Source organism: Pseudomonas sp. BO3-4 (assembly GCF_034044115.1).
In the GTDB taxonomy this organism is placed as follows: Bacteria; Pseudomonadota; Gammaproteobacteria; order Pseudomonadales; family Pseudomonadaceae; genus Aquipseudomonas; species Aquipseudomonas alloputida.
Genome location: NZ_CP139018.1, coordinates 2,100,208 through 2,157,878, shown reverse-complemented (window position 1 = coordinate 2,157,878; position 57,671 = coordinate 2,100,208). Strand labels below are relative to the sequence as shown.

The 57,671-nt window shown below is 62.5% G+C and carries 52 protein-coding genes (1 of these 52 running past the window's edge); 29 read left to right on the top strand and 23 right to left on the bottom strand.

The features are described from left to right. The 6 genes from tusD to REH59_RS09735 form a co-directional block, all read left to right on the top strand. Nucleotides 1-156, top strand: partial view of a sulfurtransferase complex subunit TusD gene (gene tusD, locus REH59_RS09760; protein ID WP_003251188.1) — the final stretch only. 237 nt of this gene lie to the left of the window's left edge; the window shows 156 of its 393 coding nt (coding positions 238-393); the start codon falls outside the window, past its left edge; the stop codon is at nt 154-156. 1 nt (nt 157) lies between these two features. Continuing rightward, the gene (gene tusC / locus REH59_RS09755) at nt 158-517 is read left to right on the top strand and encodes a sulfurtransferase complex subunit TusC (protein WP_014859307.1); all 360 of its coding nucleotides are present in this window, start codon (nt 158-160) and stop codon (nt 515-517) included. After that, a complete protein-coding gene (gene tusB / locus REH59_RS09750; RefSeq protein ID WP_014859308.1) occupies nt 517-813 on the top strand; it encodes a sulfurtransferase complex subunit TusB in 297 nt (98 codons plus the stop codon). The genes tusC and tusB overlap by 1 nt, the downstream gene beginning before the upstream one ends. After that, on the top strand, nt 810-1,145 hold the full coding sequence (locus REH59_RS09745) for a TusE/DsrC/DsvC family sulfur relay protein (protein WP_010954804.1): 336 nt from the start codon (nt 810-812) through the stop codon (nt 1,143-1,145). The genes tusB and REH59_RS09745 overlap by 4 nt, the downstream gene beginning before the upstream one ends. Beyond that, nucleotides 1,142-2,143 carry a glycosyl transferase family protein gene (locus REH59_RS09740; RefSeq protein ID WP_014859309.1) on the top strand — a complete coding sequence of 334 codons (1,002 nt, stop codon included), beginning with the start codon at nt 1,142-1,144 and terminating at the stop codon, nt 2,141-2,143. Before REH59_RS09745 ends, REH59_RS09740 begins: the two co-directional genes overlap by 4 nt. 94 nt (nt 2,144-2,237) lie before the next feature. Next, nucleotides 2,238-3,197 carry a glutathione S-transferase family protein gene (locus tag REH59_RS09735; RefSeq protein ID WP_014859310.1) on the top strand — a complete coding sequence of 320 codons (960 nt, stop codon included), beginning with the start codon at nt 2,238-2,240 and terminating at the stop codon, nt 3,195-3,197. Between the two features lie 105 nt (nt 3,198-3,302). Here the strand turns inward: REH59_RS09735 and cysG are convergent, their stop codons facing one another. The 6 genes from cysG to REH59_RS09705 form a co-directional block, all read right to left on the bottom strand. Then, the gene (gene cysG / locus REH59_RS09730) at nt 3,303-4,694 is read right to left on the bottom strand and encodes a siroheme synthase CysG (RefSeq protein WP_003251202.1); all 1,392 of its coding nucleotides are present in this window, start codon (nt 4,692-4,694) and stop codon (nt 3,303-3,305) included. After that, entirely contained in the window at nt 4,695-5,975 is a 1,281-nt protein-coding gene (gene serS / locus REH59_RS09725) for a serine--tRNA ligase (RefSeq protein WP_014859311.1), read from the bottom strand. A 30-nt stretch (nt 5,976-6,005) separates the two neighbouring features. Beyond that, entirely contained in the window at nt 6,006-6,380 is a 375-nt protein-coding gene (crcB, locus tag REH59_RS09720; protein WP_003251205.1) for a fluoride efflux transporter CrcB, read from the bottom strand. Beyond that, nucleotides 6,377-7,702 carry a replication-associated recombination protein A gene (locus tag REH59_RS09715; RefSeq protein WP_014859312.1) on the bottom strand — a complete coding sequence of 442 codons (1,326 nt, stop codon included), beginning with the start codon at nt 7,700-7,702 and terminating at the stop codon, nt 6,377-6,379. Before REH59_RS09715 ends, crcB begins: the two co-directional genes overlap by 4 nt. Before the next feature lie 12 nt (nt 7,703-7,714). Continuing rightward, nucleotides 7,715-8,338, bottom strand: a complete 624-nt coding sequence (gene lolA, locus REH59_RS09710) for an outer membrane lipoprotein chaperone LolA (RefSeq protein ID WP_003251209.1) — start codon at nt 8,336-8,338, stop codon at nt 7,715-7,717. Between the two features lie 62 nt (nt 8,339-8,400). Continuing rightward, the gene (locus REH59_RS09705) at nt 8,401-10,902 is read right to left on the bottom strand and encodes a DNA translocase FtsK (RefSeq protein ID WP_014859313.1); all 2,502 of its coding nucleotides are present in this window, start codon (nt 10,900-10,902) and stop codon (nt 8,401-8,403) included. A 408-nt stretch (nt 10,903-11,310) separates the two neighbouring features. Between REH59_RS09705 and aat the strand changes: the two genes are divergently transcribed. From aat to infA, 3 genes are all read left to right on the top strand, one after another. Continuing rightward, the gene (gene aat / locus REH59_RS09700) at nt 11,311-11,991 is read left to right on the top strand and encodes a leucyl/phenylalanyl-tRNA--protein transferase (protein ID WP_003251213.1); all 681 of its coding nucleotides are present in this window, start codon (nt 11,311-11,313) and stop codon (nt 11,989-11,991) included. A gap of 56 nt (nt 11,992-12,047) precedes the next feature. After that, on the top strand, nt 12,048-12,755 hold the full coding sequence (locus REH59_RS09695; protein ID WP_003251215.1) for an arginyltransferase: 708 nt from the start codon (nt 12,048-12,050) through the stop codon (nt 12,753-12,755). 101 nt (nt 12,756-12,856) lie between these two features. Continuing rightward, entirely contained in the window at nt 12,857-13,075 is a 219-nt protein-coding gene (infA, locus tag REH59_RS09690; protein ID WP_002553999.1) for a translation initiation factor IF-1, read from the top strand. A gap of 85 nt (nt 13,076-13,160) precedes the next feature. Here the strand turns inward: infA and clpA are convergent, their stop codons facing one another. Both clpA and clpS read right to left on the bottom strand, forming a co-directional pair. Beyond that, nucleotides 13,161-15,431 (bottom strand): ATP-dependent Clp protease ATP-binding subunit ClpA, encoded by a 2,271-nt coding sequence (clpA, locus tag REH59_RS09685; RefSeq protein ID WP_003251217.1) that lies wholly within the window; start codon nt 15,429-15,431, stop codon nt 13,161-13,163. Between the two features lie 30 nt (nt 15,432-15,461). Next, nucleotides 15,462-15,824, bottom strand: coding sequence for an ATP-dependent Clp protease adapter ClpS (gene clpS, locus REH59_RS09680; protein ID WP_003251220.1), 363 nt, complete (start codon nt 15,822-15,824; stop codon nt 15,462-15,464). Nucleotides 15,825-16,054: 230 nt separating this feature from the next. On the opposite strand from clpS, the gene cspD reads away from it, so the two are divergent. Continuing rightward, a complete protein-coding gene (cspD, locus tag REH59_RS09675; protein WP_003251222.1) occupies nt 16,055-16,321 on the top strand; it encodes a cold shock domain-containing protein CspD in 267 nt (88 codons plus the stop codon). 71 nt (nt 16,322-16,392) lie between these two features. Here cspD and icd read toward each other — a convergent pair whose 3' ends face one another. Further along, nucleotides 16,393-17,649, bottom strand: coding sequence for an NADP-dependent isocitrate dehydrogenase (icd, locus tag REH59_RS09670; protein WP_014859314.1), 1,257 nt, complete (start codon nt 17,647-17,649; stop codon nt 16,393-16,395). Between the two features lie 414 nt (nt 17,650-18,063). Between icd and REH59_RS09665 the strand changes: the two genes are divergently transcribed. The 12 genes from REH59_RS09665 to REH59_RS09610 all read left to right on the top strand — a co-directional run bounded on the left by REH59_RS09665 (nt 18,064) and on the right by REH59_RS09610 (nt 32,680). Continuing rightward, a complete protein-coding gene (locus tag REH59_RS09665) occupies nt 18,064-20,289 on the top strand; it encodes an NADP-dependent isocitrate dehydrogenase (RefSeq protein WP_014859315.1) in 2,226 nt (741 codons plus the stop codon). Nucleotides 20,290-20,495: 206 nt separating this feature from the next. Continuing rightward, nucleotides 20,496-20,936 (top strand): NUDIX hydrolase, encoded by a 441-nt coding sequence (locus tag REH59_RS09660; RefSeq protein ID WP_003251227.1) that lies wholly within the window; start codon nt 20,496-20,498, stop codon nt 20,934-20,936. 59 nt (nt 20,937-20,995) lie between these two features. Further along, on the top strand, nt 20,996-22,120 hold the full coding sequence (mnmA, locus tag REH59_RS09655; RefSeq protein ID WP_003251230.1) for a tRNA 2-thiouridine(34) synthase MnmA: 1,125 nt from the start codon (nt 20,996-20,998) through the stop codon (nt 22,118-22,120). Next, complete coding sequence (hflD, locus tag REH59_RS09650) at nt 22,117-22,743, top strand: high frequency lysogenization protein HflD (protein WP_003251232.1); 627 nt, start codon at nt 22,117-22,119, stop codon at nt 22,741-22,743. The genes mnmA and hflD overlap by 4 nt, the downstream gene beginning before the upstream one ends. A gap of 215 nt (nt 22,744-22,958) precedes the next feature. Next, the gene (purB, locus tag REH59_RS09645; protein ID WP_003251234.1) at nt 22,959-24,329 is read left to right on the top strand and encodes an adenylosuccinate lyase; all 1,371 of its coding nucleotides are present in this window, start codon (nt 22,959-22,961) and stop codon (nt 24,327-24,329) included. Nucleotides 24,330-24,410: 81 nt separating this feature from the next. Next, nucleotides 24,411-25,577, top strand: coding sequence for a cupin domain-containing protein (locus REH59_RS09640; protein WP_012051819.1), 1,167 nt, complete (start codon nt 24,411-24,413; stop codon nt 25,575-25,577). Then, entirely contained in the window at nt 25,570-25,998 is a 429-nt protein-coding gene (locus REH59_RS09635) for a GNAT family N-acetyltransferase (protein ID WP_003251237.1), read from the top strand. The genes REH59_RS09640 and REH59_RS09635 overlap by 8 nt, the downstream gene beginning before the upstream one ends. A 209-nt stretch (nt 25,999-26,207) precedes the next feature. Then, entirely contained in the window at nt 26,208-28,172 is a 1,965-nt protein-coding gene (locus REH59_RS09630; protein ID WP_265536631.1) for a DNA topoisomerase III, read from the top strand. A gap of 145 nt (nt 28,173-28,317) precedes the next feature. After that, entirely contained in the window at nt 28,318-29,607 is a 1,290-nt protein-coding gene (locus tag REH59_RS09625; protein ID WP_014860796.1) for an NAD(P)/FAD-dependent oxidoreductase, read from the top strand. A 173-nt stretch (nt 29,608-29,780) separates the two neighbouring features. Next, nucleotides 29,781-30,611, top strand: a complete 831-nt coding sequence (locus tag REH59_RS09620) for an alpha/beta fold hydrolase (protein WP_014860797.1) — start codon at nt 29,781-29,783, stop codon at nt 30,609-30,611. Nucleotides 30,612-30,840: 229 nt separating this feature from the next. After that, entirely contained in the window at nt 30,841-31,752 is a 912-nt protein-coding gene (locus REH59_RS09615; protein ID WP_128573738.1) for an RHS repeat-associated core domain-containing protein, read from the top strand. A gap of 148 nt (nt 31,753-31,900) precedes the next feature. Beyond that, the gene (locus tag REH59_RS09610; RefSeq protein ID WP_060489072.1) at nt 31,901-32,680 is read left to right on the top strand and encodes a TSUP family transporter; all 780 of its coding nucleotides are present in this window, start codon (nt 31,901-31,903) and stop codon (nt 32,678-32,680) included. Nucleotides 32,681-32,748: 68 nt separating this feature from the next. Here REH59_RS09610 and nudC read toward each other — a convergent pair whose 3' ends face one another. Both nudC and REH59_RS09600 read right to left on the bottom strand, forming a co-directional pair. Next, nucleotides 32,749-33,579 carry an NAD(+) diphosphatase gene (gene nudC, locus REH59_RS09605; protein WP_320450487.1) on the bottom strand — a complete coding sequence of 277 codons (831 nt, stop codon included), beginning with the start codon at nt 33,577-33,579 and terminating at the stop codon, nt 32,749-32,751. A 36-nt stretch (nt 33,580-33,615) separates the two neighbouring features. Continuing rightward, nucleotides 33,616-34,428, bottom strand: a complete 813-nt coding sequence (locus tag REH59_RS09600) for a crotonase/enoyl-CoA hydratase family protein (protein ID WP_014860800.1) — start codon at nt 34,426-34,428, stop codon at nt 33,616-33,618. A gap of 150 nt (nt 34,429-34,578) precedes the next feature. Between REH59_RS09600 and nhaB the strand changes: the two genes are divergently transcribed. From nhaB to REH59_RS09585, 3 genes are all read left to right on the top strand, one after another. Beyond that, nucleotides 34,579-36,081, top strand: a complete 1,503-nt coding sequence (nhaB, locus tag REH59_RS09595) for a sodium/proton antiporter NhaB (protein WP_003251254.1) — start codon at nt 34,579-34,581, stop codon at nt 36,079-36,081. A 146-nt stretch (nt 36,082-36,227) separates the two neighbouring features. Continuing rightward, complete coding sequence (locus REH59_RS09590; RefSeq protein WP_003251256.1) at nt 36,228-36,773, top strand: lipocalin family protein; 546 nt, start codon at nt 36,228-36,230, stop codon at nt 36,771-36,773. A gap of 87 nt (nt 36,774-36,860) precedes the next feature. Then, a complete protein-coding gene (locus tag REH59_RS09585; protein WP_014860801.1) occupies nt 36,861-37,820 on the top strand; it encodes a ribonuclease Z in 960 nt (319 codons plus the stop codon). On the opposite strand, the gene REH59_RS09580 is transcribed toward REH59_RS09585, so the two are convergent. Together REH59_RS09580 and REH59_RS09575 are read right to left on the bottom strand one after the other, a co-directional pair. After that, on the bottom strand, nt 37,817-39,100 hold the full coding sequence (locus REH59_RS09580) for a Zn-dependent hydrolase (RefSeq protein ID WP_014860802.1): 1,284 nt from the start codon (nt 39,098-39,100) through the stop codon (nt 37,817-37,819). The genes REH59_RS09585 and REH59_RS09580 overlap by 4 nt on opposite strands. 49 nt (nt 39,101-39,149) lie before the next feature. Then, the gene (locus REH59_RS09575) at nt 39,150-40,640 is read right to left on the bottom strand and encodes an NCS1 family nucleobase:cation symporter-1 (protein WP_047604814.1); all 1,491 of its coding nucleotides are present in this window, start codon (nt 40,638-40,640) and stop codon (nt 39,150-39,152) included. Between the two features lie 343 nt (nt 40,641-40,983). On the opposite strand from REH59_RS09575, the gene hydA reads away from it, so the two are divergent. From hydA to preA, 3 genes are all read left to right on the top strand, one after another. Beyond that, nucleotides 40,984-42,423: a dihydropyrimidinase gene (gene hydA, locus REH59_RS09570; RefSeq protein WP_004576981.1), complete on the top strand. Its 1,440-nt coding sequence runs from the start codon at nt 40,984-40,986 to the stop codon at nt 42,421-42,423. Between the two features lie 135 nt (nt 42,424-42,558). Then, the gene (locus REH59_RS09565) at nt 42,559-43,926 is read left to right on the top strand and encodes an NAD(P)-dependent oxidoreductase (RefSeq protein WP_014860805.1); all 1,368 of its coding nucleotides are present in this window, start codon (nt 42,559-42,561) and stop codon (nt 43,924-43,926) included. Then, on the top strand, nt 43,927-45,201 hold the full coding sequence (gene preA / locus REH59_RS09560; protein ID WP_014860806.1) for an NAD-dependent dihydropyrimidine dehydrogenase subunit PreA: 1,275 nt from the start codon (nt 43,927-43,929) through the stop codon (nt 45,199-45,201). Between the two features lie 180 nt (nt 45,202-45,381). Here preA and REH59_RS09555 read toward each other — a convergent pair whose 3' ends face one another. From REH59_RS09555 to gnd, 5 genes are all read right to left on the bottom strand, one after another. Then, a complete protein-coding gene (locus REH59_RS09555) occupies nt 45,382-46,002 on the bottom strand; it encodes a TetR/AcrR family transcriptional regulator (RefSeq protein WP_121784248.1) in 621 nt (206 codons plus the stop codon). Beyond that, on the bottom strand, nt 46,002-46,358 hold the full coding sequence (locus REH59_RS09550) for a VOC family protein (RefSeq protein ID WP_003251273.1): 357 nt from the start codon (nt 46,356-46,358) through the stop codon (nt 46,002-46,004). The genes REH59_RS09555 and REH59_RS09550 overlap by 1 nt, the downstream gene beginning before the upstream one ends. Before the next feature lie 66 nt (nt 46,359-46,424). After that, complete coding sequence (locus REH59_RS09545; RefSeq protein WP_014860809.1) at nt 46,425-48,221, bottom strand: glycoside hydrolase family 15 protein; 1,797 nt, start codon at nt 48,219-48,221, stop codon at nt 46,425-46,427. A gap of 114 nt (nt 48,222-48,335) precedes the next feature. After that, on the bottom strand, nt 48,336-49,841 hold the full coding sequence (gene zwf, locus REH59_RS09540) for a glucose-6-phosphate dehydrogenase (protein ID WP_012051802.1): 1,506 nt from the start codon (nt 49,839-49,841) through the stop codon (nt 48,336-48,338). Beyond that, complete coding sequence (gene gnd, locus REH59_RS09535) at nt 49,838-50,821, bottom strand: phosphogluconate dehydrogenase (NAD(+)-dependent, decarboxylating) (RefSeq protein ID WP_003251278.1); 984 nt, start codon at nt 50,819-50,821, stop codon at nt 49,838-49,840. The genes zwf and gnd overlap by 4 nt, the downstream gene beginning before the upstream one ends. 202 nt (nt 50,822-51,023) lie before the next feature. Here gnd and REH59_RS09530 point away from each other — a divergent pair, with 202 nt between their 5' ends. Continuing rightward, nucleotides 51,024-51,191: a DUF6026 family protein gene (locus tag REH59_RS09530; protein WP_014860810.1), complete on the top strand. Its 168-nt coding sequence runs from the start codon at nt 51,024-51,026 to the stop codon at nt 51,189-51,191. Nucleotides 51,192-51,233: 42 nt separating this feature from the next. On the opposite strand, the gene REH59_RS09525 is transcribed toward REH59_RS09530, so the two are convergent. From REH59_RS09525 to REH59_RS09505, 5 genes are read right to left on the bottom strand one after another with little or no spacing between them, the layout of a single operon-like run. Further along, complete coding sequence (locus REH59_RS09525) at nt 51,234-51,491, bottom strand: PAAR domain-containing protein (protein WP_014860811.1); 258 nt, start codon at nt 51,489-51,491, stop codon at nt 51,234-51,236. A 54-nt stretch (nt 51,492-51,545) separates the two neighbouring features. Next, complete coding sequence (locus REH59_RS09520) at nt 51,546-52,508, bottom strand: PoNi-like cognate immunity protein (protein WP_014860812.1); 963 nt, start codon at nt 52,506-52,508, stop codon at nt 51,546-51,548. A 15-nt stretch (nt 52,509-52,523) separates the two neighbouring features. Beyond that, nucleotides 52,524-53,477: a PoNi-like cognate immunity protein gene (locus tag REH59_RS09515; protein ID WP_209019156.1), complete on the bottom strand. Its 954-nt coding sequence runs from the start codon at nt 53,475-53,477 to the stop codon at nt 52,524-52,526. Nucleotides 53,478-53,487: 10 nt separating this feature from the next. Then, a complete protein-coding gene (locus tag REH59_RS09510; RefSeq protein ID WP_320450486.1) occupies nt 53,488-54,891 on the bottom strand; it encodes a hypothetical protein in 1,404 nt (467 codons plus the stop codon). Continuing rightward, entirely contained in the window at nt 54,888-57,203 is a 2,316-nt protein-coding gene (locus tag REH59_RS09505) for a type VI secretion system Vgr family protein (RefSeq protein ID WP_014860815.1), read from the bottom strand. Before REH59_RS09505 ends, REH59_RS09510 begins: the two co-directional genes overlap by 4 nt. Nucleotides 57,204-57,671 lie beyond the last annotated feature (468 nt).

Genomic DNA, 57,671 nt, shown 5'->3' with positions numbered 1-57,671 from the left:
GCCGCCCTGCGCCGTGGCGTGCTCGACGAAGCCGAGGCCAACCGCTACCAGCGCCCGGCCGTGAACCTGCCCAAGCCCTGGGAACTGTCGGGGCTGGGCCAGCTGCACGAGGCCGCGCAAGTGGCCGATCGCCTTGTCTGCTTCGGAGGCGACTGATATGGCCAAGTCCTTGTTGATCATCAGCCGTCAGGCACCGTGGAATGGCCCCTCTGCCCGCGAGGCGCTGGACATCGCCCTGGCCGGCGGCGCGTTCGACCTGCCGTTGGGCATGCTGTTCCTCGACGATGGTGTGTTCCAGCTCGCGCCGGACCAGCAACCCGCCGCCGTGCAACAGAAGAACCTGGCCGCCAACCTGCAGGCGCTGCCGATGTTCGGTGTCGAAGAACTGTTCGCCTGCAACTACAGCCTGGCCCGCCGCGGCCTGGCAGCCCAAACCTTGGCGCTGCCGGTGCAAGTGCTCGATGACGCAGCACTGGCCGCGCTGATAGCCCGTTTCGACCAGGTGATAACGCTCTGATGAAAACCCTGCATGTAATTGCCCATTCCCCGTTTGGCGACGAGCGCCTGGCCAGTTGCCTGCGCCTGCTCGGTGCCGAAGATGCCCTGCTGCTGTGCGGCGATGCCGTGTATGCCCTGCGCAGCGGCAGCGAGCCGCACGGCCATTTGCAAGCCGCCGGCCTGGCCCAGCGCCTGTTCGCCCTGGACGAGGATGTACAGGCCCGCGCGGTCGGCAACGACCTGGCAACGGCCGTGGACTACGCCGGGTTCGTCGAACTGTCGCTGCAATACGATAAGGTCAACAGCTGGCTATGAATACGCTCACCGTTGGCGATCAGGTGATCGCCCTGGACAAGGATGGCTTCCTGGTCGACCTGCAAGACTGGTCCCACGACGCCGCCGAGGCTTTGGCCAAGCGCGAGGGTATACCGTTGACGGCGGACCACTGGGAAATCCTCGAACTGCTCCGTCAGTTCTACCAGGAATACCAGCTGTCTCCGGCCACCCGCCCGCTGATCAAGTACACGGCCCTCAAGCTGGGCCCTGAAAAGGGCAACAGCCCGCACCTTAACCGCCTGTTCAACGGCACCCCCGCCAAACTTGCCGCCAAGCTGGCGGGCCTGCCCAAGCCGACCAACTGCATATGACCGAACCTCGTCCGCTCACTCTGGAACCCCCCGCCGAACACCCGTTCGCCGAATTCGTGCGTATTCTCGGCAAAGGCAAGCGCGGCGCGCGTGGCCTGACCCGCGAGGAGGCCCGTGCAGCCATGACCCTGCTGCTGGAAGGCAAGGTCGAAGACACCCAGCTCGGTGCCTTCCTCATGCTGCTGCGGCACAAGGAAGAAAGCGCCGAAGAGCTGGCCGGCTTCACCGAGGCCCTGCGCGCCCACCTGCAGGCGCCGCGCATCGCCGTTGACCTGGACTGGCCCACGTACGCCGGCAAGAAGCGTCACCTGCCCTGGTACCTGCTGGCCGCCAAGTGCCTGGCCAACAATGGCGTGCGCATCCTGATGCACGGCGGTGGCGCACACACTGCCGGGCGTATGTATACAGAGCAACTGCTCGACCTGCTGCAGATTCCGCTGTGCCGCGACTGGGCCGCCGTCGGCAACGCGCTGGACCAGCACCAGCTGGCATTCTTCCCGCTGCACGACTGGGCGCCGCAGCTGCAACGCATGATCGACCTGCGCAATACCCTGGGCCTGCGCTCGCCCATCCACTCGCTGGCTCGGGTGCTCAACCCGCTGGGCGCTCGCTGTGGATTGCAGAGCATCTTTCACCCCGGTTACCAGGCCGTGCACCGCGAGGCCAGCCGCTTGCTGGGCGACCATGCCGTGGTGATCAAGGGTGATGGCGGCGAAATCGAGGTCAATCCCGATGTCATCAGCCATCTCTACGGCACCACGGCGGGTGAGGCGTGGGATGAAGAGTGGCCAGCGCTGAGCGAACGTCGCCATGTCAAGCCGCCCAGCCTGCAGGCAGAACACTTGCTGGCGTTCTGGCGTGGCGAAGTGGAAGACAGTTATGGCGAGAAGGCCCTGATTGCGACCATGGCGCTGGCCCTGCGTGGTTTGGGACAGCACCGCGAGCAGGCGTTCGTAACAGCGCAAGGCTACTGGGACACTCGAAATAGATCGATTTAGCCGATAATAGAACCGCGATCTTTGCGCTATTTCTTCGAACGATTTGGCCTAGACTGGGCTCCAACGACAAACAACTTTGTTTCAGGAGCTCACCATGGGCCTATTGATCGACGGCCGCTGGCACGACCAGTGGTATGAAAACGGCAAGGACGGCACGTTCAAGCGGGAGAATGCCCAGCGCCGCAATCAGTTGCCCGCCCCCGAGGCCGGCCGCTACCACCTGTACGTGTCGCTGGCCTGCCCATGGGCCCACCGCACCCTGATCTTTCGCGCGCTGAAAGGCCTGGAGCCGTTGATCGACGTGTCGGTGGTCAGCTGGCTGATGCAGGACCATGGCTGGACCTTCGATCAGCAGCAAGGCTCCAGCGGGGACCACCTAGACGCCCTGCAGTACCTGCACCAGCGCTACACCCAGGATGACCCGCACTACACAGGACGCGTGACGGTGCCTGTGCTGTGGGACAAGAAAGAGAAGCGCATCGTCAACAATGAGTCGGCAGAAGTCATCCGCATTTTCAACAGCGCGTTCAACGAGCTGACCGGCAATACCCTGGACCTTTACCCCACATCGCTGCGCCCGACCATCGAAGCACTGAACGCACGTATCTACCCCGCGGTGAACAACGGCGTGTACCGCGCAGGCTTTGCTACCACGCAAGACGCTTACGAGGCTGCCTTCGACGATGTGTTCAACGAGCTGGATTACCTGGAAGCCTTGCTAGGCCGCAATCGCTACCTGGCGGGTGAGTACCTGACCGAGGCTGATGTACGCCTGTTCACCACACTGGTGCGCTTCGATGCCGTGTACCACGGGCACTTCAAGTGCAACCTGCGCCGCCTGAGCGACTACCACAACCTGTCGAACTGGCTGCGTGAGCTGTACCAGTGGCCTGGGGTGGCGGGCACGGTGAACATGGAGCATATCCAGAAGCACTATTACATGAGCCACAAGACCATCAACCCGAACGGGATTGTGCCTAAAGGGCCTTTGCAGGACTTTGGCTTGCCGCATGATAGAGAGCGGTTGGTGGGCAAAGGGATTTGGCAGGCTTGAGAAAGCCGGGGCTGCTTTGCAGCCCATCGCGACACAAGGCCCACACACAAGGGCCTTGCAATGCCTGGGGCATGTGCGATGGGCCACAAAGCGGCCCCCACGATTTCAGCTGTTCTGCGAACCTTCGAACCAGGCCAGCTTGTCACGCAACTGCACCACCTCCCCCACAATCACCAGGGTCGGCGCATGCACCTCGTGCTGGGCCACCAGGTCTGGCAAGTCCGCCAAGGTGCCGGTGAACACGCGCTGATTACGCGTGGTCCCCTGCTGCACCAACGCCGCCGGGGTACTCGCGGCACGCCCGTGGCGAATCAGCTCGGCACAGATGGTCGGCAAGCCCACCAACCCCATGTAGAACACCAAGGTCTGCGCCGGCGCAACCAGGTCATTCCACGGCAGGTTGCTGGTGCCGTCCTTGAGGTGCCCGGTGACGAAGCGCACCGACTGGGCATAGTCGCGGTGAGTCAGCGGAATGCCGCCATACGCCGAGCAACCGCTGGCCGCGGTAATGCCCGGCACCACCTGGAACGGAATGCCATGCTCGGCCAGCTCTTCGATCTCTTCGCCGCCCCGGCCGAAGATGAACGGGTCGCCACCCTTCAGGCGCAGCACCCGCTTACCCTGCCGAGCCAGATCGACCAACAGACGGTTGATCTGGTCCTGCGGCACTGAATGATCAGCGCGGCGCTTGCCTACGTAGATACGCTCGGCATCACGGCGACACATATCGATGATGGCGGGTGCAACCAGGCGGTCGTACAGCACCACGTCGGCCTGCTGCATCAGGCGCAAGGCACGGAAGGTCAGCAAGTCCGGATCACCCGGGCCGGCACCAACCAAGTACACCTCACCGCCCTGCTGCACCGGTGCGCCGTCTACCATCGCCTGCAACAGACGTTCGGCTTCAGCACCCTGCCCGGCCAGCTGACGCTCGGCGATCGGCCCCTGGAACACGGTTTCCCAGAAGCCACGACGCTGGTTGACGTCCGGGTACAGGGATTTGACCTTGTGCCGGAAGCGTGCCGCCAGCCCGGCCAGTTCACCATAGGCCGAAGGGATCCATGCCTCGAGCTTGGCGCGAATCAGGCGTGCCAGTACCGGGGCGTCACCGCCGCTGGAAACAGCAATAACCAGCGGCGAGCGGTCTACGATCGCCGGGAAGATCACCGTGCACAGGGCCGGCGCATCCACCACATTGACCGGCACGCTAAGCGCCTGCGCATCAGCCGACACCTGGGCATTCAGCCCAGGGTCGTCGGTCGCCGCGATCACCAACCGGCAACCGACCAGGTCGGCTGCCTGATAGCCACGCACCAGCACCTCACCGCCACCTTCCCGGGCCAACGCCGCCAACTGGCCGTCGACGTCCGGCGCCACCACCCGCAGCACACCGCCGGCATCGGCCAGCAGGCGCGCCTTGCGCAAGGCGATCTCACCGCCACCGACGACCAGCACGCGGCCGCCCTGCAGCTTGTGGAACAGCGGCAGGTAATCCATTTAGCGGATGACCTCGACGCCGCCCATGTAAGGCTTCAGCACTTCCGGCACCAGGATCGAACCGTCGGCCTGCTGGTAGTTTTCCAGCACAGCAACCAGGGTACGGCCTACGGCCAGCCCGGAGCCGTTGAGCGTGTGCACCAGCTCTGGCTTGCCGGTTTCCGGGTTGCGCCAGCGGGCCTGCATGCGGCGTGCCTGGAAGTCGCCACAGTTGGAGCACGAGCTGATTTCGCGGTACTTGTCCTGGCTCGGTACCCACACTTCCAGGTCGTAGGTTTTCACGGCGCCAAAGCCCATGTCGCCGGTGCACAGGGCCAGCACGCGGTACGGCAGCTCCAGCAGCTGCAGCACGCGCTCGGCGTTGGCGGTCAAGCCTTCCAGGGCTTCCATCGACTTAGCCGGCTCCACCACCTGCACCATCTCCACCTTGTCAAACTGGTGCTGGCGGATCATGCCGCGGGTGTCACGGCCAGAAGCACCGGCTTCGCTGCGGAAGCAAGGGGTGTGGGCAACCAGTTTGAGCGGCAGCTGCTTGGCGTCGAGGATTTCACCCGCCACCAGGTTGGTCAGCGACACTTCGGCGGTCGGGATCAGGTAGAAGTCAGCCTCGCCTTCGCGGGTGATCTTGAACAGGTCTTCCTCGAACTTCGGCAACTGGCCAGTGCCCTGCAGCGCGGGCGCCTGCACCATGTACGGGGTGTAGTGTTCCTCGTAGCCATGTTCGCCGGTGTGCAGGTTGATCATGAACTGCGCCAGGGCGCGGTGCAGACGGGCAACCGGACCACGCAGCACAGCAAAACGGGCACCGGACAGCTTGGCAGCCGCTTCGAAGTCCAGGCCACCACTGATTTCACCGAGGGCCACATGGTCCTTGATTTCGAAGTCGAACGCCTTCGGCGTGCCCCAACGGCGCACTTCGACGTTGTCGTCTTCACTGGCGCCGACCGGCACGCTGGCGTCCGGCAGGTTGGGAATGGTCAGCAAGATGCTATCCAGCTCGGCCTGAATGGCGTCCAGCTCAGCCTTGCCGGCAGCCAGTTCGTTGGCCATGCGCTCGACGTCCGCCATCAGCGGGGCGATGTCTTCACCCTTGGCCTTGGCCTGGCCGATGGACTTGGAACGGGCGTTACGCTCAGCCTGCAGCTGTTCGGTGCGGGTCTGCACCGCCTTGCGGCGCTCTTCCAGTGATTCGATGCGCGCGACATCCAGGCTGAAGCCACGGGAGGCCAGGCGATCCGCCACTTCCTGAAGTTGGCCGCGTAACAGTTTGGAATCGAGCATATCGTTCTCTCGTTATGTGTAGGTGTTGGTTCAGAATCGGGTCAGGGACAGGCCAGCCCAGGTTGCGAGCAGCCCGCCCACTACGCTGATACTGGTATAGCCCAAGGCAAGGGGCACTTGCCCGCTTTCCATCAGGCGCACGGTATCGAGCGAGAAGGAGGAAAAGGTCGTCAGGCCCCCGAGGAAGCCGACAATCAGGCCGGCGCGCAGTTCGACCGGCGCCAGCGGCTTGTGCAAGAACAAGCCATAGAGCAAGCCGATCAGCAGACAGCCAACCAGGTTGACCGCCAGCGTACCGGCATAGAAGTGCCGTGGCCAGTGGGCCGCTACCCAGTTGGTGGTAGCAAAGCGCAACAAGGTGCCGGCAATACCACCCGCGCTGACTGCGGCGATGAGTGCAATCACGGTTTTCTCCGCTGGCGGGGGCTGTTGCGGTCGAGGTCGGCCAGATGGCGCAGCTTCTCGCCAATTTTCAGTTCCAGGCCACGGGGCACCGGCTGATAGTACCGGCGCGGTTCCAGCTCGTCGGGGAAGTAATCCTCACCGGCGGCGTAGGCGTCAGGTTCATCGTGGGCATAGCGGTACTCGTCGCCATAGCCCAACTGCTTCATCAGCTTGGTCGGGGCATTGCGCAGGTGCAACGGCACCTCCAGCGAACCATGCTCGGCCGCTTCGCGCAGGGCGGTCTTGAACCCCACGTACACCGCGTTGCTCTTGGGTGCACAGGCCAGGTAGGTGATGGCCTGTGCCACCGCCAACTCGCCCTCGGGGCTGCCAAGGCGCTCCTGCACATCCCAGGCTGCCAGGCACAGGCTAAGCGCACGCGGGTCGGCGTTGCCGATGTCCTCGCTGGCCATGCGCACCACGCGGCGGGCGATGTACAACGGATCGCAGCCGCCGTCGAGCATGCGTGCAAACCAGTACAGGGCGCCATCGGGGTTGGAGCCGCGCACCGACTTGTGCAGTGCGGATATCTGGTCGTAAAACGCCTCGCCGCCTTTGTCGAAGCGGCGGCGACTGTCACCCAGCAGGCTCTGTAGCATCTCGACGTCGATCTCGCTGCCGTCTTCAGCCAGGTCCGAGGCGTTCTCAAGGAAGTTGAGCATGCGCCGGCCATCGCCGTCGGCGGCGGCCATCAGCATCTTGAAGGCGTCGTCGCCCACCCGCAGGTTGCGCTTGCCCAGGCCACGCGCTTCCGTCAGCGCACGGTTGACCAGCTTGCGCAAGGCCGCTTCGTCCAGGCTCTTGAGCACATACACCCGCGCCCGCGACAGCAGCGCGTTGTTCAGCTCGAACGACGGGTTTTCGGTGGTGGCACCGATGAACAGCAGGGTGCCGTCCTCGACATAGGGCAAAAACGCGTCCTGCTGCGACTTGTTGAAGCGGTGCACCTCGTCAACGAACAGGATGGTGCGACGGCCATATTGGCCAGCCTGCTGTTTGGCCACCTCCACCGCCTGGCGGATCTCTTTCACCCCGGCCAGCACCGCCGACACCGTTTCGAAGTGCGCATCGCAGAACTGCGCCAGCAACCGCGCCAGCGTGGTCTTGCCGACCCCGGGCGGCCCCCAGAAGATCATCGAGTGCAGCGCACCTTGTTCCAGCGCTTCGCGCAGCGGTTTACCGCGCGCCAGCAGGTGCTCCTGGCCGACGTACTCATCCAGGCTGGACGGGCGCAGACGGGCGGCCAGGGGCTGGGCGACAGGTTCGCTTCGAAACAGGTCCATGGCGAGCTCTGGTTACTCCTTGATCACGTCCGCGCCTTTGGGGATGTCGAACTTGAACTTGCTGTCCGGCACCGCCTGGTTGGCCTTGACGCCATTGAACAGGATGTTGGTGCGCTGGCCGACGCTGTCGATCAGCTGCATGTCATTGATCAGGCCTTTGCGGAACGACACGCGCAGCGAGTCGAACAACGTGTCCTTGGTCTTTGGCTTGAGGGTGAAGTCCATCACTTCACCCTGCTCCTTCGAGGCGATGTCGAAGCTCTGGCTGATCTTCGACACATCACCCGACAGCAGCAGCGCCGGGGTCTGGTTCAGGCGCACGTCGAGCTTCTTGATGGTGGCCTGTTCCAAGTCCGGGTCCCACAGGGTGACGTTCTTGCCGTCCGACACCACCACCTGCTCCTGCGGTGCATCGGTGTGCCAGTAGAACAGGCCCGGGCGCTTGACCGTCATCTTGCCCGAGGTTTCCTGCAGGCTGGTGCCATCGGCGCCCAGGGTCAGCTGGGAGAAGTTGGCCTCGATGGTCTGCGACTTTTCCAGTAACTGGGTCAGGCGTTGTACGTCTTGCTCACCGGCATAAGCAGTAACCGAGCCCAGGGTAAGGGCAGAAACCAACAGCATGCGAATCGCGCGCATGGGAATCCTCATTGAGCGTTGAAAAGGCCGGGCGCCACCGTTGGCGCCCGGCAGGGTGTTCATCAGTCGCGCGGGCCGCCCGGGGCTATCACTTCCCGCGAGCCGTTGCTGTTCATCGGGGTGACAACGCCGGCCATCTCCATCGACTCGATCATGCGCGCGGCACGGTTGTAGCCGATCTTCAGCTTGCGTTGCACGGCAGAAATGGAGGCGCGACGGCTCTCAAGCACGAATTGCACCGCTTCATCATACAGGGCGTCGGTTTCGGCATCGTCACCCTCGCCACCGCCGCCGCCGCCATCAAAGCCGCTACCGGCTTCTTCGACGCCGTTGAGGATGTCGTCGTTGTAGTCCGGGGCGCCACGCAGCTTCCACGCCTCGACCGTGCGGTGCACTTCGTCGTCGGACACGAATGCGCCGTGCACCCGGATCGGCAGGCTGGTGCCCGGCGGCATGTACAGCATGTCGCCATGGCCCAGCAGCTGTTCGGCACCGCCCTGGTCGATGATGGTACGCGAGTCGATCTTGCTCGACACCTGGAACGCCATACGGGTCGGGATGTTGGCCTTGATCAGGCCGGTGATCACGTCCACCGACGGGCGCTGGGTGGCGAGGATCAGGTGAATACCGGCCGCCCGTGCCTTCTGCGCGATACGGGCGATCAGCTCTTCGACCTTCTTGCCGACGATCATCATCATGTCGGCGAATTCGTCCACCACCACCACGATGGTGGGAAGGGTTTTCAGCGCAGGTGGCTCATCGTCCATGCTCTCACGGCGATACAGCGGGTCATGGATGATTTCGCCCGCTTCCTGGGCGTCCTTGATCTTGCGGTTGAAACCGGCCAGGTTACGCACGCCCATGGCCGCCATCAGTTTGTAGCGCCGCTCCATTTCGGCCACGCTCCAGCGCAGGGCGTTGGCGGCGTCCTTCATGTCGGTGACCACCGGGCACAGTAAGTGCGGGATGCCTTCGTAGATCGACAGTTCAAGCATTTTCGGGTCGATCATGATCAGCCGCGCGTCTTCCGGGCTGGACTTGAACAGGATCGACAAAATCATCGCGTTCACACCCACCGACTTACCGGAGCCGGTAGTACCGGCCACCAACAGGTGCGGCATCTTGGCCAGGTCAGTGATCACCGGCTTGCCGCCAATGTCGTGGCCCAGCGCCAGCGTGACGGGCGATTTCTGCTCGTCGTACTGCGGCGTGGCCAGCACTTCGGAGAAGCGCACCATCTGGCGGTTTTCGTTGGGTATCTCGATACCTACCGTGGTCTTGCCAGGGATGACCTCGACCACTCGCACACTGGTCACGGCCAGCGAACGCGCCAGGTCCTTGGCCAGGTTGGCGATGCGGCTGACCTTCACGCCGGCGGCCGGCTGGATTTCGTAACGGGTAATTACCGGGCCGGGGTGGATCGAGTCCACCGCCACTTCCACACCGAATTCCTTGAGCTTGATTTCCAGCAGCTGACCGACGCCGGCCAGGGACTCTGGCGAATACTCGATCTTTTTCTGTTCGGCCGGGTCGAGGATGGAAATCGAGGGCAAAGTGCCTTCCACGGCGCTGTCGACGAACAGCGGCGCCTGCTTTTCCTTCATCGCCCGCTTGCTCGGCTCCGGCGCCTTGGCGGCTGACGGCGGCACAATGGTGGGCGCTGCGTGCTGCTGGCGGGGCACCACGGTTTCACGCGGCGCCAATGCCTCAGGCGCCGTTTCACGTGGCGGCACAATCGGTTCGCGTGCAAGGGTTGGCTCACGTGGCTCGACCGGCTGAGCGGGTGGCTCTTCACGCTTGAGGATGCGCTCGCGCAGTGACGGTTTGGCCGGCTCGCGCTTCTCGGCAGCCATCGGCGCGGCCTTGAACACCGGTTCATCCTCGCGCAGCTGTGCCTCGAGGCGCTTGCGCTCGTTGCGCGCTTCCCACCAGCGGGTGGCAGCCCCTTGCACCAGTTCGAACAGGTCGAGGGTGATCTTGCCGGTCAGGTCCATCACCTTGAACCACGACAGGTCGGTGAAGACGGTCAGGCCGAACAGGAACAGGGCAATGAACATCAGCGTGCTGCCCTGCACGTTCAGCAGGTTGCGCGCCAGGTCGCCCAGGCTTTCGCCCAGTGCACCACCGGCGGAGAACGGCAGGCTGGCGGGCGGGTGGAAGTGGATATGCGCCAGCGCTGCCCCCGACAGCACCAGGAACACCAGGCCAATCAGCCGCCAGGAGAACAGCCAGCCGCTCCAATCCCACGGCTGGTGGCGTTCGCGGAAAATCTGCCAGGTCTTGACCGCCAGCAGCAGCGGAAAAATATAGGCGAAGTAACCCAGCACCATGAACAGGATGTCGGCGAAGTAGGCACCGGCACGCCCGGCCGCATTCTGCACCTGGTCGACGTTGCTGGTGTGGCTGAAGCCCGGGTCCGACGTATCGTAGGTCAGCAGCGCCATCCACAGGTACAGGCACAGCGCGCCGACAGCGATCAACGCACCTTCCTTGAGGCGATAATGCAGCTGCTGCCGCCACAGTGGCACAGGCAATGGAGCTGGAGTTGCGGTGGATTTCTTCAAAACGCGTCTATTCCTGCGCGTGGTGCGCGTCCAATAGTGATCGGCCGCTGCGCGACCAACGAACCACTACTTTTAACATTACTGCCCGCCAGCCGCCATGGCGGCACGCCGTATGGGGGGTTTGGCCGGGGGCGAATTCATATAGCTGCAATTTGAGCATGCATTTTCTTTTGTGACAAAGGCTTATGCTGTGTTTTTGCACAGGTGTGACAGCAAATGTAGCGGATGGTGCCTGCGGTTTGATGAATGTGTAGGAAATTGCCCTGAATTGCCGCAAAACGGCCTCACCTCCCTGTAGGGGGTAGCTTGTGCAGGTTACCGCGCTGGCTTTGAGGCACCCAAAGAGATTGACCCCGCTTTTGACCCAAGCCATGCTGCCCTCTCCCCTCCCCCACCGCACGATAGACCATGCTCACCTGGCTGACCCGCGACTCGCTGACCTTCCCGCCCCTGGAAAAGGCGCTGCACGACCCCAACGGCCTACTGGCCGCCGGCGGTGACCTGAGCCCCGAGCGTCTGGTGCAGGCGTATCGCCATGGCTGCTTCCCGTGGTACCAGGACGGCCAACCGATCCTGTGGTGGTCACCCGACCCGCGCACGGTGTTGTTGCCTGACCAGTTGCATGTGTCACGCTCGCTGGCCAAGCTGATGCGCCAAGGCCGCTACCAGGTCAGCTTCGACACCGACTTCCCGGCCGTGATCGCCGCCTGCGCCGCGCCTCGCGACTACGCTGACGGCACCTGGATCACCGACACCATGCGCAACGCCTACTGCGAGCTGCACCGCCGCGGCATCGCCCATTCGGTCGAAGTTCGCCAGGACGGCGAACTGGTCGGGGGCCTGTACGGCCTCGCCATGGGCCAGCTGTTCTTTGGCGAATCGATGTTCAGCCGCGCCGACAACGCCTCCAAGGTCGGCTTCGTGACCTTGGTCAACCACCTGCGAGACGCCGGCTTCGTGCTTATCGACTGCCAGATGCCGACCAACCACCTGCACAGCCTGGGCGCCCACGCCATCAGCCGTGCCGAGTTCGCCAGCTACCTGGCACGCCACCTTGACCAACCCAACAGTGCTTCATGGGTTGCCTAGGCGAGTTCCCGTAGCTGGCTTACACTTAAAACAAAGTCTCACCGAAGGGGTTGATCATGACAGAGTTGGCGCGGTTGAAGTTCTATGCCACTCAGCCCCACTCCTGCAGCTACCTGCCGGAGGAGCAGGCGACCACGCTGTTCCTCGACCCCAGCCAGCCGATGGACGTGCACGTGTACGCCGATTTGTCGGAAATGGGCTTTCGCCGCAGTGGCGACCACCTGTACCGCCCACACTGCCAGAACTGCAACGCCTGCGTGCCGGCGCGCATCCCGGCGGCGCGTTTCATCCCCAACCGCCAGCAGCGTCGCATACTCAAACGTAACGCCGACCTGACCGTAACCGCAGCGCGCCCGGCGTTCAAGGAAGAGTACTTCGAGCTGTACCGGCGCTATATCGAAACGCGCCACGCCGATGGCGACATGTACCCGCCCAGCCGCGATCAGTTTTCCACCTTCCTGGTACGCGACCTGCCGTTCTGCTGGTTCTACGAATTTCGCCTGGAAGGCCGGTTGATGGCGGTGGCAGTGTGCGACCTGCTGCCCAATGGCCTGTCAGCGGTGTACACCTTCTACGAGCCGGACGAGGAGCGCCGCAGCCTCGGCCGTTTCGCCATTCTCTGGCAGATCACCGAAGCGCTGCGCCAGAACCTGGAGGCGGTTTACCTGGGCTACTGGATCAAGAACTGCAAGAAGATGAACTACAAGACGCAGTACCGACCTATCGAGCTGCTGATAAACCAGCGCTGGGTCACCCTCAACTGAAAGCATTGGCTTGACACGCAGTTTTCCGGCATAATCCACGCCACTTTTTTGCCCGGTGCGGATATGCGTCGGGCTAACACTGGATCCGAGGGCTCAACTGCATGTCGAAAGAAGACAGCTTCGAAATGGAAGGTACTGTCGTCGACACCCTGCCCAACACCATGTTCCGCGTGGAGTTGGAAAACGGGCACGTCGTAACCGCGCACATCTCCGGAAAGATGCGCAAGAACTACATCCGTATTCTCACTGGCGACAAGGTCCGCGTCGAGCTGACGCCGTACGACCTGAGCAAGGGCCGCATCACCTACCGTGCGCGCTAAACTCAAGCCATGAAAAAGCCCGGCCAGGTGCCGGGCTTTTTTGTGCCTTTTGAAACTGCAGGGGCTGCAAGGCAGCCCCTGCACATCACGCGACCTCAGCGGTGGTTTCGAAGTCGAACACCAGTTCGCCATCGCGCAGGTCGACATGCACCACGCCACCATGCTCGGCCAGCTCGCCAAACAGGATCTCCTCGGCCAGCGGCCGCTTGATCTTGTCCTGGATCAGCCGCGCCATTGGCCGCGCGCCCATCTGCACGTCATAGCCCGAAACCGCCAGCCAACCGCGCGCTTCATCGCTGACTTCCAGCAGCACACGCTTGTCTTCCAGTTGCGCCTGCAATTCGATAAGGAACTTGTCGACGATGCTTTTGATCGTCTCCGTGCTCAGGCGGCCAAACTGGATGATGGTATCCAGACGGTTGCGGAACTCTGGCGTGAAGCTCTTGCGGATCACTTCCATGGCATCGGACGCGTGGTCCTGATGAGTGAAGCCGATCGACGCCCGCGCCGCGGTTTCTGCACCGGCGTTGGTGGTCATGATCAGGATCACGTTACGGAAGTCGGCCTTGCGCCCGTTGTTGTCGGTCAAGGTACCGTGGTCCATCACCTGCAGCAGCAGATTGAAGACTTCCGGGTGGGCCTTCTCGATTTCATCGAGCAACAATACGCAGTGCGGCTGCTTGGTGATCGCCTCAGTCAACAAGCCACCCTGGTCAAAACCAACATAACCCGGCGGCGCACCAATCAAACGCGACACGGTGTGACGCTCCATGTACTCAGACATGTCGAAACGCACCAACTCCACACCCAGCGCCTTGGCCAGTTGCCGCGCCGCTTCGGTCTTGCCGACGCCGGTAGGGCCGGCGAACAGGAACGAACCCACCGGCTTGTCTGGCGACTTGAGGCCGGCACGGGACAGCTTGATCGCGGTGGCCAGCGAGTCGATTGCCTGGTCCTGGCCAAACACGGTCAGTTTCAGGTCGCGCTCAAGGTTACGCAGCAGCTCCTTGTCGGAACTGGTGACGTGCTTCGGCGGAATTCGCGCAATCTTGGCGACGATGTCCTCCACTTGCGGTACATCAATGCGCTTGACGCGATTGGCTTCTGGCTGCAGGCGCTGGTAGGCCCCAGCCTCGTCGATCACATCAATGGCCTTGTCAGGCATGTGCCGGTCGTTGATGTAGCGCGAAGCCAGTTCGGCGGCGGCGCGCAGGGCTTCGTCGCTGTACTCGATGTTGTGGTGGCTTTCGAAACGCCCTTTCAGGCCGCGCAGAATGCCCACGGTGTCTTCGACCGATGGCTCGCTGACATCCACCTTCTGGAAGCGCCGCGCCAGGGCACGGTCCTTCTCGAAGATGCCGCGAAACTCCTGGAACGTGGTCGAACCGATGCAGCGGATTTCACCCGACGACAGCAGCGGCTTGAGCAGGTTGGAGGCATCCATCACCCCGCCCGACGCCGCACCGGCGCCGATGATGGTGTGAATTTCGTCGATGAACAGGATGGCCTGCGGACGCTTGCGCAGCTCACCGAGCAGCGCCTTGAAGCGCTTCTCGAAGTCACCACGGTATTTGGTACCGGCCAGCAAGGCACCCAGATCGAGTGAGTAGACCACGCTCTGTGCCAGCAGGTCAGGCACCTGACCATCGACGATGCGCTTGGCCAGGCCTTCGGCGATGGCCGTCTTACCCACGCCAGCCTCACCCACCAGCAGCGGGTTGTTCTTGCGCCGACGGGCCAGGATTTGCGCCACGCGTTCCACTTCCTGCTCACGACCTACCAGCGGGTCGATACGGCCGGCACGGGCCAGCTCGTTCAAGTTGCTGGCGTAGGCGTCCAGCGGGTTGCTCGAAGAGGAGGTTTCGCCGCCCTCTTCGTCCTGCATGTCCTGCTCGCTTTCAGACTGCGCACCATGCCCTGGCACCTTGGAGATGCCGTGGGCGATGTAGTTGACCACGTCGATACGGGCCACGCTCTGCTGCTTGAGCAGGAACACGGCCTGGCTTTCCTGTTCGCTGAAGATCGCCACCAGCACGTTGGCGCCGGTCACTTCGCGCTTGCCAGAGCTCTGCACGTGGAACACGGCACGCTGCAGCACGCGCTGGAAGCCCAGGGTTGGCTGGGTTTCACGGTCTTCGTCGTTGACAGGGATCAACGGCGTGGTGGAGTCGATGAACTCTTGCAGGTCATGCTTGAGCTTGTCGAGATTGGCGCCACAGGCGCGCAGAACGGTCGCGGCAGCCTCATTGTCAAGGAGTGCCAGCAGCAGATGCTCGACGGTCATGAACTCATGACGCTTCGAACGAGCCTCCTTGAAGGCAAGATTGAGGGTGACTTCGAGCTCGCGGTTTAACATAGCTTCACCTCATACCCAAGTGGTCGGCGATTAACCGTCCTTCTCGATTTCACAGAGTAGCGGATGCTGGCTTTCCCTGGCGTATTGGTTGACCTGCATGGCCTTTGTTTCGGCGATGTCACGGGTAAACAATCCGCACACTGCCCGCCCCTCGGTATGGACGGTCAGCATGATCTTGGTCGCCAGCTCGCGGTTCAGACTGAAGAACGTCTCGAGCACTTCGACGACGAAATCCATTGGTGTGTAGTCATCGTTGAACAAAACCACCTTGTACATCGGTGGCGCCTGCAGGATCGGCTTGGCTTCCTGAACTGCAAGACCTGAGCCGTCGTCCTCATTCGATTGCGGGCGATCCTGATTGAATGTTAGTCGAATCTCACTAGGTGCATGCATGGAAAGAATTTCATCATGAGCGTCAGGTTAAGGTTGCGGGTTGACTGCACAGGCCACCGCCGGCGCAGGCGCCGCGTGACCTTGACTATCGGCAAAACGGTGTTACAACCAATAAGAACCCACCGTGGTCGATAAAGATCCGCGCAGTCAACCAGATTTTTCGCAAGGTTCGTATGCGGATGAAGTGGATGATACTCCAGTGATGGAGTCCTTTGCAGAGGGACATAGGGATGGCAAGCGGTAAAGTCAAGTGGTTCAACAATGCCAAGGGCTATGGATTCATCAATGAGGAAGGTAAATCCGATGACCTGTTCGCCCATTATTCCGCCATCCGAATGGACGGATACAAGACCCTGAAGGCTGGCCAGGCCGTGGTGTTCGACATCGTCCAGGGCCCCAAAGGCTTGCACGCCGTTGAAATCAAAGATGCTGCGGCCGCCGCGGCAGAGGCTGCCAGACCCCTGGGTGAGCCGCAAAGCGAAACTGCAAAAGCCTGACTGCCTGCGCTGTGCCGATAGACGAAAAAACCGGCCGTTTCTTTACAGGAGACGGCCGGTTTTCTGTTGCCTTACATGTGTTTGATCATTTCATCGCCAAAGCCTGAGCTGCTTACCAGCTTGGCGCCTTCCATCAACCGCTCGAAATCGTAGGTCACGGTCTTGGCCGCAATGGCACCATTGGTGCCTTTGATGATCAGGTCGGCGGCCTCGGTCCAACCCATGTGGCGCAGCATCATCTCTGCCGAGAGGATCACCGAGCCCGGGTTGACCTTGTCCTGCCCGGCATACTTGGGCGCCGTGCCGTGAGTGGCCTCGAACATGGCCACGGTGTCGGACAGGTTGGCGCCCGGCGCAATGCCGATACCGCCCACCTCCGCCGCCAGGGCATCGGACAGGTAGTCACCGTTGAGGTTGAGGGTGGCGATCACGTCGTATTCGGCCGGGCGTAGCAGGATCTGCTGCAGCATGGCGTCGGCAATGGCGTCCTTGACGATGACCTCGCGACCGGTCTTGGGGTTCTTGAATTTCATCCATGGGCCACCATCGAGCAGTTCAGCGCCGAACTCGTCACGCGCCACCTCGTACCCCCAGTCCTTGAACGCGCCCTCGGTGAACTTCATGATGTTGCCCTTGTGCACCAGGGTCAGCGATTCGCGGTCGTTATCCACCACGTATTGCAGGGCCTTGCGCACCAGACGCTTGGTACCCTCCTTAGACACCGGCTTGATGCCAATGCCGCAATCCTGGTCGAAGCGGATCTTGGTGACCCCCATTTCCTCCTTGAGAAACTTGATCACCTTGTTCGCCTCAGGCGACCCGGCCTTCCACTCGATGCCGGCATAGATGTCTTCGGAGTTCTCGCGGAAGATCACCATGTCGACGTCGCCCGGCTTTTTCACCGGGCTCGGTACACCCTGGAACCACAGCACCGGCCGCAGGCACACATACAGGTCCAGTTGCTGGCGCAGGGCCACGTTGAGCGAGCGGATGCCGCCACCGACCGGGGTGGTCAGCGGGCCCTTGATCGACACCACGTAATCACGCACGGCATCGAGGGTTTCCTGCGGCAACCAAGTATCCTGGTCATACTTTTGGGTGGCTTTCTCGCCAGCGTATACCTCCATCCAGGCGATCTTGCGCTTGCCGCCGTAGGCCTTCTCCACGGCGGCATCGACCACCTTGATCATTACCGGCGAAACATCGACGCCGATCCCGTCGCCTTCAATGTAAGGAATGATCGGATGATCAGGCACGTTGAGCGAATGATCTGCATTGACGGTGATCTTGCTGCCGTCGGTCGGAACCTTGATTTTCTGGTATCCCATGCTTGCACTACTCCGCTGTCGGGTGTGGTTTGGACATCGTGCGATCCACTGAGCCTAAACCACATCTGCCGACCTGCAAGGCATGCGACAACCCGCCGCATTGCCGCTTAGTCTTTGGTCTTATAAATGGGCCGATATCACTTGGCCTTGCTGATTAGCCCGAATGGTTTGGTATACTCCGCCGCGACCGAAGGGTCATCGGGGCGAATCCCAGGAAAATGCGGACCGCCCTAGGCCATGAATGGCCATAAAGCCTGGGTTGTTACCGCAGCTCAGCACTTGACGCTCGACTGATGCATCCACCATCACCGCTCGCAGCCTCTCGACTTTCCGCTCATGGCGCTGCCAGGGCGATGCGCCTACCCTGCGCACCACGAGACTCGAGCACGCTCAGCACACAGAGAGTTAACCCGCATGCCCACCCGTTCCAAGATCATCTATACCTTCACCGACGAAGCCCCCGCCCTCGCCACTTACTCGCTGCTGCCGATCATCGAAGCGTTCACCGCTTCGGCTGACATCGCTGTCGAAACTCGCGACATCTCCCTGGCTGGCCGTATCCTTGCCGCCTTCCCGGAGCAACTGGGCGCAGAGAAGCAAGTAGGCGATCACCTGGCGGAACTGGGCCAGCTGGCTACCACCCCTGAAGCCAACATCATCAAGCTGCCGAACATCAGCGCCTCGGTACCGCAGCTCAAAGCCGCGATCAAGGAACTGCAAGGCAAGGGCTTCAACATCCCTGACTACGCCGACGAGCCGGCCACCGCGGAAGAAAAAGAATCCCGTGCCCGCTACGACCGCATCAAAGGTTCCGCCGTGAACCCGGTGCTGCGCGAAGGCAACTCCGACCGCCGCGCGCCGCTGTCGGTCAAGAACTACGCCCGCAAGCACCCACACAAGATGGGTGCCTGGGCCGCCGACTCCAAGTCGCACGTTGCCCACATGACTCAAGGCGACTTCTACGGCAGCGAAAAGGCCGCGCTGATCGAAGCTGACGACAGCCTGCGCATCGAGCTGGTCGGCAAAGACGGCAGCACCACCGTGCTGAAAGAAAAAACCGCCGTCAAAGCCGCTGAAGTCATCGACTGCGCCACCATGAGCCGCAAGGCCCTGAAAGCCTTCATCGCCGAGCAGATCGCCGATGCCAAGGCCGCCGGCGTGCTGCTGTCGGTGCACCTGAAAGCCACCATGATGAAGGTCTCCGACCCGATCATGTTCGGCGTCATCGTCGAAGAGTTCTACAACGACGTGCTGACCAAGCACGCCGCTGCCCTGGCCGAAGTAGGCTTCAACGCCAACAACGGTATCGGCGACCTGTACGCCCGCATCAAGGACCTGCCAGCTGACAAGCAGGCCGAGATCGAAGCCGACATCCAGGCCCTGTACGCCGAGCGCCCGGCCCTGGCCATGGTCAACTCCGACAAAGGCATCACCAACCTGCACGTGCCGAGCGACGTGATCGTCGACGCCTCGATGCCGGCCATGATCCGTGACTCGGGCAAGATGTGGAACACCGCAGGCGAACTGCAAGACGCCAAGGCCGTGATCCCGGACCGCTGCTACGCCGGCATCTACCAGGCCACCATCGAAGACTGCAAGGTCAACGGTGCCTTCGACCCGACCACCATGGGCAGCGTGCCGAACGTTGGCCTGATGGCCCAAAAGGCCGAAGAGTATGGCTCCCACGACAAGACCTTCCAGGTCAAGGCTGACGGCGTGGTTCGTGTAGTCGATGGCAAGGGCAACGTGGTGCTGGAGCAGAACGTCGAAGCCGGTGACATCTTCCGTATGTGCCAGACCAAAGACGCGCCGATCCAGGACTGGGTCAAGCTGGCCGTCAACCGTGCCCGCCTGAGCAACACCCCGGCGGTGTTCTGGCTGGACCCGGCTCGCGCCCACGACGGCGTCATGATCGAGAAGGTGCAGAAGTACCTGAAAGATCACGACACCACCGGCCTGGACATCCGCATCCTGGCACCGGTCGACGCCATCAAGTTCTCCCTGGCCCGCATCCGCGAAGGCAAGGACACCATCTCGGTGACCGGCAACGTGCTGCGTGACTACCTGACCGACCTGTTCCCGATCATGGAGCTGGGCACCAGCGCCAAGATGCTGTCGATCGTGCCGCTGATGAACGGCGGTGGCCTGTTCGAAACCGGCGCCGGCGGTTCGGCTCCGAAGCACGTGCAACAGCTGGTTGAAGAGAACTTCCTGCGTTGGGATTCGCTGGGTGAATTCCTGGCCCTGGCCGCTTCCCTGGAGCACCTGGGCAACACCTACGACAACCCGCGCGCCAAGGTTCTGGCCAACACCCTGGACCAGGCTACCGGCAAGTTCCTCGACACCAACAAGTCGCCGTCGCGCAAAGTCGGCGGTATCGACAACCGCGGCAGCCACTTCTACCTGACCCTGTACTGGGCCGAAGCCCTGGCCGCTCAGACGGACGACGCTGCCCTGCAGGCACGTTTCGCACCACTGGCAAAAACCCTGGCCGAGAACGAAGCGACCATCGTCGCCGAGCTCAACGCCGTTCAGGGCAAGCCAGCCGACATCGGCGGCTACTACGCCCCGGATGCCGAGTTGACCGCCAAGGTGATGCGCCCAAGCCAGACCCTGAACAGCGCCATCGCTGCCCTGTAAGGTTCGCTTGAAGTAACAGCACAAACCCCGGCCACGCACCGGGGTTTGTGCTTTCTGGGAAAATGGGGCCGCTCTGCGGCCCTTCGCGGGCAAGCCCGCTCCTACAGGAGAGGTGCAGTTTGTGAGACCTGCGCTGCACCTTGTGGGAGCGGGCTTGCCCGCGAAGGACCGCAAGGCGGTCCCGGCAATCTGAAAGGACATGGCAAATGACCTGGCAACCCCACATCACCGTAGCGACCATCGTCGAGCACGAAGGCAAGTTCCTCTTCGTCGAGGAATTCAAAGCCAACCAGCACGTCTTCAACCAGCCGGCCGGCCACCTCGAGCCCAACGAGACCCTGCCCCAGGCCGCCCTGCGCGAAACCCTGGAGGAAACCGCCTGGGAAGTCGAGCTGACCGGCGTGGTCGGCATCTACCTGTACACCGCCCCCAGCAACGGCGTGACCTACCAGCGCATCTGCTTCGCCGCCCGCCCCGTGCGCCATCACGCCGACCTGGCACTGGACAGCGACATCGTCCGCGCCGTGTGGCTGACCCGCGACGAACTGCTGGCCGACCCCACTCGCTGGCGCAGCGAGCTGGTGCCGCGCTGCCTGGATGACTACCTCAAAGGCCCGCTGCACAGCCTCGACCTGCTACGCGACTGACGCGGCGCCACGGGTTTGATAGAATCGGCGTTTTTCCCCCTTGATACACACCGGTACCCATGACCAGCCCAGCACTTAAAGACCCCGCCAAGACCCGCGTCATCGTCGGCATGTCCGGCGGCGTGGACTCTTCCGTCTCAGCCCTTCTGCTCATCGAGCAGGGCTACCAGGTGGAAGGGCTGTTCATGAAGAACTGGGAAGAGGACGACGGCACCGAATACTGCACCGCCCGTGAAGACCTGGCCGACGCCCAGGCCGTGTGCGACCGTATCGGCATCAAGCTGCACACCGCCAACTTCGCCGCCGAATACTGGGACAACGTGTTCGAGCACTTCCTTGAGGAATACAAGGCTGGCCGCACCCCCAACCCCGACATCCTCTGCAACCGCGAAATCAAGTTCAAGGCGTTCCTCGACTACGCCCTGTCGCTGGGTGCCGACCTGATCGCCACCGGCCACTATGTGCGCCGCCGCGATACTGGCGCGCTCACCGAACTGCTCAAGGGCCTGGACCCGAACAAGGACCAGAGCTACTTCCTGCACGCCGTCGGCGGCCAGGAAATCGCCCGCACGCTGTTCCCGGTCGGCGAACTGGAAAAGCCCGAAGTACGCGCCATCGCCGAAAAGCACGGCCTGGCCACCGCCAAGAAGAAAGATTCCACCGGCATCTGCTTCATTGGCGAGCGCCGCTTCAGCGACTTCCTCAAGCAGTACCTGCCGGCCCAGCCGGGCGACATTGAAACCACCGAAGGTGAAGTGATCGGCCGCCACCATGGCCTGATGTACCACACCATCGGCCAGCGCCAGGGCCTGGGCATTGGCGGCCTGAAAGATGCCAGTGACGAGCCGTGGTACGTGCTGCACAAGGACCTGGCCCGCAACGTGCTGGTGGTCGGCCAGGGCAACGAGCACCCATGGCTGTTCTCCCGCGCCCTGCTGGCCTCGGACATTTTCTGGGTCAACCCGGTCGACCTCGGCAGCCCACGCCAGCTGACTGCCAAGGTGCGCTACCGCCAGAGCGACCAGCGATGCACCCTGGAACGCACCGCCAGCGGCTACCGCGCCGTGTTCGACGAGCCTCAGCGCGCCGTAACGCCGGGCCAGTCAGTGGTGTTCTATGACGGCGAAGTGTGCCTGGGCGGTGGCGTGATCGAGGCTGCCGAGCCGTGGAGCCCGCGCGCATGAGCAACCTGCAGGAGCAGCTGATCGCATTGGGCGGTGTGTTCCAGGCCGCCGTGCTTGTCGACCGCATCGCCCGCACCGGCCAGGCCAGTGAAGCCAATATCGGCTGCATGCTGGGCAGCCTGCTGGTGCGTGACCCCAAGGACACCCTGGAGGTGTTCGGCGGTGACGACCTGAACCTGCGCGACGGCTACCGAGCGCTGATCGGCGCCCTCGAGCGCGACCCCAACAGCCTGCAGCGCGAGCCACTGCGCTACGCCCTGTCGATGCTGGGCCTGGAACGCCAGCTGAACAAGCGTGGTGACCTGCTGGACACCATCGGCAACCGCCTGCCGCAAATCCAGTCGCAGGCCGAGCATTTCGGCCTGGTTCACGAAAACGTCATCGCTTCCAGTGGAGCCTTGTATCAAGACACCCTGAGCACCTTGCGCCAGCGCATTCAGGTGCACGGCGACATGCGCTTCCTGCAGCAGCCCAACAACGCCTCGAAGATCCGCGCCTTGCTGCTGGCCGGCATCCGCGCCGCGCGACTGTGGCGGCAGCTGGGCGGGCACCGCTGGCAGCTGGTGTTTAGCCGGCGCAAGTTGCTGAACGAACTGTACGACATGATGCGCAGCCCCACCTGACGGGCTGGGCTGCCCTTTGTGGGAGCGGGCGTGCCCGCGAAGCAGGCGACGCGGTGTATGGCACCGGCTACGCCGGTGTTCGCGGGCACGCCTGCTCCCACAGGGGCTGCCACCAGATCCAAATTGGGCCGACCTTTGGTCAGCCACCCGACCCAGGCGCAATTTTCATGTATGATATGCGCCCTTCCAAAAGCCTGACTGTCCGAGAACACCCCATGCAGCTTTCTTCGCTCACTGCGGTTTCCCCTGTAGACGGCCGTTATGCCGGCAAAACCCAGGCCTTGCGCCCCATTTTCAGCGAATTCGGCCTGATCCGTTTCCGCGCCCTGGTCGAAGTGCGCTGGCTGCAGCGCCTGGCCGCCCACCCGCAAATCGGCGAAGTGCCGGCGTTCTCCGCCGAAGCCAACGCCCTGCTGGACAGCCTGGCCAACGATTTCAAGCTGGAGCACGCCGAGCGCGTCAAGGAAATCGAGCGCACCACCAACCACGACGTCAAGGCCATTGAATACCTCCTCAAGGAGCAGGCCGCCAAGCTGCCTGAGCTGGCCAAGGTCAGCGAGTTCATCCACTTCGCCTGCACCAGCGAGGACATCAACAACCTGTCCCACGCCCTGATGCTGCGCGCTGGCCGTGACGAAGTGCTGTTGCCGCTGATGCGCCAGGTCGCCGACGCCATCCGCGCCCTGGCCCACGCCCACGCCGAAGTGCCAATGCTGTCGCGTACCCATGGTCAGCCGGCTTCCCCGACCACCCTGGGTAAAGAACTGGCCAACGTCGTGTACCGCCTGGAGCGCCAGATCGCCCAGGTTGCCGCCGTGCCGCTGCTGGGCAAGATCAACGGCGCCGTGGGCAACTACAACGCCCACCTGTCGGCCTACTCGCAGATCGACTGGGAAGAGAACGCCCGCGCCTTCATCGAAGACGAACTGGGCCTGCAGTTCAACCCGTACACCACCCAGATCGAGCCGCACGACTACATCGCCGAGCTGTTCGACGCCATCGCCCGCTTCAACACCATCCTGATCGACTTCGACCGTGATGTGTGGGGCTACATTTCGCTGGGTTACTTCAAGCAGAAGACCGTTGCCGGCGAAATCGGTTCGTCGACCATGCCGCACAAGGTCAACCCGATCGACTTCGAAAACTCCGAAGGCAACCTGGGTATCGCCAACGCGCTGTTCCAGCACCTGGCCAGCAAGCTGCCGATCTCGCGCTGGCAGCGTGACCTGACCGACTCCACCGTGCTGCGCAACCTGGGCGTGGGCTTTGCCCACAGCGTGATCGCCTTCGAGGCCAGCCTGAAAGGCATCGGCAAGCTGGAAGTCAACGAAGCTCGCATCGCCGCCGACCTGGACGCCTGCTGGGAAGTGCTGGCCGAGCCGATCCAGACCGTGATGCGCCGCTTCAACATCGAAAACCCCTACGAGAAGCTCAAAGAGCTGACCCGTGGCAAGGGCATCACCCCAGAAGCGCTGCTGACCTTCATCGACGGCCTGGACATGCCAGCCGAAGCCAAGGCCGAGCTCAAGCAGCTGACCCCCGCTACCTACATCGGTAACGCGGCGGCCCAGGCCAAACGCATCTAAGCTGAGCGTCGCGTACAACGCCCGGCCTGGCCGGGCGTTTTTATTCCCGTACGAAAATTACGTTTTTTCAATAGGTTGAACATGAATCCTGATACTCCACTGCAGCTGCTCGGCGGCATCTCGGCCCGCGAATTCATGCGCGACTACTGGCAGAAGAAGCCGCTGCTGGTACGCCAGGCCTTCCCGGACTTCATCAGCCCGATCGACCCCGACGAGCTCGCCGGCCTGGCCCTGGAAGACGAGGTCGAGTCGCGTATCGTGCTGGAGCACGGCGCGCACCCGTGGGAACTGCGCCGCGGCCCGTTCAGCGAAGACACCTTCGCCGAACTGCCGGAAAAAGACTGGACCCTGCTGGTACAGGCCGTTGACCAGTTCGTTCCGGAAGTGGCCGAACTGCTGGAAAACTTCCGCTTCCTGCCCAGCTGGCGTATCGATGACGTGATGATCAGCTTCGCCGCCCCGGGTGGCAGCGTCGGCCCGCACTTCGACAACTACGACGTGTTCCTGCTGCAGGGCCACGGCCAGCGCAACTGGAAGATCGGCCAGATGTGCAGCAGTGACAGCCCGCTGCTGGAGCACGCCGACCTGCGTATCCTGGCCGAGTTCGAGCAGAGTGAAGAGTGGACCCTGGAGCCCGGCGACATGCTCTACCTGCCACCGCGCCTGGCTCACTACGGCGTAGCCGTGGATGACTGCCTGACCTACTCGGTCGGCTTCCGCGCACCGAGCGCTGCCGAAGTGCTGACCCACTTCACCGACTTCCTCGGCCAGTTCCTGCCCGACGAAGAGCGCTACAGCGACGCCGACGCCCAGCCGGTCAGCGACCCGCACCAGATCCAGCACGATGCCCTCGACCGCCTCAAGGCGCTGCTCGACAAGCACATGGGCGACAAGGACCTGCTGCTGACCTGGTTCGGCCAGTTCATGACCGAGCCGCGCTACCCCGAGCAGATCGTTGGCGAAGAGCTGAGCGAGGAAGAGCTGATCGACGCCCTTGAGCAGGGCGCCATCCTGATCCGCAACCCCAGCGCACGCCTGGCCTGGTCGGAATTCGAAGACGACCTGCTGCTGTTCGCCAGCGGCCGTAGTTGCCCACTGCCCGGCAAACTGCGAGAGCTGCTGAAACTGGTATGTGCGGCCGACGCCTTGCACATCGACAACCTGGCCGAGTGGCTGCAGGACGAAGATGGCCTTATGCTGGTACAGCAGCTGGTCAAACAAGGGAGCCTGGGATTCGCCAATGAATAAGATCAGCGTTCGCCTCGCCGATTGGCACAAAGACAACGCCGACATCCGCCGAATCCGTGAAGCCGTGTTCGTCGCCGAGCAGCACATTCCGCCAGAGCTGGAGTTCGATTCGGAAGACCAGGATGCCCTGCACTTCCTGGCCCTGGAAGGCGACTATCCGATCGGTACTGCGCGCCTGCTGGCCGACGGCACCATCGGGCGCATCTCGGTGCTCAAGGACTGGCGTGGCCTGAAGGTGGGCGATGCGTTGGTCAATGCGGTCATCGTCGAAGCGCAGAACCGCGACCTGAAACAGCAGATGCTCAGCGCCCAGGTACACGCCACGCCGTTCTATGAGCGGCTGGGCTTTCGCGTAGTCAGCGAGGAATTCCTCGAAGCTGGCATCCCGCATGTCGACATGGTGCGCGACTCGCGCGCCTGATCCATCACCTGTGCCGGCCGCTTCGCGGGTAAACCCGCTCCTACAAGCACCACGCGTCCCTGTAGGAGCGGGTTTACCCGCGAAGAGGCCGGCTCAGGCGATATACATCCCCGCTGACAAAAAACCTGTACATCCATCCAGATAAAACTTGCCTCTGCGCCCCCGCTTGCGCATCCTATGGCCCACCACCCCGATGAAGCGTCCCGGCCATGCGCCTGTTCCTCTGTGAAAAACCCTCCCAGGCAAAAGACATTGCCAAAGTGCTCGGCGCCAACCGCAAAGGCGACGGCTGCTGGCAAGGCACCGATATCTGCGTCACCTGGTGCATTGGCCACCTGCTGGAAACCGCCCCGCCCGACAGCTACGACGAACGTTACAAGCGCTGGAACCTGGCCGACCTGCCGATCATTCCAGACAAGTGGAAGATGCTGGTAAAGCCCAAGACCGCCAGCCAGTTCAAGGCGGTCAAGCGCCTGCTCGGTGAAGCGCGGGAGCTGGTGATTGCCACCGACGCCGACCGCGAAGGCGAAATGATTGCCCGCGAGCTGGTCGAGCACTGCCGCTACCGAGGCCCGGTGCAGCGCCTGTGGCTGTCGGCGCTGGATGACGCCTCCATCCGCAAGGCCCTGGCGCGCCTGCTGCCAGGCCACGAGACGTTCAACCTGTACCACTCGGCGCTGGGCCGCTCGCGCGCCGACTGGCTGATCGGCATGAACATGAGCCGGCTGTTCACCTTGCTGGGCCGCCAATCCGGCTACCAGGGTGTGCTGCCAGTAGGCCGCGTGCAAACGCCGACCTTGCGCCTGGTGGTCGACCGCGACCGCAGCATCGCCAACTTCGTACCGGTGCCGTTCTGGGCCATCGACGTCCAGCTGGAACACGCCGGCCAACGCTTCAATGCCCAATGGCGTGCCCCCGAAGACGCCTGTGATGACCAAGGCCGCTGCCTGAAGCAAGACCTGGCACAGCGGGCCGCCACCGACATCGGCCATGCCGGCACTGCCCGAGCGGTAAAGGTAGCGACCGAGCGTGTGCGCGAAGCAGCACCGCTGCCCTTCGACCTTGGCACCCTGCAGGAGCTGTGCTCGAAAAAGTTCGGCCTCGGCGCCCAGGAAACCCTCGACATTGCCCAGGCACTGTACGAAACACACAAGTTGATCACCTACCCGCGCAGTGATTGCGGCTATTTGCCACAAAGCCAGCACGCCGAGGCACCCGCCATCCTCGCCGCCCTGCAACGGGCCGATGCCAGCCTGGCACCGCTGCAGCCCTACCTGGAGCCGCAACGCCGCTCGCGGGCGTGGAACGACGCCAAAGTCAGCGCTCACCATGGCATCATCCCCACGGCCGCCGCCAACGACCCCTCGCGCCTGCCGGCCAAGCACAAGGCCGTGTATACCCTGATCCGCGCCCGCTATCTGGCGCAGTTCCTGCCCAACCATGAGTACGACCGCACCCAGGCCGACTTCGACTGCGCCGGTCATGCGCTGCGTGCTGTGGGCAAGCAGATCGTCGAGCCGGGCTGGCGCCGCGCCTTGCCCGAGGCGCTCACCCCGGCCAAAGGCCGCGAGGCAGCACCGGCCCAGGTGCTGCCGGCGCTGCGCGAAGGCCAGGACTGCAACGTACACGGCCTGCAACTGAAAGACCTGTGGACCCAGCCACCCAAACCGTTTACCGAAGGCGACCTGATCAAGGCGATGAAAAACGTGGCCAAGCTGGTGGATGACCCTCGGCTGAAGCAGAAACTCAAGGAAACCACCGGCATCGGCACCGAGGCCACCCGCGCCAGCATTATCCAGGGTCTGCTCGACCGCGGTTACCTGGTAAAGAACGGCAAGGCGTTGTCGGCCACACCTGCGGCCTTCAGCCTGATCGACGCCGTTCCCCGCGCGATTGCCGACCCCGGCACCACGGCGATCTGGGAGCAGGCGCTGGACATGGTGCAAAGCGGCGAGATGACCCTGGAAGAGTTCGTTGCCCGGCAGTCGGCGTGGATGGGCAAGCTGGTCGAGCGTTGCAGCGGCATGCGCATGACCATCAGCGGGCCAGCGGCAGGAGCGGCCCCGCCCTGGAAGAAGAAACGTCGCGGTGGAGGTGGCAAAAGCAAAGCGGCCGGAAACAAGGCAACTCCGAGCAAGCCACGCCAGGCGCGGAAAAAGCGAGCCCCCCTGTAGGAGCGGGTTCACCCGCGAAGAGGCCAGCCCAGGCAACACATTAACCACAGGCAAACCACAAACCCCGACCAACACATTGGCAACGTGAAATTTAACTGCTAACTTTTCATGAAAATAAACATAATAATTTTCACGGAAATCCCGCATGTTCAAACAATCCGCCCAGCACGTCGCCAGTTACTACGCCCAGACCTACCCCGCCAACATCCCATTACGCCCTACCCTGCAAGGCACTCAGGACACCGATGTGCTGATCATCGGCGCCGGTTTCAGCGGCCTGCACACTGCCCTGCGCCTGACCCAGGCCGGCAAACGCGTAACACTGCTGGAAGCCAGCCGGGTTGCCTGGGCGGCCTCCGGACGCAACGGTGGCCAGGCGCTGCTGGGCTGGTCGTGCGACATGCCGCCGCTGGAGCAGGCCCTTGGCATCGAACGCACCCAACGGCTATGGGCCAGCATGTGCTGGGCCGCCGACGAGATGCGCGAACTGCCCCAGCGCCACGGCTTCGACATCGACTACCGGCAGGGCAGCCTGTGGACTGCGGTATTGCCGCGCCGGGTAAAAATGCTCGAAGAGGCCCTGCATGATGCCGAGCATAAATGGGGTTACGACGCCCTGCGCCTGATCGGCCGTGACGAGTTGCCGCAATGGATCGACAGCCCGCGCTACCAGGCCGCGCTGTACGACGCCAAAGGTGCCCACCTCAACCCGCTGAAACTGGCACAGGGCCTGGCCAGTACCATCGAGGCTGCCGGCGGGCAAATCTACGAACAGAGCCAGGTGCTCAGCTACCAGCAGGCTCGCGACGGCTATGTCGTCCGTACCGACCGTGGCGAAGTTCGCTGCCAGGTATTGGTGCTGGCCTGCAACGCCTACATCGACCGCCTTGACCGCAGCCTGTCGCGTCGCCTGTTGCCAGTCGGTTCCTACCAGGTCGCCACTGCGCCTCTGGATGCCGACTTGGCCCATTCGTTACTACCTCGCAACAGTTGCGTGATCGACAACCAGTTCGTACCCGACTACTTCCGCCTCACCCCAGACCACCGCCTGCTGTTCGGTGGCGGCTGCACTTACCTGGGCGGCATTCCCAAGGACGTCGCCAGCGCCACCCGCCCGTACCTGGAGCGGGTGTTCCCGCAACTGGCCGGGGTGGCCATCGACTATGCCTGGGGCGGCCATATCGATTGCAGCATGCAACGCACCCCGGACGTCGGTCGCGAGGGCCAGCGCTACTGGCTGCAGGGCTTCTCCGGTCATGGTGTACTGCCGACCCTGGCGGCGGCGCGTGCGGTCAGCGATGCCATTCTCGGCGATGAAGACCTGTTGGCGCTGTACCAAGGCATCGACAACGGCCGCTTCCCCGGTGGCGACCTGCTGGCTGCGCCATTGGAAGCGGCGGCAAAGGCCTGGTACCGCATGCGCGACCGTGTCTGAAGGGCATCAGTATTGCCTGTGCGGGCCTCTTCGCGGGTGAACCCGCTCCTACACTGTGAGGTCCCTTTCACCCGCGAAGAGGCCCGCACAGGCACCACAACTTCCTGATACCCGCCAAAATCCCTCCTATTCTCAATAGTTCCCTTCGCTTCCTGCACCCAGGAGACACGACCATGAGCTATGTAACCACGAAGGACGGCGTACAGATCTTCTACAAGGACTGGGGCCCGCGCGATGCGCCGGTGATCCACTTCCACCACGGCTGGCCGCTCAGTGCCGATGACTGGGACGCGCAGATGCTGTTCTTCCTCGCTGAAGGCTACCGCGTGGTCGCCCACGACCGGCGGGGCCATGGCCGCTCCAGCCAGGTATGGGACGGCCACGACATGGACCACTATGCCGACGACGTAGCCGCCGTGGTCGCCCACCTGGGCACCCAGGGCGCCGTGCATGTCGGCCATTCGACCGGCGGCGGCGAAGTGGTGCGCTACATGGCACGGCACCCTGAAGACAAGGTGGCCAAGGCCGTGCTGATCGCGGCCGTCCCCCCCTTGATGGTACAAACCCCCGGCAACCCCGGTGGCCTGCCCAAGTCGGTATTCGACGGTTTCCAGGCCCAGGTTGCCAGCAACCGGGCGCAGTTCTACCGGGATGTGCCAACAGGGCCGTTCTACGGCTACAACCGCCCTGGGGTCGAAGCCAGCGAAGGCATCATCGGCAACTGGTGGCGCCAAGGCATGATCGGCAGTGCAAAGGCCCATTACGATGGCATCGTGGCGTTTTCCCAGACCGATTTCACCGAGGACCTGAAGGGCATCCAGCAGCCGGTGCTGGTGATGCACGGCGACGATGACCAGATCGTGCCATACGAAAATTCCGGGGTACTGTCGGCCAGGCTGTTGCCCAATGGCACGCTGAAAACCTACAAAGGCTACCCGCATGGCATGCCCACCACCCATGCCGATGTGATCAATGCGGATTTGCTGGCGTTTATCCGTAGTTGATGTTTTCGCCAGTACCGGCCCTTTCGCGGGTAAACCCGCTCCTACAGGTCCTCCACCGTCCTCAAGACCTGTGCAGTACCTGTAGGAGCGGGTTTACCCGCGAAAGGGCCGGTACAAGCAACACACTTATGTGGTGTCTGTATGCAACTGGCAAATCTACCAGTTGCGCGCCTGCCTATTTTGTTCGAGGGTAGTCTCAATTGACCATTCCCACGCCAGCAGGTTGACCATGTCACAAAACAGGAAGCAATGCTTATTTTACAAAAATGACCACCTGTCTTCGAAAATTGACAGCGGACGTTCCGTAACAGTGTTTTCCATCTCAAACATTCCTCTGGCGGAACACTCAACCGAAACACTATTACTGGCAACAGACTCACGTAACTCCATAGCAAGGCGCTCTTATCGCAGCGGCACTTGCAACCTGACCTACACCGCTTACGGGTACAGCTTTACAGCTCATATGATGGGATTCACCGGACAACGCTTCGATGACGTCACAAACTGCTACCTCCTTGGTAACGGTTATCGCGCCTTTAGTCCAAGATTAGCTCGATTTTATTCAGCAGACAGCCTCAGCCCGTTTACAAAACACACACATAACGCCTATGCCTATTGCCTGGGTGACCCAGTAAATTACCACGACCCTTCGGGACATATGTTACGCCGCCTCAATACAATGTGGAATAGCGTAAAGAATAAGTTCGTGAAGCCCAGGATTCATTACATCAACAAAGCAAGGGAAGCAATCACGAATTTCCCCAACCTCGAACAATACTCCACTATCGTTGACAGTCCAAACGTAACCCAAGACACCCTCCAGATGATCTACAGGCTTCCGAAGATGGACGCCATGCTTGCTGAGCTTAGAGACACAGCAGTCCTTAACTGGCGTTTCAAGAAAGGCAATATTGAAGGCCCCATCATTCAAGACTTTGACTATCTCAAGCATTTGGACATAGACGGAAAACTTGCCTACATAGGACTAGTGGAAAAGAGCCATAAGTATAGAGCCCAGTTGAACAACTTAGCATTAGCGTCCCAGCAAACCGCCAAAAGGCATTCGAGCATTCAATTACCCGCTACGTCACCTGATCTATCACATCCAGCCACTCTCAGATCAGTGAGGCGAGGGTCATAAAGACACTAACCTGAACGAGCACGTCTGCATCGGGTGTTATGAAACAAGTAAACGGCTTGAAACACTGACAGCCTCAGGGACGAGAGATTATCATGGCCGATTATCAGTCCATTTGCCGCAATCCGGCCCTTCAGCTTGAAAGCCTCCCATGCCCTTCGAACTCACCGTAGAACCCCTAACCTTACTCATCCTGGCGCTGGTCGCTTTCGTCGCCGGTTTCATCGACGCCATCGCCGGTGGCGGGGGCCTGCTCACCACTCCGGCCCTGCTCACTGCCGGCATGCCACCGCACCTGGTACTGGGCACCAACAAGCTCAGTTCCACCTTCGGCTCGGCCACTGCAGGTTTCACTTACTACAAACGCAAACTGTTCCACCCGGCGCAGTGGCGCCCGGCATTGTTCGCCACCCTGACCGGGGCGTCGCTCGGCGCCGTCATCGCCCACTACATGCCAGCCGAATGGCTGAACAAGATGTTGCCGGTGATCGTCTTCGCCTGTGGCATCTACCTGTTGTTCGGCGGCACGCCCAAGGCGCCGCTGGATGCCGATGCACCGATCAAGAAAAAGTGGCAAGTCCCGCAAGGCTTCACCCTGGGCTTCTACGACGGCGTAGCTGGCCCGGGTACCGGTGCGTTCTGGACGGTCAGTACCCTGCTGCTGTACCCCATCGACCTGGTACGCGCCAGCGGCGTGGCGCGCAGCATGAACTTCGTCAGCAACATCGCGGCGCTGACGGTGTTCATCATTTCCGGGCAGGTGGACTACATCGTCGGCCTGTGCATGGGCCTGTCGGTCATGGTCGGCGCCTTTTTCGGCGCACGCACGGCGATCAGCGGCGGCAGCAAGTTCATCCGCCCGGTGTTCATCACCGTGGTGCTGGCGTTGACCGTGCGCTTAGCGTGGCAACACTGGTTCGGGCAGGCCTGAGGGGCTTTGGCAATGGAATGACCATTGCCTGCGCCCTGCGCCTAGTCGGAGAACATTGTTCACTGCAGCTAGGACGGGAAAGCAGGGATATCAAGGCCCAGGCGCCGCGCAACATACAGATCGATCAGGTACCGGGCAATCGAACGCCCGGCCGGCAGCGGCGGCAGGTCGTGGACGCTGAACCACTTGGCGTCCTCGATCTCGTCCGGCTGCATGACAATCTCGCCCCCGGCATACTCGGCATGGAAACCCAACATCATCGAATGCGGAAACGGCCAGCACTGGCTGCCGACGTACTGGATGTTCTGCACCTCCACCGCCACTTCTTCGCGCACTTCGCGCACCAGGCAGTCTTCAGCCGATTCACCCGGTTCGGCGAAACCTGCCAAGGTGCTGTACACCCCGGTGACGAAGCGTGGCGAACGCGCCAGCAGGATTTCATCACCGCGGGTCACCAGCACGATCATGCAGGGTGAAATGCGCGGATAGCTGCGCAGGTCGCAGGGCTGGCAGTACATCGCCCGCTCCCAGCGAATTTGCGTCATCGCCTGGCCGCAACTGCCGCAGAAGCGATGCTCGCGCGCCCAGGTACCGATTTGTGCGGCATAGCCCAGCACCTTGTAGGTGTCGAAGTCGCCTTCGAGCATGAACGCACGCAGGCCGCGCCAGCTGCAGCCAGGCACATCAGTGGCGCTGCGCAGTTCCAGCAGGAACACCGGCTGGCCGTCAAAGTGACCGATGCCGTGCTCGCACAGCACGTCGAGGTCCTGGCGCTTGAGCCAGTCGCGGGGGAACAGCGCGCCGTTGGCGTCCACCAGAAACCCTTCAGGGCTGCAGGCCACGGCTAGCCCCCCGGTCATCTGTGGGTCGAGTACTGCAGTAGTCCAGCGTGCTGACATGTCGGGGGTTCCTTTACTGCGCGTCCCCCGGCCCGATCAGTCGGCGAACGTCGGTTTCTGTTTGCTCATGTGCGCCGCCACCGCCACGCGCAGGTCTTCGGACTGCAGCATTGCGGCGTTCCAGGTGGCAATGTAGTCCAGGCCATCGTCGATGCGATGGTCACGCATGTAGCTGAGCATTTCCTTGGTGCCGGCCACAGCGATCGGCGATTTTGCGGCAATCTCGCGGGCGATGGCAAAGACGCCGTCCATCAGTGCGCCCTGATCATCATAGACTCGGTTGACCAGGCCGATGCGCAGCGCCTCGTCGGCCTCGACATTGCGCCCGGTAAACGCCAGCTCCCGCATGATGCCGTCGCCAATGATGCGTGGCAAACGTTGCAATGTGCCGACATCGGCCGCCATACCCATGTCGATTTCCTTGATCGAGAACTGCGCGTCACTGCTGCAGTAGCGCATGTCGCACGCCGAGATGAGGTCGATGGCGCCGCCGATGCAGTAGCCTTGCACGGCCGCCAGTACGGGTTTGCGGCACGTGTCCACAGCAGTGAACGAGGCCTGCAGCCGCTGGATGGTCTTGCGCAGGAAGCGTGCATTGCGGCCCACGTCCTTGCCCATCTGCCCAGCCAGCGAGGCCAGCATCATCAGGTCGATACCGGCGGAAAAGTGCTTGCCAGCGCCGCTGATCACCACCGCGCGCACGGCATCGGTGTCATCGATCCACTGGAAGATGTCGACGATTTCCTCCCAGAAGGCCGCATTCATCGCGTTGACCTTCTCTGGGCGATTGATCTGAACATGGGCGACGCTGTCGGTCAGTTCGACCTTTAATGCACTGTACTCGGTCACGGGCGGCACTCCTGCGGGCGAAAAGTTCATGGTCCGGATGTTAACTCATGCCGATGACCGTACTTGTGCCAAAAACGGGACTGTATGCCTTGCCTAAGGCGCAATGATCCGGCACCGTGCGCCATCGCTGAATCATAAGGATACATATTCATGTCGCGCTCCCTGACCGGCGCCCTCGCTCACGGTTTCCTGGGCCAGTCGCCGCTTTGGTACAAAGCGGTCATCTGCCTGTTCCTGGTGCTCAATCCGCTTCTGCTGGCAACCATTGGCCCGGCTGCAGCAGGGTGGGCGCTGGTAATCGAGTTCATCTTCACCCTGGGCATGGCGCTGAAGTGCTACCCGCTGATGCCCGGCGGATTGTTGCTGATCGAAGCCCTGCTGTTGCAGATGACCACGCCGCAGGCACTGTACGAAGAACTGCAGCACAACTTCCCGGTAATCCTGCTGCTGATGTTCATGGTCGCCGGTATCCATTTCATGAAGGAACTGCTGCTGTTCCTGTTCTCGCGCATTCTGCTGGGTGTGCGCTCGAAAGCCATGCTGTCGCTACTGTTCTGCGTACTGTCGGCATTCCTTTCGGCCTTTCTCGATGCGCTGACCGTGACGGCCGTGATCATCAGCGCCGCGGTCGGCTTTTATGCGGTCTACCATCGCGTGGCGTCCGGCGCCAACCCGCGTGAAGACAGCGCACTGGACAGCGACCAGCAAGTGGCGCAGTTACACCGTGACGACCTGAACCAGTTCCGCGCGTTCCTGCGCAGCTTGCTGATGCACGGCGCAGTGGGTACCGCCCTGGGTGGCGTGTGCACGCTGGTGGGCGAGCCGCAGAACCTGCTGATCGGCCACGAGATGGGCTGGCACTTCGCTGACTTCTTCCTCAAGGTGGCGCCCGTGTCGATACCGGTGCTGGGTGCCGGCCTGCTGACCTGCGTGTTGCTGGAAAAGCTGCGCCTGTTCGGCTACGGCACGCTGATGCCTGAAACAGTGCGCCAGGTACTGGCTGCCTATGCCGCCGAGGACGATGCCGCACGTACCCAGGCCCAGCGCATCGCGCTGTGGGTACAAGGGCTTGCTGCCCTGATCCTGATCATCTGCCTGGGGCTGCATGTGGCCGAGGTCGGCCTGATCGGCCTGATGGTGATCGTACTGATCACGGCCTTCACCGGCATCACCGACGAGCACCGCCTGGGCCGTGCCTTCCAGGACGCCATGCCATTCACTTCGCTGTTGGTGGTGTTCTTTGCCGTGGTCGCGGTGATTCATCAGCAACAATTGTTCAGCCCATTGATCAGCTGGGTGCTGACGCTGCCGGCCGAACAGCAACCGGGCATGCTGTATCTGGCCAACGGTTTGCTGTCGGCGATCAGCGACAATGTGTTCGTTGCCACCATCTACATCACCGAAGTGAAGCAGGCATTTCTCAACGGCAGCATGAGCCGCGAGCATTTCGAAACACTGGCGGTGGCGATCAACACCGGCACCAACCTGCCAAGCGTGGCGACGCCGAACGGGCAGGCGGCGTTCCTGTTCCTGCTGACCTCGGCCATTGCGCCGCTGATCCGGCTGTCGTATGGACGGATGGTGTGGATGGCGCTGCCCTATACCGTGGTGATGGGCGGGTTGGGATGGTGGGCGGTGACGTACTGGCTGTGAGGCAGGCCTGTGCGGACCTGTGCGGGCCCTTTCGCGGGTAAAACCGCTCCTGCACGGGTTTACCCGCAGGCAATATCGTCTACAACTTTTTCCCCGCACAGGCGTCGAAACACAGGTACGCCCCATCCGCTCCAAGGAGGTCACCCATGGCGCTGCGCACTACACTGCTGCTTTCCTGCATGACCCTGGCCCTGCTCGGCTGCGCCGGCAACGATCACCCGGCACCGCCGCGCACCCAGCAGGTCGACTTGCAACGCTACCAGGGCACTTGGTATGAACTGGCGCGACTGCCGATGTTCTTCCAGCGTAACTGCGTGAAGTCCGAGGCGCGCTATGGCTTGCGCGAGGACGGCCGTATCGATGTAACCAACCGCTGCCAGGAAAAGGACGGCCAGTGGAATGAAGCCAAGGGCATCGCCGAGGCTCAGCAACCGGGCAGCACCGACAAGCTGTGGGTGCGCTTCGACAACTGGTTCAGCCGCCTGGCACCGGGCCTGACCAAGGGCGAGTACTGGGTGCTGTACCACGACAAGGACTACCGCGTGGCTCTGGTCGGCCACCCCAACCGCGAGTACCTGTGGCTGCTTTCGCGCACGCCAGCGGTCACCGACCAGCAGCGCGAGCAACTGCTGACAATCGCCCGAGAGCAAGGGTATGACACCAGCAAGCTCATCTGGCGACAGGATAACTAGCGGGCCGTCGACGGCGGATGGCAATCCGGCTAAGGTGTGCGCCCCGTATCACCTTGGCCGCTTCTGGCCTGAAACAGGAGCCTGAGCATGGACCTGCTGTTCCTCGGCACCTCCGCCGGGGTGCCCACCAAGGCACGCAATGTCAGCGCCACAGCCGTGATCGAAGCCAGTGGCAGCCACTGGTATCTGGTCGATTGCGGCGAAGGCACCCAGCACCGCCTGCTGCACACCCCGCTTTCGATCCGCGACCTGCGCGCGATCTTCATCACCCACGTGCATGGTGACCATTGCTTCGGCCTGCCCGGCCTGCTGGCCAGCGCGGGCATGAGCGGGCGCACCCAGCCGCTGGAAGTGATCCTGCCCGCCGTACTGCACGATTGGGTACGCCAGGGCCTGATTGCCAGCGACACCTTCCTGCCGTTCGAGCTGCGCCTGTTGCCCTTGGAAGCGCTGATCGCATGGCGCAGCGAGACCCTGCAGGTGACCACCGTGCAACTGTCGCACCGGGTGCCCAGCGTGGGTTTCGTATTCACCGAAATCAACCCTGAGCCACGCCTGGACATCCAGCGCCTGGACGCCGAGGGCATACCGCGTGGTCCGCTGTGGGGCGAGCTGGCCAAGGGGTTGACCGTGACGTTCAATGGGCAACGGCTGAACGGCAACGACTACCTGCGCCCTTCGCGTCCGCCCCAGCGGGTGATCGTGTGCGGGGACAACGACAAACCAGCGCTGCTGGCAGCCGTCGCCAGGGGTGCGGATGTACTGGTGCACGAAGCCACCTTCACCCAGGCGGTGGTCGAACGCACCGGGGGCACGTTCGGCCACAGCACCGCCGCTGAGGTGGCACGCTTTGCCGAGGCCGCTGGCGTGCGCAACCTGGTACTGACGCATTTCAGCGCCCGCTACCAGAACGACCCACGGCGCAGCCCGCACATCGACACCGTGCGCGACGAGGCCCTCGCCCATTACAGCGGGCAGTTGACCCTGGCGCAGGACCTGCAGCGCTATCACCTTGGCCGTAACGGCCTTCTTCAGGCCAGTGCCTAGGCCGCCAGCCGCCCGCTGGCAATTGCCTCCGACGCCGCCAGCATCGCCCGCAACAACACTGCGCAGCCCGCCGCCAGGTCATCGGGCGTGGCGTTCTCGATCTCGTTATGGCTGATGCCGTTTTCGCACGGCACGAAAATCATCCCCGCCGGCCCCAGCTCGGCCAGGAAGATCGCGTCATGCCCCGCCCCACTGACGATGTCCATGTGCGGCAGGCCCAGCGCCTTGGCCGACTCACGCACGGCGTCGACACAGCCTTTGTCGAAGTAAAGCGCCGGGAAGTCTGCCGTGGGCACCAGCTCATGGCTCAGGCCATGCTTGGTACAGGTCGCCTCGATCACCCCGCGCACATCGGCAATCATCGCATTCAACTGCTCGCCCTCCAGGTGGCGGAAGTCGAGGGTCATGCGCACTTCGCCCGGGATCACGTTACGCGAGCCCGGGTACGCCTGAAGGCAACCCACCGTGCCACAAGCGTGGGGCTGGTGGGCAAGCGCCGTGCGGTTGACCGCCTCTACCACAGCGGCTGCCCCCACCAGGGCGTCCTTGCGCAGGTGCATCGGCGTAGGGCCGGCATGGGCTTCAACACCGCGCAGGGTCAGGTCGAACCACTTCTGGCCCAGCGCGCCGAGGACCACGCCGATGGTCTTGGCCTGGTCCTCAAGGATAGGACCCTGCTCGATATGCGCTTCGAAATACGCCCCCACCGGGTGCCCCGACACGGCACGCGGACCGGCGTAGCCAATGGTGTTCAACGCTTCGCCAACGCTGACACCCTGGGCATCGCGCTTGGCCAGGGTGTCTTCCAGGGTGAACTTGCCGGCGAACACCCCTGAACCCATCATGCACGGCGCAAAACGCGAACCTTCTTCGTTGGTCCACACCACCACTTCGAGCGGCGCGTCGGTTTCCACGCCCAGGTCGTTGAGGGTACGGATCACCTCCAGCCCGGCCATCACCCCGAAGCAGCCATCGAACTTGCCGCCGGTGGGCTGGGTGTCGATATGGCTGCCGGTCATCACCGGCGGCAGCTTGGGGTTACGGCCCGGACGGCGGGCGAATATGTTGCCGACAGCGTCGATGCTGACCGAGCAACCGGCCGCCTCGCACCACTGCACGAACAGATCGCGGGCCTGGCGGTCGAGGTCGGTCAAGGCCAGGCGGCAGACACCGCCCTTGGCAGTGGCGCCGAGCCGGGCCAGGTCCATCAGCGACTGCCACAGGCGGGTGCTGTCGACGTGACGGGCGTTGGTCTTCAGGATCTCTTTGACGGGGGTCACGGGCTTCTCCTTCAGGCTTCTTATTGTTTGTACGGGCCTCTTCGAGGCCTCAAGGCAAGGGTTTGACCAACCGCACCGGGTTGCGTGCCGCCAAACCGCCAAGCGCGGCGTACAGTGCACCGCCCAGCAACGAGCCGGTGAACCAGCCATAGTCGTAGAACCAGCTGAAACTGCTGTTGCCAATCGCCATTACCGTCAGCCCTACTGGCAAGGCGAAGGCGGCAAAACCGGCCCAGTTCCACGCGGGATACACGTCGTCGCGGTATAGCCCGGCCAGGTCCAGCTTCTGCCGCCGGATCAGGAAGTAGTCCACCACCATGATGCCGGCAATGGGCCCCAACAAGCTGGAATAGCCCAGCAGCCAGTTGGAATACACGCTCTCCAGGCTAAGGTCGGAGACAATCAGGCCCAGTTTCTTCAGCAGTTCATGCCCCATCAGCGCCAGGCCGATAAAGCCGGTCAGCCATACCGCGCGGCTTCGGCCGATCAGGCGTGGGGCAATGTTCTGGAAGTCATTGGTGGGCGACACGATGTTCGCCGCGGTGTTGGTCGACAGCGTGGCAATCACGATCAGCGCCATGGCCAGGGCCACCCAGAACGGGCTTTGAATCTTGCCGATCAGGGTGACCGGGTCGGACACCGTCTCGCCCACCAGCGACGCCGAAGCGGCGGTCAGCACCACACCCAGCGCAGCGAACAGGAACATGGTCAGCGGCAGGCCGAAGATCTGCCCGAGAATCTGGTCCTTCTGGCTGCGGGCGTAGCGGCTGAAGTCGGGAATGTTCAGCGACAGTGTGGCCCAGAAGCCGACCATGGCCGTAAGCCCAGCGCAGAAGTAACTGACCACGCTCGCCCCTTCTGGGCGCTTGGGCGGCTGTGCCAACAGTTCGGTCATCGACATGTGCGGCAAGGCCCAGAACAGCAGACCGACGCCCACTGCCACCAGCAGCGGTGCCGACAGCGTTTCCAGCCACTTGATCGACTCGGCGCCGCGCAGCACCACCCACAGGTTCAGGCACCAGAAGATCATGAAGCCAATCACCTCGCCTGTCCCGCCCAGCGCCTTCCAGCCGTCAAACACCGAACCCAGGAACAGGTGAATGGCCAGCCCGCCGAACATGGTCTGAATACCGAACCACCCACAGGCAACCACTGCGCGGATCAGGCACGGTACGTTGGAGCCAAGAATGCCGAACGACGAACGCAGCAGCACCGGAAACGGGATGCCGTACTTGGTACCGGGAAAGGCATTGAGGGTAAGCGGGATCAGCACGATAACGTTGGCCAGCAGGATCGCCAGCAGCGCTTCGCCAACACTGAGGCCGAAGTAGGCGGTGAGGACACCGCCGAGGGTGTAAGTGGGTACGCAGATGGACATGCCCACCCACAGGGCGGTGATGTGCCATTTGTTCCAGGTGCGCTGGTGCACCTTGGTCGGTGCTATGTCGGGGTTGTAGCGCGGGCTGTCGAGGACATCGCTGCCCTCGGACAGCTCGAACAGGCCATCTTGCTCGACCACTTCCGATCTGCTCTGTTGCATAGGCCCTTCTCCAGTTTTTCTTCTATTTTTCGCTCATCAGGCTGATTCGATGACCGGAGTTCGCACGCGGAATTGTGCTTAGAAATCTCGACCAGATTTTCATCTTGTCAAGTTAGTCAAATACCCTGAAAACCCCATCGCCCATTCGCGCGTTAATTTTTTCCTTTAAATATCAGTAACTTAAAAACCACAGATTTAATGGGAAAATTTTCTTGCTGAATCCAGAATCAGCATCTAGCCTCGAATCTTGTCAGGCCTGACAGGATTGACCGCCCTGCCCGCCCTGGCATCCATGACAATGCAAAGAACCGGCCAAGACCGGTCAGCCTGCGAGGAAAACGGCATGTCCCTGTTGATCCGTGGCGCCACCGTGGTTACCCACGAAGAGCGTTATCCCGCCGATGTCCTGTGTGCCGATGGCCTGATCCGTGCCATCGGGCAAAACCTCGAACCGCCCACCGACTGCGAGATCCTCGACGGCAGCGGCCAGTACCTGATGCCCGGCGGCATCGACCCGCACACCCACATGCAGTTGCCGTTCATGGGCACGGTGGCCAGCGAGGACTTCTTCAGCGGCACCGCTGCGGGCCTGGCTGGCGGCACCACCTCGATCATCGACTTCGTCATTCCCAACCCGCAGCAGTCGTTGCTGGAGGCCTTCCACACCTGGCGTGGCTGGGCGCAGAAAAGCGCCAGCGACTATGGCTTCCACGTCGCCATCACCTGGTGGAGCGAGCAGGTGGCCGAAGAGATGGGCGAGCTGGTGGCCAAGCACGGGGTGAACAGCTTCAAGCATTTCATGGCCTACAAAAATGCGATCATGGCCGCCGACGATACCCTGGTGGCCAGCTTCGAGCGTTGCCTGCAACTGGGCGCGGTGCCCACCGTGCATGCCGAAAACGGCGAGCTGGTGTACCACCTGCAGAAAAAACTGCTCGCCCAGGGCATGACCGGGCCGGAAGCCCACCCGCTGTCGCGCCCTTCGCAGGTTGAAGGCGAAGCGGCCAGCCGCGCCATCCGCATTGCCGAAACCCTCGGCACGCCGTTGTACCTGGTGCACATTTCCAGCCGCGAGGCACTGGATGAAATCGCCTATGCGAGAGGTAAGGGCCAGCCGGTGTATGGCGAGGTGCTGCCCGGCCACCTGCTGCTGGACGACAGTGTCTACCGTGACCCGGACTGGGCCACCGCCGCCGGTTATGTGATGAGCCCGCCGTTCCGCCCACGCGAGCACCAGGAGGCGCTGTGGCGCGGCTTGCAGTCAGGCAACCTGCACACCACCGCCACCGACCACTGCTGCTTCTGCGCCGAGCAGAAAGCCATGGGCCGCGACGACTTCAGCCGCATCCCCAACGGCACCGCCGGCATCGAAGACCGCATGGCAGTACTGTGGGATGCCGGGGTCAACAGCGGGCGTTTGTCGATGCACGAATTCGTCGCGCTGACCTCTACCAACACGGCGAAAATCTTCAACCTGTTCCCGCGCAAGGGCGCTATCCGCGTGGGTGCCGATGCCGACCTGGTGCTGTGGGACCCGCAGGGCACCCGCACCATCTCCGCCAAAACCCACCACCAGCAGGTGGACTTCAACATTTTCGAAGGCCGCACCGTGCGCGGCATCCCAAGCCACACCATCAGCCAGGGCAAGGTGCTCTGGGCCGATGGCGACCTGCGCGCCGAGCCGGGCGCGGGGCGGTATGTGGAACGGCCGGCGTACCCGTCGGTGTATGAGGTGCTGGGGCGCCGGGCCGAGCATCAGCGGCCGATGCCTGTTCAGCGCTGAAGCCATTGGGGCTGCTGTGCAGCCCATCGCGACGCAAGGCCGCTCCCACAAGGACCGCGATCGCCTGTGGGGGCGGCCCCAGAATCGACCGCAATACCTGTCGCCTGCACCAAAAAAAATAGAGAGGCTACAACCGTGACCAACGCCCTGAACCACTTGCCGCGCCCACGGGCCGGCGCCGACCAGTTGGCCGAGCGCTTCAGCGACCTGGCCCCACCCCTCACCGCGCGTCAGGCCGCCCTGGAAAGTGCACGCTGCCTGTACTGCTACGACGCCCCCTGCGTCAACGCTTGCCCCAGCGAAATTGACATCCCCTCGTTCATACACCGCATCAGTGACGAAAACCTGCAAGGCGCCGCCGAGCGCATTCTTTCGGCCAACATTCTGGGCGGTAGCTGCGCCCGCGTGTGCCCCACCGAAATCCTCTGCCAGCAAGCCTGCGTGCGCAACAATGCCCAGGAATGCGCGCCGGTGCTGATCGGCCAGTTGCAGCGTTACGCCCTGGACAACGCCCAGTTCAGCGCACACCCGTTCAAGCGCTCGGCAGCCACCGGCAAGCGAATCGCCGTGGTCGGCGCCGGCCCGGCAGGGCTGTCCTGCGCCCACCGCCTGGCCATGCACGGCCATGACGTGGTGGTGTTCGAGGCCTGCGACAAAGCCGGTGGCCTCAACGAGTACGGCATCGCCCGCTACAAGCTGGTAGACGACTATGCCCAACGTGAAGTGGATTTCTTGTTGGGCATTGGCGGTATCGAAGTCCGCCATGGCCAGCGCCTGGGTGGCAACCTCAGCCTGGGCGAACTGCGCGATCAGTACGACGCGGTGTTCCTGGGCCTCGGCCTGAATGCCGTGCGCCAGCTAGGGCTGCCCGACGAGGAAGCACCCGGCGTGCTCGCCGCCACCGAGTACATCCGTGAGCTACGCCAGGCCGATGACCTGAGCCAGCTACCGTTGGCTGACCGCTGCCTGGTGATCGGTGCTGGCAACACGGCCATCGACATGGCTGTGCAGATGAGCCGTCTGGGGGCCCGCGACGTCAACCTGGTTTACCGCCGTGGCCACGCCGACATGGGCGCTACCGGCCACGAGCAGGACATTGCCAAGGCCAACCAGGTACGCCTGCACACCTGGGCCCGCCCTGATGCCGTGCTGCTGGATGACGCCGGCAGGGTCCGCGGCATGCGCTTTGCCCGCACCGAGCTGGCGGAAGGCCGCCTGCGCGATACCGGCGAAACCTTCGAGCTGGCTGCGGACGCCATCTTCAAGGCCATTGGCCAGCGCTTTGACGATGCCAGCCTCGGCGACCCGGTGGCTGCGCAACTGGCCCGCGAGGGTGAGCGCATCCGCGTGGACGAAAACCTGCAGACCAGCCTGCCGGGCGTGTACGCAGGCGGCGACTGCACCGCGCTGGGGCAGGACCTTACCGTGCAGGCCGTGCAACACGGCAAGCTGGCCGCCGAAGCCATCCATGCCCAACTCATGCTCAACGTGGAGGCAGCGTAAATGGCCGACTTGTCTATCGTATTTGCCGGCATCAAGGCACCCAACCCCTTCTGGCTGGCCTCAGCACCGCCAACCGACAAGGCCTACAACGTGGTCCGCGCCTTCGAGGCCGGCTGGGGCGGCGTGGTTTGGAAGACCCTGGGCGAAGACCCTGCGGCGGTCAACGTGTCGTCGCGCTACTCGGCGCACTATGGCCCCAACCGTCAGGTACAGGGGATCAACAATATCGAGTTGATCACCGACCGCTCACTGGACATCAACCTGCGTGAAATTACCCAGGTGAAGAAGGACTGGCCCGACCGCGCATTGATCGTCTCGCTGATGGTGCCGTGCATAGAGGAGTCGTGGAAGTTCATCCTGCCGCTGGTGGAAGCCACCGGTGCCGATGGCATCGAGCTGAACTTCGGTTGCCCGCACGGTATGCCGGAACGCGGCATGGGGGCGGCCGTCGGCCAGGTGCCGGAATATGTGGAAATGGTCACCCGCTGGTGCAAGACCTACTGCTCGCTGCCGGTGATCGTGAAGCTTACGCCGAACATCACCGATATCCGCCAGTCGGCCCGCGCCGCGCACCGGGGCGGGGCCGATGCGGTGTCGTTGATCAACACCATCAACTCCATCACCAGCGTCGACCTGGACCGCATGGTGGCCCACCCGATTGTCGGAGACCAGAGCACCCATGGCGGTTACTGCGGTTCGGCAGTGAAGCCGATCGCCTTGAACATGGTGGCGGAAATCGCCCGCGACCCGGAAACGCGGGGCTTGCCGATTTGTGGCATTGGCGGCATCGGCAACTGGCGTGACGCCGCCGAGTTCATGGCCCTGGGCAGTGGCGCCGTGCAGGTGTGCACGGCGGCGATGCTGCATGGCTTCCGTATCGTCGAGGACATGCAGGACGGCCTGGCACGCTGGATGGACCAGCATGGGCATTCCACTGTCGAAGCGTTCCGCGGGCAGGCGGTGGGGCATACCACCGACTGGAAATACCTGGACATCAACTACAAGTCGGTCGCGCACATTGACCAGGAGGCGTGCATTGGCTGCGGGCGCTGCCACATTGCGTGCGAGGACACCTCGCACCAGGCGATTGCCAGCACGCTGAAGGCTGACGGCACGCATGCCTACAGTGTGATCGAAGAGGAATGCGTAGGCTGCAACCTGTGCCAGATCACCTGCCCAGTGGAAAACTGCATCGAAATGGAGGCGCAGGACACCGGCAAGCCGTACCTGAACTGGACGCAGGATCCGCGTAACCCCTACCGTGAGGCCAGTTGAAGCGGGTCACCGCCTGAACAGCTGACGCGGCCCCTGTGGGAGCGGCCTTGTGTCGCGATTGGGCCGCACAGCGGCCCCAGCAGTTTTTGCCGCGATACAGACATCGAGGGGCCGCTTCGCGGCCCAATCGCGACACAAGGCCGCTCCCACAAAAAGACCACGTCCACCTGGAATGCCGGATCACGGCTCCAGCCCTATTCCCCGCAAGATCACGCTGGTCACCGTCTGCACCGCATTCTCGAAGGCCATGTCAGACAGCGCCTCGCCGCCGTTGAGCAACTGAACCTGGTAACCAAAGTCAGCATAGTGCTGGGTAGACGCCCAGATCATGTACAGCAACGCCGAAGGCTCTACCGGCAGAATACGCCCCTCTTCCACCCAGCAGCGGATCTTGGCTTCTTTCATCTTCGCCCAGGGCACCAGGCTTTCGTCGAGGTTAACCCCCAGCACCGGCGCCCCGTGCAGCATCTCTTCGGCCCAGATCTTCGAGCCCAGCGGCCGCGAACGCGAATGGCCCATCTTCGCCCGGATGTAGCTGGTCAGCACCACACGCGGGTCGTCGAAGTTCTCGAAGCACAGGGCGTCCTGCTTCCATACATCCAGCAGGTCCTGCAGCACCGCGCGGAACAGCTCGTCCTTGGTGCTGAAGTAATAATGCAGGTTGGAGCGTGGCAGCTCAGCCTGCTCGGCGATATCGCCCATGGAGGTGGCGCCGTAGCCCTTCTCTGCAAACACCTTTTCCGCCGCTTGCAGGATTTTTTCGATATTGCGTCGGCGGATTTCGATCTTGTGATTGGCCATCAGGCTTGCGCCGTCCACACCGCCAGCTCATAACCGTCCGGGTCGATGAAATGAAAGCGCCGCCCGCCGGGGAAGGCAAAGGTCGCCCGGCTGATTTTCGCCCCGGCAGCTTCGATCCGTTGCTGCGTGGCCTCCAGGTCGTCAGCGTACAGGATGACCAGCGGCCCGCCCGGGCGCACCGGCTCACCCGTGGTGAAGCCACCCGTCAACCGGCCATCGCTGAACTCGGTGTAGGTCGGCCCGTAGTCGGTGAACGCCCAGCCGAATACACTGCCATAGAAGGCCTTGCTCCGTGAGATGTCGCTGACATTGAACTCGATGTTGTCGATCTGCCGGTCAGTACCGCGAATGCCCATGTATGCTCCGTGCCGAAAGGGTTTGGCCTAGTCTACTCCGGTCAAGGCAGTCGCCCTACTCATTCGCTACCCACAACGCGCCCGGTCGCGCGCCGGGCACTGTGCGCGGTGCAGATTCAGCGCGGTGTTGATGATGCCTATCTGGCTGAAGGCCTGGGGGAAGTTGCCGAGCATGCGCTGGCCGGCCGGGTCGTACTGTTCGGCCAGCAGGCCGAGGTCGTTGCACAGGCCGGTCAGGTGTTGGTACAGCGCTTCGGCTTTGCCCTGGCGCCCCAGCAATACATAAACGTCAGCCAGCCAGAACGAACACACCAGGAAGGTGCCCTCTCCCGGCGTCAGGCCGTCGCTGCAGCTGTCACTGTCATAGCGCAGCAGCAGGCCGTTCTTCATCAGACGCTGTTCGATCTGTTCGAGGGTGCGCATGAAGCGTGGGTCATCCGCCGGCAGGAAGCCGGTCAGGGCGATCTGCAACAGGCTGGCGTCCATTTCGGTCGAACCATAGGCCTGGACGAAGAACCGGCCGCTGGGGTCCAGGCCGTGCTCGCACACGTCGCGGTGAATTTCGTCCGCCACCTGGCGATAATGCTGCCCGCGCTCGCGGCCTTCTTCTGTGGTGTCGGCCAGCCCTGCGGCGCGGTCGAAGGCGACCCAGGCCATCACCTTGGAGTGCACGAACTGCTGCCGGCCGCCACGCACTTCCCAGATGCCCTCGTCCGGCTCGCGCCAGATGCGTTCGACATAAGGCAATATCAGGCGCGAAATGGCGGCGCTGCGCGGGTGACGGGGCAACCCGCCCCTGATCGCCTGAGTCATCGCATCGGCCAGTTCGCCATAGATGTCCAGTTGTGTCTGCGCCGAGGCGGCGTTGCCCACCCGCACCGGCTGTGAATGTTCATAACCGGCCAACCACGGCAAGGTGTACTCCTGCAGGTCACGCTCGCCAGCCAGGCCATACATGATCTGCATCTGCTCGGGGTTGCCAGCCACCGAGCGCAGCAGCCACTCGCGCCAGGCCTGGGCCTCGTCGAAGTAACCAAGGTTCATGAAGGCCAGCAGGGTCATGGTCGCGTCGCGCAGCCAACAGAAGCGGTAGTCCCAATTGCGCTCGCCACCCACACGCTCAGGCAACGACGTGGTGACGGCAGCGACAATACCGCCGGTGGGGGCGTAGGTCATGGCCTTGAGGGTGAGCAGCGAACGACGCACCAGGACGGTATATGGCCCTACCTGCGGGCAGCGGTCGGCGAAGGCCTGCCATTGCTCGCAGGTGTTTGCCAGGGCATGGTCGATGTTGCAGTCAGGCTGCACCGGCAAGTGCGAGGGCTGGTGACGCAGGCTGAAGACCTGGCGCTGGCCCGTGCTGACGCGAAAGCGGCAGCCGGTATGATGGTCGCGGGCTTGCGGGGGCACGGTGCTGCACAGGATCAACCGGTCAGGGCCGGCGACGGCACTGAGGGTCAGTGGGTCGAGCCGTTCCACCCAGGGCACGCTGCGGCCGTAGTCGAAGCGCATGACCAGGTCCATTTCGAAATGGGTTTCGCCAGACAAGCCTTCGACGATGCGCACCACCGAATTGACTTCGCCCAGGGGCATGAAGTCGAGCACCCGGGCACGACCGCTGGCGGTGACCCAGGTGGTTTCCAGCACCAGGGTGTCGCCCAGGTATTGGCGGCTGCTGTGCGTTACCGGGTCGCAAGGGGCCAGGCGCCAGCGGCCATTTTCTTCGTTGCCCAGCAGGGCCGCGAACACGGCGGGGGCGTCGAAGCGTGGCAGGCACAGCCAGTCCAGCGCGCCATCGCGACTGACCAGCGCCGCACTGCGGCAGTTGCCCAGCAGGGCGTAGTCTTCGATGTGGGCAGGCATTGAGTCTCCTTTGTGTGGTTGCCTGTGCTGCCCGCTTCGCAGGTGCCTGAGGGAATGGAATTCCCTGTAGGCGCGGGCTTGCCCGCGAAAGGGCCGGCACAGGCTTGAAACCTCTCACCCCAACCGGTGCCACTCCCGCTTGTCGCGGGTCAGCAATTCATTGCCGGCCTCAGGCCCATCTTCGCCAGCCGAGTACTCATGCACTTCGCCGCCCTGGGCCCAGGCATCGAGAAACGGCTGCACCGCTCGCCAGCCGTTTTCGATGTTGTCAGCCCGCTGGAACAGGGTCTGGTCACCGGTCAGGCAGTCATAGATCAGCGTCTCGTAGCCAGTGGCCGGGGTCATCTTGAAGAAGTCCTTGTAGGCAAAACCCAACTCGACATTCTCCATCACCAGCTCTGGCCCGGGCCGTTTGGCTTGCAGGTCGAACCACATGCCTTCATTGGGCTGGATCTGGATTTTCAGGTAGTTGGGCTTGGGCCGTTCCAGCTCCGACTCGCGAAACTGCGCATACGGTGCGGGCTTGAAGCAGATGGCAATCTCGGTGTCACGCACGCTCATGCGCTTGCCGGTGCGCAGGTAAAATGGCACGCCGGCCCAGCGCCAGTTGTCGATCATCACCTTCAGCGCCACGTAGGTCTCGGTCTGGCTATCCGGCGCGACGTTGGCCTCCTGCCGGTAGCCTGGCAACGGCTTGCGCCCCTGCTTGCCAGCGCTGTACTGGCCACGCACGGAATTCTTCAGGGCCATTTTTGCCGACCATGGGCGAATAGCGCCGACCACCTTGGCCTTTTCACCGCGCACCGCATCGGCGCCGAACGCGGCCGGCGGCTCCATGGCCACCATCGCCAGCAACTGGAACAGGTGGTTGGGCACCATGTCGCGCAGGGCGCCGGTGCTGTCATAGAACGCACCCCGGGTCTCGACACCGACGGTTTCCGCTGCGGTGATCTGCACGTGGTCGATGTAGTGATTGTTCCAGAACGATTCGAACAGGCCGTTGGAAAAGCGGCTGACCAGAATATTCTGCACCGTCTCTTTGCCCAGGTAATGGTCGATGCGGTAGATCTGCCGCTCGCCCATCACCTTCAGCAGGCAGGCGTTGAGCGCCTCGGCGCTGGCCAGGTCGGTGCCGAACGGTTTTTCAACCACCACCCGGCGAAAGCCGCCGGCAGACTCGTCCAGCAAGCCGGCCTGCCCCAGGCGCTGCGCCACCTCGGGGAAGAAGCGCGGCGACGTGGCCAGATAGAAAATGGCATTGCCGTGGCGAGTCTTGTCGATGCGCCTGGCCAGGGCCTGGTAGGTAGCCGGATCGAGAAAGTCGCCCGTCTGATAATCCAGGCGCTTGGCCAGGCGGGCCCATAGTTTCTCGTCCAGGCACTTGGCGCTGCCCTCGCTTCCTTTGTCACGCTCGACCATGAACGCGTGCAGGCGCGCGGCGAAGTCCTCGGCGCTGGCCGGGTTATGGTCAACGCCGACGATGCGCAGGTTACGGTCCAGCAAACCGTCGCGGCTGAGGTTGTACAGCGCGGGCATCAGCAGGCGCTTGACCAGGTCGCCATTGGCGCCGAACAGGAACAGGGTACAAGGGGGGGCGGCCGCAAGGGTCTGTTTAGTCATTCGCCTTTCTTCTCGACGTGGCCACCGAAGCCCAGGCGCATGGCCGAGAGGATCTTGTCACCGTAGGTGCCCTGTTGCTGGCGCGAGCGGAAGCGCGCGAACAGTGCGCTGGACAACACCGGCACCGGCACCGCCTGCTCGACGGCGGCGTCGATGGTCCAGCGGCCTTCGCCACTGTCGGACACCGAGCCACTGAATTGCGACAGCTGAGGGTCGGCCACCAGCGCATCGGCGGTAAGGTCGAGCAGCCACGAGGTCACCACGCTGCCGCGTCGCCACACTTCGGCAATTTCGGCCACGTTCAGGTCGAAGCGCTGGTCTTCGGGCAGCTCGTTGCCGCCCTTGCTGCGCAGCAGGTCGAAGCCTTCGGCATAGGCCTGCATCAGGCCGTACTCGATGCCGTTATGCACCATTTTCACGTAGTGCCCGGCGCCGGGTGGGCCAGCGTGGATGTAGCCGTGCTCGGCACGCTGGTGCTCGCCGCTGCGGCCATGGGTACGCGGGATGTCGCCCACGCCCGGCGCCAGCGCCTTGAACAGCGGCTCGAGGCGCTCGAACACGTCCTTTTCGCCGCCGATCATCATGCAGTAGCCGCGGTCCAGGCCCCACACGCCGCCGGAAGTCCCGACGTCCAGATAATGCAGGCCGCGCTTGGCCAGTTCGGCGGCGCGGCGCATGTCGTCCTTGTAGAAGGTGTTGCCACCGTCGATGATCGCATCGCCCGGTTCCAGCAATTCGGCCAGCTGGGCGATAGTCTGCTCGGTGGCGTCGCCAGCCGGCAGCATCACCCAGACCGCGCGCGGCGCTTTCAGCTTTTGCACCAGTGCACCGAGGTCATGCGCGCCCTGGGCGCCTTCGCCCTCCAGGCCGGTGATGGCTTCACGGTTGCGGTCGTGCACCACGGTGCGGTGACCGGCGCGCATCAGGCGCCTTGCGATATTGCCGCCCATACGGCCCAGCCCGATGATTCCCAGTTGCATGAGCCAATGCTCCCTTTTCGAAATGGATGACGACAGTCCAGCTTTTCAGATTAGTCCAGCATGCCGCCCGAGGGTTCAGCGACGAACGGCAAGACCACAATAAACAAAAAAGTTCCCAAGCCCGGTGAAAGAATTCAGAATGCGCCCCGCGTGAAGCGTCTACGCTTTGACTTGTCACCAGCCAAAACCGCGAGGTGTGCTCATGGGTACATTGATGCCAGCAACCCCACCCCAGACCCTCTATGTCTCCGTGCGCCGTGATGAGCTGCGTAAACTGAAGGACGAACGTGACCAGCTGCGTCAGCAGGTTGCCCAGTTGAACCTGCTGTTGGCGCAAGCGCGCACCGATGGCAAGGCCGTCAGTCTCTGATCTTGCCCCTTCCCTGTGGGGGCTGAACCGCTCCCACTTCGCTTAATCGAGCAACCAACTGTTATCGCCATTTTCCAGGACGCCGCCATGACTGGTAGCATCGCCAACCCTGGCAAGCGGCTGCCCTTCATCCAGCATCAGTGCCGAGCCGCTGATGATCGCCGCCCCACACCCGAGCCTGTCGCCAACCCTGGCGGCCGCCCTGCCGTTGACGAAGAACAGGCTGGAGCCGCTGCTGACGCTGGTGGGGCCGCACAATGGGCAATGGTGAGGGTGACCAAGCAGAACGATGGCAGGCATTGTCGCCACTCCCGAATCATGTAAAGCGCCACGCACTCATGCCGGCAGCGCCAATCAGAATGTCCTCGACAGCTGCCAGTGCACAACCTGACCATCTATCTTGGGGAAGGGTGTCTGGTGCATGAACACCTGTTCACCCACCCTGTGCTCGACGCAGGTGTAATGACCGGGCCATGGGCAAGGGGTGCCAGAAGGCCAGCCAGGGGTGTCCTCGCGCCTGGCGGTTTCCGGGTCGCGGAACTGCTTGCCCAGTCGTCGGTAATGCGCCCTTGCGATGAGCGCCTTTGGAAAAAAATGTGGGGCGCTCTCCAGAGCATCCCCTGGCACAGACCATAAAAACGCTACCAGCGCCGCTTCGAATGCCCAGTAGCCCAAGTGGTCACCCCGAGCCCGGGCATGGCGCTCGTGCCAATAGCAGCCGTGCGCCTTGGCATACCACCGTTCGAGATAGCGCAAGAGCACATCATGCTGCGCGGGGCCACGCAGGTCGAGGCTCTCCAGCAAGGCGGCGTAGGTCTCGGGGTGAAGCAGCGAGGTCCCCGGGTATGCCTTGCCCAGCCGCAGGAACAGGCGATGCAGCAGCAGGTCGGGGCTGCGCTCCTCGTCCTGGTTCAGCCAGCCCAGCACCTGGCCGACACGATCGGGGTAACCGCACAGCACGGCCAACGACAGCAGCCACAAAGCAACGCGGTATTCGTCCGCCACCCAGGGGCGCAGTTGCTCGCAGGTTGTCGGGTACGCCGTAAAATGCCGGGTGAACTGGGCGAACGCGTAATCAACATAGGCCTCCACCAGTTCCATCGGCTCGCCACCCGAGTAGCGCTGGATGGCCAGCTCCAATGCCATGTGCGCCCAGTCGCGACTAAGGCCACGGTAATGATGCTTGCGCTCGGCGGACCCGGCCAGCAAGGACTGGGTGTCAGGGTCGGCGAACGCCTGCTCTTTTTCAGAGGTCGAGGCGTGGTAATGCTGCTCGACCATCCACGGGTCGCGCTTGATGCTGACGAACGGGTCCATAGGACCTCCCGCACGCTATAAGCCTTTCACCAAGCGCCAAACCACGGAGCGCCCATTTTCGCTCGGCATCTCTACGCCTTGCATGAATGTCTGAGGCCCTACAGCCCATTCATCACACACCCACACTCCCGTGCGCGGGCAAATTTCACCCGACTTGGCAAGTGCATCCGAATACGGCGCACTTTGCAGGTGTTCAGGGAAGCTTTTGATCACTTGACGCTTGCGAGCATCGTCTACCAAATCCTTCGGGTAAAAAGGAAGGTCTCTGTAGGGTGCATCGTCGACGCCCCACAGCACAGTGACCAATCCTGCCTCAAATGCCCAGTAGCCAAAGAAACCCGCATCGCTTCGTGCTTTGTGCCGATCATGCCAATAACAGTTGCGCATGCCTCGATACCACTGCTTCAGGTAACTACGCATTGACTGTTGCTGCTCATCCTTCTCAGTATTTAAAGCATTGAGCAATTCATGATAAGGGCGCTCATGAATCAATGTGCTCCCAGGGACAGTCACCCCAACACGAGAAAACAGTTGTCGCAACAAGATGTCTTCACCGTCATCAGGATCTTTACTTAAATAGCCTACAATTTGCGTGATGCGCCCGGGCATATTCAACAGCACTGCCAAAGACAAAAGCCAAAGAGCAAACTGGTATGCGTCGGGCTCCCACAGTTTCAGCGAGAAGCTCGGATAGGCCTGTTTATGACGCTGAAACTGAGAAAACACGTGCTCAGCATAGGGCCGGAGGGTCTCTAATGGCTCGCCTCCTGAATACAACTCAATCAATAGCTCAAGTGATTGATAGCACCACCCCCAACTTAATCCCTCCACATTAACATAATCTGGCCAAGACTTAGCCAAAAACTCTTCAGCGCTCCGCTCAAAATATTTCTCCTTCAGATAAGACACATCATCCACATAAAATTTCTCTTGCAGGAGCGGCTCTCTTTTAACCCGATCAAAATGCACCTGACACCTCCTATCGAACAGTATCAACAATGGCTCTAGCATTACCGTCGAGCTTAGTCACACTCGATACGACCCCGTTTTCGTTTACAACTATTAGCCACCGCTCGTACCCCGCCTCTCGAATCGCATCTCCCTCCTTACGCCCCAACGCGCTTTGTAATCTGGGGCCAATCCACGCATCACTCATCTGCCTGGCACTCGGATACCCCTCACTCCCCTTCGTAACCGGCAAACTACCCGGCGAAAACGTGCCCCCCGTTCGATACTTGGTCTCGGTAATAATGAACGGTGGTGGCGGATGGGCATTACGATAGACGCCATCCAGCCCACGCCCGGTGGGTTTCATTTCCAGGCTGCGAGGCCCACGCGCGGCGGACAACAGGTTTTCATGACCCTTGCCGAGCATGTACTGATCACTAACCACCTCCCCATAAATGCCCTTCTGCGCCCGGGTCGCCGTCGCGTGATCGAACACGTGCACATTGGCACCCTGCGCAGCGACTGTCGGCGACGTGGGCACGGGCGGGCCGAGCACACCTTCGGGGCGCTCAAGGTAACGCGGACGCATGCCGATGCCGGAGGTCACCCGCCCACCACTCATGGCCATGGGCACCGGCTTTTGCGCATGCACCCCGGCTTGCGCAACCTGCGCGGGCAGGTCGCTGGCCTGCTCCAGCACCTTGGCCAGCCTGGCATCGAGCTGCATCAGCGCATGCGGGATTTCCCGCACGGCATGCACCTGCACGGCGCAGAACTGCGCTTCCATGGCCTGCAACCGCACCAACAGGTGCGAGGCCGCCTGGTTGAACGGCCAGTTGCCCAGGTAGCTGCGAAGCTTTGCCGTTGCCGCGAGAACCTTGGTCAAAAACAGGTTCAGGTAGGCCAGCAAGTCCTTTTCATAGCTCGCGAACCTGACCTGGTGCAGCCAGAACTCCACGCTGCCGCGGGTGAACTTGCCGAGAAACGCAACCACTGTCTGCAGGATGACCTGACTTTCACGTATCAGCAGCAAGCACAAACCACGCAAGAACGCTGCTGCTTCCTGCCCAACCAGTGCGCCTGCCACCGAGCCCACGGGCGTGCCCACCGCCCCCGCCACAGCACCGATGATCGGCGCGATCAAGGTCATCAGGCAGGCCACCAGCAACACCCACTCTTGCCATTCTGGCGGCTGCGGCGTTGCCTGGCTGCCGTCCGCCGCGTAGCGCTTGCCCAGGCGCAGGCACACCGCAGCCAGGTCGCGGGCACTGAGCACAATCACCACCCCCGGCACCAACGACAGCAGCATGTCGGCGATGACCACGCTCAGTGGCCGCTCTTCGGCGAACTCGCCAAGCACCAGGTCACGCAGCCAGCCAAAGCCGTCGGCCACTTTTTCCACCGCTTCATCCAGCCAGTCAGCCGTCGAACTCATGGCTGGCCACCTGTCGAGGTGCAGCCGGCAAGCAATGCCTGCAAGGCCGTATCCAGCTCGGTTGCGGTCGTCAGCTGCAGCGGGCCTGGGCCAACTTCGTAGCGCACCTGGGCGCTGCAACCGGGGGTAACGCCAGCCAGGCGGGCATAGCCGTTCTGGTCGAGCACGCCCTGGCGCTGGGTGCCATCGGACAACGTTGCCACGTAGGCCGTGCCCGCAATCGGCGTGCCGTCGGCATGCACCAGGCGAAACTCGATTTCGTCCTGCTCGGGTGCAGGCGGCACTCCGTAACGTGCAGGCGCCTTGACCTGGGCGATGGCGTGTAATAGCAGTGGCTCAGGGCAACCGATTTCGATGCGGCCATCGCCCAGCTTGATAAAGGCCCCGCCGCAGCTCAGGGTCAGCGACGTCCGGCTGTCGATATGCACATGGCCGTGATGGCTGGTGATCGACACATCCTCATCGGCGTCGATCCGCAGTTGCCCGCCGACCTGCACGCGCTTGTCCAGCGCGACCTGCTCGGTGGCCTCAAGGCCGACCATTACACTTAGCGCCCCGCCGACGGCCAGCGACTTGCCCAGGCCAATGCTTTCGACTTTGCCAAGGGCGACCGTTTCGCGCTTGCTGGCGCCAACCGTGACGCTGCGGTTGCCGCCGATGTCCACCACTTCGTCATGCTCGACGCGTTCGCTACGGTCGTTGCCAATGAGCGTGGTTTCGTTGTGTTTCACAACATTGTTCTGGTCGCGCTCGGCATGAATGAACACTTCCTGCCGCCCCAGCTCGTCTTCGAAGCGCAACTCGTTGAAGCCATCGCCTTTATGGGTCTGGCTCTTGATGGTCATGCGGGTCTTGTGGTCCGGAAGGTCGTACGGCGGCAGCTGGTCACCGCAGTAGGTGCGCCCGGTGATCATCGGCTGGTCGGGGTCGCCATTGACGTACTGGACAATCACATCCTGGCCAATACGCGGGATGGCCATCGAACCCCAGCTGCCACCGGCCCAGCCTTGCGACACCCGTACCCAGCAGGAACTGAACTCGTTGTTCTTACTCTCCCGGTCCCACGGGAAGCTGATCTTGACCCGCCCCCATTCGTCGCAATAGATCTCCTCACCAGGCGGGCCGACCACGGTGGCCATGTGTGGGCCATCAATGCGCGGCTTGGCCATGGGGGCCGGGCGCCACTCGGCCATGCCCTGCACCAGCAACGCATCGTTCACGTAGCGGGTGCCTTGTTCAGCGCCAGCAGCTTCTTCCTGCAGGCTGGTGAGCTGGGTACCTTCGTGACACAGGCTGATCACGCGCCAGTGAACATTGAGGTCTTCCCGCGGGTGGCCGATGAGGGTGAAGCTCAGACCTGTCTGCAGGCGCACGTCGTCGCCCTGCACTTCGGCCAGGCATGCGTCGTGGCGCAGCGCCGTCAGGCGCGTTTCAGTGAAGGGCTTGCCCACCGCATCGCGCTTGTAGCGCCCCGGGTAATCAAAGCACTCGTAGTCCAGTGACTGGTGCGTGACGCCACTGGTCTGGGCCTTGTGCTCCTGCCGGTAGGCCGGGTGGGTGAAGGTGTAGTCGCGCTGCACTTGCCGCGCAGTACGTACCTGCTCGCAATAGCGCAAGCGCCGCAGGCAGGCGCGGGCATGGTCGCCACCACTGCTGGCGTGGTACAGCACCTTGTCGGGGCCGACAGCATCCTCATCCAGCCAAAGCGCCTCGTCGTCCCCTGCCTTGAGCGCGCCCCGGCTGAGCATCCCAAACGAGAGCAAGCGGTCGGTAACGATCAGCGTGTGCTGCCGGGCGCAGTGTTCGAAGCGGTAGACGAACCCTTCTTCAGCGGCAAGGCGATGGATGAAGTCGAGGTCGGTTTCACCCGCCTGGACACAGAACTCCCGCACCTGGTGCTCCGCGCTGCTTTTCAGCTCAAAGCGGGTGATACCCTGACGCTTGAACATGAGTTCAAGAATCTGCGGCACGGTTTTCTGCTGAAAGATCCGCCAGTTCGAACGCAACCGCGCGCGGGCCAGCTGCGGCTCGACCACTGCGTGGTAGCGCGTGCGACAAAAGCCGGTTTCGCCTTGGCTGAAGGCACTGACCAAGCCATGCACATGACGCAGTGGCCGGTCTGCGCAATAAAGGGTGAATAGCGCAGGCTTGTCGAGGACGTGGCCGAAGTCGATATCACTTTCGTAGCTGACAAGTTCCAGGTTCAGCACAAATGGCTGGTTGAGGGCTTCATCCAGCTTGAATGAAACCACTTCGAATTCCGTGCGCCCGGCGAGCGCCTGAAAACTGAAGCGAAAGTCAGACTGTTTCATGAGTTGCTCTACCCGCCATCATGTTTACCGGCGAAAAACAACCACACCCTGGCTTTCTTCAAGATGAGAAGGTCGAACAAAATTGGCCTGCCACCCAGGTGCAAGCCCGCTAAATGCTTGGCATTTCGGGCTTCACCCCATGATGGCGATCAGGATGAGGCAGTGGATTGAGGAGCAACCTAAACCGTATCACCACGATAAGACAGGAACGGTGGGTTTAATATAAAGGGAGATTCCGCAGGCAATTTCCTACAGCATAAACTTACAACTTTTTATCATGAGACCCGTTTGCCTAACTGCCGACCCTGCAACTCAGATGATTATTCGATCCAAACTTCTTGAACCGCTTGGATACTCGCCCCTGTGCAGGGCGTCGCACCGATATAGGATTGGGCACATCCGAACATGCACCAGCCAGCCCCATTTGGCGGAACGAATACGCACCAAAATAGTGCGTAACTGTCATGA

Coding starts and splice junctions, on each gene's coding strand:
- tusC (WP_014859307.1), top strand. CDS start 158: ATGGCCAAGTCCTTGTTGATCATCAGCCGTCAGGCACCGTGGAATGGC.
- tusB (WP_014859308.1), top strand. CDS start 517: ATGAAAACCCTGCATGTAATTGCCCATTCCCCGTTTGGCGACGAGCGC.
- REH59_RS09745 (WP_010954804.1), top strand. CDS start 810: ATGAATACGCTCACCGTTGGCGATCAGGTGATCGCCCTGGACAAGGAT.
- REH59_RS09740 (WP_014859309.1), top strand. CDS start 1,142: ATGACCGAACCTCGTCCGCTCACTCTGGAACCCCCCGCCGAACACCCG.
- REH59_RS09735 (WP_014859310.1), top strand. CDS start 2,238: ATGGGCCTATTGATCGACGGCCGCTGGCACGACCAGTGGTATGAAAAC.
- cysG (WP_003251202.1), bottom strand. CDS start 4,694: ATGGATTACCTGCCGCTGTTCCACAAGCTGCAGGGCGGCCGCGTGCTG.
- serS (WP_014859311.1), bottom strand. CDS start 5,975: ATGCTCGATTCCAAACTGTTACGCGGCCAACTTCAGGAAGTGGCGGAT.
- REH59_RS09715 (WP_014859312.1), bottom strand. CDS start 7,702: ATGGACCTGTTTCGAAGCGAACCTGTCGCCCAGCCCCTGGCCGCCCGT.
- lolA (WP_003251209.1), bottom strand. CDS start 8,338: ATGCGCGCGATTCGCATGCTGTTGGTTTCTGCCCTTACCCTGGGCTCG.
- aat (WP_003251213.1), top strand. CDS start 11,311: ATGCTCACCTGGCTGACCCGCGACTCGCTGACCTTCCCGCCCCTGGAA.
- REH59_RS09695 (WP_003251215.1), top strand. CDS start 12,048: ATGACAGAGTTGGCGCGGTTGAAGTTCTATGCCACTCAGCCCCACTCC.
- infA (WP_002553999.1), top strand. CDS start 12,857: ATGTCGAAAGAAGACAGCTTCGAAATGGAAGGTACTGTCGTCGACACC.
- clpA (WP_003251217.1), bottom strand. CDS start 15,431: ATGTTAAACCGCGAGCTCGAAGTCACCCTCAATCTTGCCTTCAAGGAG.
- clpS (WP_003251220.1), bottom strand. CDS start 15,824: ATGCATGCACCTAGTGAGATTCGACTAACATTCAATCAGGATCGCCCG.
- cspD (WP_003251222.1), top strand. CDS start 16,055: ATGGCAAGCGGTAAAGTCAAGTGGTTCAACAATGCCAAGGGCTATGGA.
- icd (WP_014859314.1), bottom strand. CDS start 17,649: ATGGGATACCAGAAAATCAAGGTTCCGACCGACGGCAGCAAGATCACC.
- REH59_RS09665 (WP_014859315.1), top strand. CDS start 18,064: ATGCCCACCCGTTCCAAGATCATCTATACCTTCACCGACGAAGCCCCC.
- REH59_RS09660 (WP_003251227.1), top strand. CDS start 20,496: ATGACCTGGCAACCCCACATCACCGTAGCGACCATCGTCGAGCACGAA.
- mnmA (WP_003251230.1), top strand. CDS start 20,996: ATGACCAGCCCAGCACTTAAAGACCCCGCCAAGACCCGCGTCATCGTC.
- hflD (WP_003251232.1), top strand. CDS start 22,117: ATGAGCAACCTGCAGGAGCAGCTGATCGCATTGGGCGGTGTGTTCCAG.
- purB (WP_003251234.1), top strand. CDS start 22,959: ATGCAGCTTTCTTCGCTCACTGCGGTTTCCCCTGTAGACGGCCGTTAT.
- REH59_RS09640 (WP_012051819.1), top strand. CDS start 24,411: ATGAATCCTGATACTCCACTGCAGCTGCTCGGCGGCATCTCGGCCCGC.
- REH59_RS09635 (WP_003251237.1), top strand. CDS start 25,570: ATGAATAAGATCAGCGTTCGCCTCGCCGATTGGCACAAAGACAACGCC.
- REH59_RS09630 (WP_265536631.1), top strand. CDS start 26,208: ATGCGCCTGTTCCTCTGTGAAAAACCCTCCCAGGCAAAAGACATTGCC.
- REH59_RS09625 (WP_014860796.1), top strand. CDS start 28,318: ATGTTCAAACAATCCGCCCAGCACGTCGCCAGTTACTACGCCCAGACC.
- REH59_RS09620 (WP_014860797.1), top strand. CDS start 29,781: ATGAGCTATGTAACCACGAAGGACGGCGTACAGATCTTCTACAAGGAC.
- REH59_RS09615 (WP_128573738.1), top strand. CDS start 30,841: ATGTCACAAAACAGGAAGCAATGCTTATTTTACAAAAATGACCACCTG.
- REH59_RS09610 (WP_060489072.1), top strand. CDS start 31,901: ATGCCCTTCGAACTCACCGTAGAACCCCTAACCTTACTCATCCTGGCG.
- nudC (WP_320450487.1), bottom strand. CDS start 33,579: ATGTCAGCACGCTGGACTACTGCAGTACTCGACCCACAGATGACCGGG.
- nhaB (WP_003251254.1), top strand. CDS start 34,579: ATGTCGCGCTCCCTGACCGGCGCCCTCGCTCACGGTTTCCTGGGCCAG.
- REH59_RS09590 (WP_003251256.1), top strand. CDS start 36,228: ATGGCGCTGCGCACTACACTGCTGCTTTCCTGCATGACCCTGGCCCTG.
- REH59_RS09585 (WP_014860801.1), top strand. CDS start 36,861: ATGGACCTGCTGTTCCTCGGCACCTCCGCCGGGGTGCCCACCAAGGCA.
- REH59_RS09575 (WP_047604814.1), bottom strand. CDS start 40,640: ATGCAACAGAGCAGATCGGAAGTGGTCGAGCAAGATGGCCTGTTCGAG.
- hydA (WP_004576981.1), top strand. CDS start 40,984: ATGTCCCTGTTGATCCGTGGCGCCACCGTGGTTACCCACGAAGAGCGT.
- preA (WP_014860806.1), top strand. CDS start 43,927: ATGGCCGACTTGTCTATCGTATTTGCCGGCATCAAGGCACCCAACCCC.
- REH59_RS09555 (WP_121784248.1), bottom strand. CDS start 46,002: ATGGCCAATCACAAGATCGAAATCCGCCGACGCAATATCGAAAAAATC.
- REH59_RS09550 (WP_003251273.1), bottom strand. CDS start 46,358: ATGGGCATTCGCGGTACTGACCGGCAGATCGACAACATCGAGTTCAAT.
- REH59_RS09545 (WP_014860809.1), bottom strand. CDS start 48,221: ATGCCTGCCCACATCGAAGACTACGCCCTGCTGGGCAACTGCCGCAGT.
- zwf (WP_012051802.1), bottom strand. CDS start 49,841: ATGACTAAACAGACCCTTGCGGCCGCCCCCCCTTGTACCCTGTTCCTG.
- gnd (WP_003251278.1), bottom strand. CDS start 50,821: ATGCAACTGGGAATCATCGGGCTGGGCCGTATGGGCGGCAATATCGCA.
- REH59_RS09530 (WP_014860810.1), top strand. CDS start 51,024: ATGGGTACATTGATGCCAGCAACCCCACCCCAGACCCTCTATGTCTCC.
- REH59_RS09525 (WP_014860811.1), bottom strand. CDS start 51,491: ATGCCTGCCATCGTTCTGCTTGGTCACCCTCACCATTGCCCATTGTGC.
- REH59_RS09520 (WP_014860812.1), bottom strand. CDS start 52,508: ATGGACCCGTTCGTCAGCATCAAGCGCGACCCGTGGATGGTCGAGCAG.
- REH59_RS09510 (WP_320450486.1), bottom strand. CDS start 54,891: ATGAGTTCGACGGCTGACTGGCTGGATGAAGCGGTGGAAAAAGTGGCC.
- REH59_RS09505 (WP_014860815.1), bottom strand. CDS start 57,203: ATGAAACAGTCTGACTTTCGCTTCAGTTTTCAGGCGCTCGCCGGGCGC.